The following is a 55,210-nucleotide window of genomic DNA, read 5'->3' on the forward strand; positions in this document are numbered from 1 at the left end:
TGCCCGCCGCGACCCTGCTGCTGTGCACCGGAGTCCTTCCCGAGACCGGACTGGCCCGCGCCGCCGGGCTGAGCGTGCGCACCGGCATCGTCGTCGACGACTGTCTGCGCACCGACGACCCGCTGATCCACGCCATCGGCGACTGCGCCGAGCACCGCGGCAACCGCGGCGGATCCCTGGCCTCCGGCTGGGCCCAGGCCGAGGCACTGGCCCGCCACCTGGCCACCGGCGGCCGCGGCGTGGCCGCCGCCCGCCGAGTCCTGCGGCCCCGCATCGCGGGCCCCGGCCTCGTCGTCCTCGGTATTCCGGGCAGCGCCCCCGCCGACGAGACGATCACCCTCGACGACCCGGCGAACGGCCGCTACGCCCGCCTGGAACTCACCGGCGAGCGCATCGCCTCCGGCGTGCTCCTCGGCTTCGACCGGGCCATCGCCACCACGACCGAGCTGTACGTCCACGACCTGCCGGTCCCGCGGGACCGGCTGAGCCTGCTCCTGGGCCGCGCTCCCCGCGTCGCGCGCAAGGGCTCCTCCGAGCTCTGCCCCGACACGGTCGTGTGTCTCTGCAACAACGTCACCCACCAGGACCTCACCGACGCGTGGCACGCCGGCGCCCGCGAGGTCACCGACCTCGCCGCCGCCACCCGCGCCACCACCGGCTGTGGTGGCTGCACCCGTCAGGTGGAGTCGATCTGCACCGCCCTGGCCTCCACCAAGGCTGCCGCGACCGGCAGTTGAACCGGCGCGGTGGCCCTCACCCAGCAAAGGACACCGCATGACCACCCGCACCCTCGTCGTCATCGGACACGGCATGACCGGCCACCGACTCGTGGAGGAGCTCCGCTCCCGCGACCGGGACGGAACCTGGCGGGTGGTGGTCCTCGGAGAGGAGAGACACCCCGCCTACGACCGGGTCAAGCTCTCCTCGGCCCTGGACGGCACGACCCCGGCCGAGCTCAGCCTCGTACGGCCGGCCCTGTTCGACGACGCCCTGGTGGAGTTCCGACTCTCCACCAGGGCCGTCGGCGTTGACCGCGAGGCCCGCACCGTCACCCTGGCGGACGGCGGCCGGCTCGCCTACGACGCCCTCGTGCTCGCCACCGGATCGATCCCGTTCGTCCCGCCCGTGCCCGGCCGCGACCTGCCCGGTGCCTGCGTCTACCGCACCCTCGACGACCTCGACACCATCCGTGAGGCCGCCGCCCGCACCACCACCGGAGTGGTGATCGGCGGCGGCCTCCTCGGCCTGGAGGCCGCCAACGGCCTGCGGCTGCTCGGACTGACCCCGCACGTCGTGGAGATGGCTCCGCGGCTGATGCCCGTCCAGGTCGACGAGGGCGGCGGCCGCGTGCTCGACCGGCTCGTGAACGGACTCGGCGTCACCACCCACCTCGGCGTCGCGACCAGCCACATCGAGGCGGGCCCCGACGGGAGCGTGGCCCGCCTGGTCTTCGCCGACGGTACGTCGATCGAGACCGGCCTGGTCGTCTTCTCCGCCGGCGTACGCCCCCAGGACTCCCTGGCCGGCCCGGCCGGTCTGCCGCGCGGTGAGCGCGGCGGCTTCCTCGTCGACGACCACTGCCGTACGGAGGACCCGTACATCTGGGCCATCGGCGAGTGCGCGGCCGTGGAAGGACGCTGCTACGGCCTGGTCGCCCCCGGCTACCGGATGGCCGAGGCGGTCGCGGGGCAGCTGCTCGGCGACGGCCCGACCCGCTTCCCGGGCGCCGACATGTCCACCAAGCTCAAGCTGATGGGCGTGGACGTCGCCTCCTTCGGCGACGCCCACGCGCAGACCCCGGGCGCGCTGTCCTTCGTACGGGAATCCGCGGGCGGCGACGTGTACGCCAAGCTCGTCCTCGACTCCGAGGGGGAATGCCTGCTCGGTGGGATCCTCGCCGGCGACGCGGCGGCTTACCCGCGGCTGCGTTCCCTGCTCGGCCGTGAACTCCCGGACTCCGCCGACGCGTTGCTCGCCTCCGTGTAGCGCGCGGCGTGAACGAACGGCGAGAGCCCCCACCCTGTCGGGTGGGGGCTCTCGCCGTACGTGCGCCGGGGCGCCGGATCAGACTCCGACGGTTTCCGGCCGGCGCTCGGCTGCCGGCGCGGTCTGCGCCTGCGGCTCGGGCTTCTTCAGGCCCAGGGCGATCAGTGCGACGATCCCGATGCCGACGGCGGCGATGAAGACCGCCGTGCGCAGACCGTCGGTGGTGGCGGTGCGCAGGGCCTCACCGGCCTGGCCCTCCAGCCCGGAGTTGGCGATGGCGACGAGGACGGCGAGGCCGACGGCGCCACCGATCTGCTGGGTGGTGGAGGCGACACCGGAGGCGATGCCCTGGTCCTCGGGGGCGACGCCGATCGCGGCGGCACCGAACATCAGGGTGTAGCCGGCGCCCTGGCCCAGGCCCATGACGATCATGCCGGGGACGAGGATCCAGTACGAGGCGTCGGTCGCCATGGTGAAACCGAGGATGCCGGTGCCGATGACGCCGATGACCATCGCGCCGATCATGATGGCGCGGATGCCGTGCTTGGTGGCGAGGCCGCCCGCGGTCTGGGCGCCGATGGCGATGGCGACCATCGGGACGAGGAAGGCGAGACCGGTCTCCAGCGGGCTGTAGCCGTGGACGCCCTGGAAGTAGACCGTGAGGAAGTACAGCAGGGTGCCGAAGCTGGCCATGTAGAAGAAGGTCACGCCGACGGCGGTGGTGAGGTTGCGGTTGCCGAAGAGGGCCAGCGGCAGCAGCGGGTCGGCCGAGTTCTTCTCGATGACGAAGAACGCGACGAGCAGGACCACGCCGAGGGCGAGCGCGCCGAGGACGACCGGGGCGGTCCAGCCGGACTCCGGGCCCTGGACCAGGGCGAAGACGATCGCGGTGATGCCGATGGTGGAGGTCAGCGCGCCCAGCAGGTCGAAGCTGCGGCCGCTGCTCTGGACGGCGTCGGGCTGGATCAGCGGGAAGGCGAGCAGCATGGCGATGCCGGCCAGCGGCACGTTGACGTAGAAGACGGACTCCCAGCCGAGGGACTCGGTGAGCACGCCGCCGAGCAGCGAGCCGACGATCATGCCGCTACCGCCGGCGGTGCCCCAGACGGCGAAGGCGCGGTTGCGCTCCTTGCCCTCCGCGAAGCTCGTCGAGACCAGGGTCAGGGTGGCCGGGAAGAGGAAGGCGCCGCCGATGCCCTGGATCGCGCGGGCGGCGATCAGCACCTCGGGGGAGCCGGCGAGGCCGCCGAGCAGCGAGGAGCCGGCGTAGAGGCCGAGTCCGAGGACGAACATGCGGCGCGGGCCGAAGAGGTCGCAGGCGCGGCCGCCGAGGAGGAGGAACCCGCCGAAGGCGACGGCGTAGGCGCTGACGACCCACTGGAGGTTCTGGGCGGAGAAGCCGAGGCCGCTGCCGATGTCGGGCAGGGCCACGTAGACGATGTTGTAGTCGATGGAGATGATCAGCTGGGCGAAGGCCAGCAGGGCGAGGGTGAGGCCGAGGCGCTTGCGCCGGCCTTCCGTGTTGGTGGACATGGCAGTCGAGCTCCGGTGTCGGGTCGGGGGTGTGGGCGTTCGGGTGTGCAGGGGGTTCGTTCAGGGGGTGTGGGGGGAGCGGCGGTCCAGGCTCAGGAGGCCAGCTCGTGCGTCACCTGGTCGGCCAGCCGGCGGGCCAGCTCCAGGCGCTTGATCTTGGCGGTGGCCGTGCGGGGCAGCTCGCCCAGCTTCATCTGGATCGGGTCGGCCATGTCCGACTGGTCGGCGATGGCGCGGCTCCAGCGGGCCAGGTCGAGCGGCGCGTCGTCCTTGGTGCAGACGACCGGCACCGGCTCCTGCGCGGGGCCCGGGACGATGACGAGCTCGGTGAGCTCGGGCAGCCGGTGCAGGACGGTGTCCTCGACCTCGAGGGTGGAGTGGATGGTCGGGATCTGGTCGACCTCGCGGTCGAGCAGGTGCAGGCAGCCCCACTTCGTGCGGTAGCCGACGTCGCCGCCGCGCCACCACTCGCCGTCGACCTGCTTGTCGAAGCGCTCGGCCTCGCCGTAGTAGGTCAGGGCGCGGCCCGCGGTCGCCACGTCGATGTAGCCGGGGTTCTCGCGGGAGGGCTTCTTGCCGTTGCGGGCGACCAGGCGGTACTTGGTGATGCCCGGGGTCGGGTAGCCCTGGCAGCGGCCGTCGGCCTTCATGACGGTCTTGCGGGTGTACGGGCGGGCCACCAGCGGGCCGCACTCGCTCTGGCCGTAGACCTGGAGGAAGACCGGGTTCGTACGCTCCGAGGCGCGCAGGAACTTGTCCATGGTGCCGGGGTGGATGGCGTCGAAGGTGCTGTTGTAGAAGCGGACGGTCTTGAACGGCTTGCGGGGGTCGTCCAGGATCGATTCGCATTCCAGGAACGAGTTGGGGTGCGTTTCGAAGACGCCGGGACGGTACTTGACCATCGCGTCGGCGACCTTGGCGGGCTCGGCGTCGTCGAGGAACACCATCGGCTTGTTGCGCTTCATCATCGCGGCGATGCCGGGGTACATGCGCGAGTGCACGTACGAGACGTGCATCAGGATGGGCTCGCGCTGGCGCAGCATGCTGACGACCTTGTCCTGCCAGCGGTAGCGCGAGCCGATGGAGCGGGCCGAGTGCACCACGAGCTTCGGGATGCCGGTGGTGCCCGAGGTGTGCGTCATGATCGCGTGCGAGTCGGGGTGCAGCGTCACCGGCGTGCGCTCGGGGGCGCCGGCCAGGTCGGCGAGCGTGATGGCGCCCTCGACCGGCTCGGTGACGGAGATGACCCGCGCGGTGAGTTCGGCGAGCGGCGAGCCGGCCAGCGAACCGGTCAGCTTGGCGGCGTCCGTCAGGAGCGTGGGGGAGGGCAGCCGCTGCAGCAGCGCGTTGATGGTCTCCCCGTCGAGGTGCGCGGAGAGCATCACCGGGACGGCACCGATGCGGGACGCGGCGCAGGCGAACAGGGTGATGTCGAAGTTGTTGGTCTTGTGGATGACGACGTGGTCGCTGGGCCGGACACCGGTGGCCCAGAGACGGTTCGCCATCTCGGCTATCAGCTCGGCGAACGTGGCGACCGTCAGGACCTGGCCGACCTCGGGGAGGGCGTCCATGGTGCGGTCGAGCGTGATGGTGTTGGCGCCGAACTGGGCGGCAGCCTCCTCGGCGACGAGGCCGAGATAGAGCGGCGTCTTGTTCTTGGGTATCCGGAGCATGAGTTCAAGTTCGCACCGGAGCACCGCAGGCCCAATAGCAGACGATTGACTGTGTCAGATCGATGAAATCAGGTCACCGATCGTGGCAAAACGCGGGGCACCACCAGGGGAAAAGGCCACAAAGGAAAACATGCGAGGAAATGCGCGCACGAGGAAAAGCCCGTAGTGGGCATTCCCACTACGGGCTTGTTCCGCTGCCTGGGCCGGCAGGAAGGGGCGGGTCCGTGCGTGCTACTTCGCGAGCCCCTGCTTGATCGCCGCGGCGATCTCCATCGTGCGCACGGTCTGGTAGCCGACGGCGGCGAGGTTGTCCTCGGTCACGTTCTGCGCGAGCTGGCCGGGCACGGCCTGCAGGCCGGACGTGGCGCTCACGCCGTACGGGTTCCCATTGCTCGGGGCGAGCAGGATCGGGTCGGTGACGCCCGGCGGCACGATGATCGCGCCCCAGTGGTAGAAGACGTTCGACAGCGACAGGATGGTCGACTCCTGGCCGCCGTGCTGGGTGCCCGTGGAGGTGAACGAGGACATGGCCTTGTTCTTCAGGCCCGCGCGGGCGTGCAGCTCGAAGGTCTGGTCGATGAAGTGCTTGAGCGGTCCGGCCATCGCGCCGTACCGGCCCGGGGTGCCCCAGATGACGGCGTCGGCCCAGTCCAGGTCGTCGATCGTGGCGATCTCGACCTCGCGGCTGCTGCCGCCGGTGTGCTCCTCGTACGCCTCGGTCCACGCGGTGTAGTTGGGCGCGAGCGTGGTCTCCTGGATCTCGGCCACGCGGCGCAGGCGGACCTGCGCGCCCGCCTTCTCCGCGGCTTCCGCGGCGGCCACCGCGAGCTTGTGGATGTTGCCGGTGGCGGAGTAGTAGACAATCGCGACATTGGTCATCGGATATTCCGTCTCTCTTCGTGGGAATCAGGGATTGACGGTCTCGCGGTCAATTCCCGGCGGGTTGTCGATCGCATAGCGCCATGCGCCGTCCGCGCCCCGGCGCACCACATCCGTGGCCGTGCCCTCGTGGTGTACGGGAGTTCCGTCCGGCTTGACACCCTTGATCAGATAGTCACACAACAGCAGTGCCAGATCGCCGTACTCGTAGCAGTGGCGCACCGAGAGTTTCATCGGAATTCCGAGGGCCATGAAACTGCTGGTCGCCGCACGCCGGCCGTCGCCGGTGACGACGTTCCCGGGGGTGAGCACGCGCACCGCGCCGGGCTCGAAGAGGCGGTCGATCGCCTCCAGGTCACGGGCGTTGAAAGCGCGCAGGAAGGCGTTGGGCAGTTCCGCCGGTGCGGTGACAGGCGTGGTCATGATCTCTCCTGGGGGTGGGAAGGAGGGGCCCGGTGGGGGGAAGTGGGAGCAGTGGGGAACGGATGGGAACGGACGGGAACGGATGGGGACGCGGAGGAACGGACGGCGGCGCGGGGCTACTCGACGGCGACGCCGCGCGATCCTTCGGGACGCACCGGCTCGTCCGGCAGCCGGTCCAGCGTCAGCCCGAAGTACTTGTGGTAGGCCGCGAACACGTCCGCGTCATCGGCGAGGAGCTCCTCGCTGACCGTGCCGTGGACGCGCCGGGTCAGCGTGCGGCCCTTCAACGTGATCCGGCCCTCGACCGTCGGCAGCGAGCAGAACACGTCCTGCAGGAACGGCGAGTCGGGGCAGGTGCGGAACCACCACAGCGAAGGCCGGAAGTCACCCAGCTCGCGCGGCCGGCCGTCCACCCGGTACATCGGTTCGCCGTCCAGCACCAGGTCGAACTCGCCCTGCTGCTCCGGTCCGAAGGCGTACGCGCCCTGCGGGTCGAACTGCACTTCCCCGGTCCCCAGCAGCAGCGGGCGCCGCGCGTTGCGCCGGAAGCCCACGTCCACCAGGTACGCCGCCCCGTCCAGGGTCACCCGCAGCACCAGATGCCCCAGTGGGGCACCCAGCCCGCCCGGGCGGTGCACCCGCGCCGAAAGGATCTCCACCTGGTAGCCGAGGGCCGTCAGCAGCATCCCGAAGGCGGGGTTCACCTCGTAGCAGCCACCGCCCCGCCCCTGGTGGACGATCTTGTCGACGACCCGCTCGTCCAGGTGGATCTCCTGGCCCAGGTGGTAGTCGAGGTTCTCGAACGGGACCGACAGCACGTGCCGTTCCGTCAGCTCGGCCAGCGTCGCCAGGTCCCGCCGCGCGGGGCGCGAGGCCCCGATCCGCGCCAGGTACGCCGACACCAGCACGTCGTCGAGCATCAGGCGTCCAGCGTCTTGATCACGGACGCGACCCGGAGCGTACGGCGCGCCTGGAAGGCGGCGGCCTCGAGGTTCTCCTCCGGCACCTGGCCCGGGTTGCCGCCGACGACGGCGGAAGCCCCGTACGGGTTGCCGTTCTTCGGCTTGTACAGCACCGGGTCGGTCGAACCGGTGGAGACGATGACCGAACCCCAGTGGGTGATCGCGTTGTGCAGGGCGAGGATCGCGGAGACCTGTCCGCCGTGGGCCGCCGAGCCGGACGCGAAGGCGGAGACCGCCTTGTTCAGCAGCTTGCCCTCGATCGACAGCTTCGACGTGGAGTTGATGAAGTGCATCAGCTGCGGGGCGGCGAGACCGAAGTGCACCGGGGTGCCCAGCAGGATGCCGTCCGCCCACTCCAGGTCCGCGAGCGTCACCACGGGGATGTCCTTGGTGGCGTCCTGGTGGCCGGCGGCGCCGTCACGGCTCGCGGCCTCACCGTTCGGCGCGATCTCCGCGATGCGCAGCAGGCGTACCTCGGCGCCCTCCTTCTCGGCCGCGGTGGCGGCGGCCTCGGCGAGCTTGTGGGTGGAGCCGGTGGACGAGTAGTAGATGACAGCGATGTTCGTCATGGTGTGCGGAAACTCCCTTTCGATCGCCCCCGCTCGTAACCGGTTCGTGGGTGCCGGGGCCTTGAGACGATCCTGTTCCGCGTGGCACGCCCTGCCGAGGCGGGCGGCCCCAGTACGTCAGGTAAGCGCGGCCATCCGTCGGGTTCCGCGCGGGAGTCCGTCAGGTTCCGCGGTCCCGTACACCGGCCGCGCGCTCTCACATCGGCCGTGAGCGGCCCGTGTGCCGGCCGGGCCGCTCTTCGCGTCGGCTGCGTGCCCGCCCCGTGTGCCGGACGGGTGTTCCCCGCCTGCCGGTCGCGAGCCGTGGCGTCGAACGCGTCGGGTGCACCCGTACGTCGGGTCCGTGCCCCGCACCGCGGGCCGGCCCGCACGTCCCCCCGTCAGCCGCGCAGCGCCCGGCGACCGGTCACCACGAGCAGCAGCACGCAGCCGCCGAGCAGCGCCGACATGAACAGGCCCACGCCCCTCACCTCGCCGAACGCCAGGGGGATCTGCGCGCCCACCCCGCCGCCGATGTTGAGGGTGAACCCGTACAACGCGGTCGCCATGACCCCGTGGGCGGTACCCGCCGCCGTGCCGATCTCCTGCACCACGGCGGGGCCGATCGCGGCCACGCCCAGCATGAACACGAACATCGCCCCGGCGAGCCCGGCGGCCGTACCGCCGAACAGCCCGGCTCCGCAGATCCCCGCCGCCGCCACGGCGAAGGCCCCGGCCCCGCGCGGCCGCGCGGGGATCCGGCCGAGCAGCGGAGCCACGAGGACGCCCAGCACCAGCGCGGGGATCGCCGTGGCGCGCAGCGTCAGCATCGCCTGACCGTCACCCACCAGTTCGGCCGGACCGTAGAGCTGCACGCTCGTGTACACGGCGGTCATGGTGCTGGAGCAGGTGAAGCCGACGATGTACAGCGGCAGCAGGCCCGCCCACAGCTTCCTGCGGTCGGCCCCCGCCCGGGAGGCGGCGTCCGCGCTCCTCGCCGGATCCACCGGATCGAGCACCCGGCGCAGCAACAGCGCCCCCGCCAGCAGCAGCGGCGCGGTCACCCAGAAGGTGCCCCGCCAGCCGACGACCGCGGCCAGCAGCTGCGACTCCACCTGACCTGCGACGATCGTGCCCGCCATGCAGGCGGACACGATCGTGAGCGCGGTCGGCAGCTTCGACGCCGGCACGTGCGTGTTCAGGTACGCGTACACCAGAGGTACGTACACACCGGCGAACAGGCCCTGACCCGCCCGCAACGCCAGCCCGGCCCCGAAGGACTCGGCCAGCGGTACACAGGCCGTCACCACGGCCAGCGCGCAGACCCCGGCCACCAGCACCGCCCGGGTGCCGAACCGCCGGGCCAGCGCCCCGCTGAACAGCGAGATGATCGCGTACGTCACCGCGTACGCGGACGTCGCCCACGTGGCCGACGCCTGGTCCACCCCCCAGGCCCGCCCGATGTCCGGCAGCAGCGGGATCGCCACGTACAGCTGACCCACCACCAGCATCCCCAGCAGGGAGATGGACGCGACCACGGGCGCCACGGACGGCTCCGCCGGCAGGGCGGGACCGGCCGCACCACGGAAAGCGGCCCGGGGCCGGTCGGTGAGCGGGGGAAAGTCCGTGCGGTGACTCATTGTTGCTCCTGGGCTGCGGTGCACCCCAGGAGGGTGGGCCGGGTCGGAGGGGGTGGACCGGCGGTCAGCCGCCGTACGGGGCGAGGGCCTTCTTGGCCTTCAGCGCGGTGCCCCACCACTCGACGGAGTCGAGGAGGGTCTTGGCCGCGGCTTCCGCCTGGGTGGGGTCGATCAGGGTGCCCTGCTCGTCGAACTGGCCCCACGGGCCGTGGAAGCCGACGGTGTCGCGGACGGTGACCGTGTGGCACTCGGCGAAGATCTGGCGGAGCTGCTCGACCGCGCGCATACCGCCCGCGAGACCGCCGTAGCCGACGAAGCCGACCGGCTTGGCGTGCCACTCGGTGGTGTGCCAGTCGATCAGGGTCTTCAGCGAGGCCGGGAAGGAGTGGTTGTACTCCGGGGTGACCACGATGAAGGCGTCGGCGGCGGCCAGTCGCGGGGAGACACCGGCCAGCACGGCCTTGACCTCGTCCGACGGCGTCTGCGACAGCTGGTGGGGCAGGTCGTGCTCGATCAGGTCGATCACGTCGATGTCCAGGTTCTCCCGCTTGCGGGCGAACTCGGTGAACCAGTTCCCGATGATCGGGCCGAAACGCCCCTCACGGACACTGGCGATGATGACGGCTACACGAAGCGTCTCAGACATGCAAATACCTCCGGATGTGTGCGGCGATGTCCCGGCCGTACCGGTGACGGACGGCGGCACGGTCCCGCGCTGGTGTAGATCACCTTGTCCACAGAGTGCGGAGAGATCAACTCCGGTTCGGGGAGTACGTCAGCTTCCCCCGGAACCCACGGCCGGCAGGTGCGCGTTGACCCGTCGTGCCGCTTCCCCGAGCCGCGTGAGTTCCACGACCTCGATCCCCGCCGCACGCAGGTCCGCCACCCCCGAGCAGGCCGCCACGAAGAGCGCCGGCTCGCGCCAGGCGATGACGACCCGTCGCACCCCGGCCGCGATGACCAGGCGCGCGCACGGATCCGGTCGCGACCGCCGCTCCGAACAGGGCTCCAGCGTCGAGTAGAGCGTCGCCGACCGCAGCCGGGCATCGCCCGGCACCAGCTTGGCCAGCGCCGACTCCTCCGCGTGCACGCTCGCGTCGCCCTCGCGGCTGTACCCGTACGCGAGCTCCATCCCGCCGGCGTCCACGATCACCGCCCCGACCGAGTACGCGCCCGGGCTGGGCGGGCACAGCCGCGACAGGGCGATCGCCCGCCGCATCCACTCCTCGTCCGACAGGTACAACGGCGTCACAGCACACGCTCCTTCGGCGCGTAGCGCAGCACGACGGCGTCGCCCGCCACCTTCACGTCCAAAAGTCTCATCCGAGCGGCCGGCCCGCCCGGGAAGTCGCCTCCGCCCACCAGCCGCGGCGCGCCCTCCTGCCCCACCAGCAGCGGGGCCACGGCGACCTGGAGCTCATCGGCCAGGTCCAGAGCGAGCAATTGCGTGTGCACGGACGTACCGCCCTCCACCATCAGCCGCTCCACACCACGGCGGCCGAGCTCCTCCAACACCCGCGTCCAGTCCAGCTCGGGGCCCACACCGATCACTTCCGCCAGCCCGTCGAGCGCCTCGCGCAGCGGCCGCACGCTCCCGTCCACGGTGAACACCACCTTCGCGCCGCCGCAGTGCCAAAAGCGCAGACCGGGATCGAGCCGTGGCGACGCGGTGACGGTGACCTTGAGCGGATGGGCGGGCCTGCCCCGGGCCACCCGCTCCGCCCGCCGTCCCGGATCACCCACCAGCAGCCGCGGATCGTCCTTCCGCACCGTGCTCGCGCCGACCAACAGGGCGTCGCAGGACGCACGTACGGCATCGACCCGGTCGAAGTCCTCGGGTGAGGACAGCATCAGCCGGTCGGGGCTCGCGTCGTCGAGCCGCCCGTCCACGCTCATCGCGGCGGACAGCAGGACGTACGGCCGCCCGCTCACCGGATCCGCAGGTGGTCGAGGTACGACCGCACGTTGCGCCGGGTCTCGGGGACCGAGTCCCCGCCGAACTTCTCCACCACCGCGTCGGCCAGCACCAGCGCCACCATCGCCTCGGCCACGATCCCGGCGGCCGGCACGGCACACACGTCGGACCGCTGGTGGTGCGCGGCGGCCGCCTCACCGGTCGCCACGTCCACGGTGGCGAGCGCGCGCGGCACGGTCGCGATGGGCTTCATCGCGGCCCGTACGCGCAGCAGCTCGCCCGTGCTCAGCCCGCCCTCGGTGCCACCGGAACGCCCGGAGGTCCGCTTGATCCCCTCCGGCGTGCCGGCCATCTCGTCGTGCGCGCGCGACCCGGGGACCCGGGCCAGCTCGAAGCCGTCGCCGACCTCCACACCCTTGATGGCCTGGATCCCCATCAGCGCAGCGGCCAGACGTGCGTCGAGCCGTCGGTCCCAGTGGACGTGCGAGCCGAGCCCCACGGGGACCCCGTACGCCAGCACCTCCACCACGCCACCGAGGGTGTCGCCGTCCTTGTGGGCCCGGTCGATCTCAGCGGCCATCGCCGCGGAAGCACGCGCATCCAGGCAGCGCACCGGGTCGGCATCGAGCTCCTCCACATCACCGGGGCCAGGGCAGAGCCCGTACGGGGCCTTGGCCGCGCCCAGCTCCACCACGTGCGAAACGATCTCGATCCCGGCGACCTCGGCCAGGAAGGAGCGGGCGACGGCGCCGAGCGCGACCCGCGCGGCGGTCTCCCGGGCGCTGGCGCGCTCCAGGACCGGCCGGGCCTCGTCGAAGCCGTACTTCTGCATCCCGGCGAGGTCGGCGTGCCCGGGCCGCGGACGGGTCAGCGGCGCGCCCCGGCCCGTCTGCCGCAGCTCGGCGGGATCCACGGGGTCGGCGGACATGACCGTCTCCCACTTGGGCCACTCGCTGTTGCCCACCATGACCGCGACGGGGGAACCCAGCGACAGCCCGTGCCGGACGCCGCCGATGAAGGTGATCTCGTCCTGCTCGAACTTCATGCGGGCGCCGCGCCCGTAACCGAGCCGGCGCCGGGCCAGGTGGTCGGCCACCAGCTCGGTGGTGACCGGGACGCCGGCGGGAAGGCCCTCCAGCGTCGCGACCAGTGCCGGTCCGTGGGACTCCCCGGCGGTCAGCCAACGCAACGTGCCCATCTCGGACGATCACCCCTGCTCATTGATCCGGAGCGTCACCATAGGCAGCGCCCCGCGGCCGACCTGCCGACCGCGTCCCGACTCCGTCAGCTCGCCAGAGCACCAGGGGCGTCCTGCCCGGGTTGTGACGGACTAGGGCCCGACCCGGACCGTGATCCGGTGTCGATCGACGAAGCTGCGAGCACTCAATGCCCTCGTCCTGCACGCCAGGACGCCCTTGTCCCGCCCGCGGGACGGAACGGAGCGTGGTCCACGTGCTCAGCAGGCGCTCACTCATCCGCGCCGGGGCCGGTGTCGGTGCCGCTGCCGCACTGACCGCCGGCAGCGGTGGGCTCATGCCCGCACAGGCCGCCGGTGCCACCCCCTGGAAGACCCTGCAGAACGGACTGTCCGGCCGCCTCGTCCTGCCCTCCGACCCGACGTACGACACGGCCAAGCAGCTCCAGCTGGCCCAGTTCGACGCCATCCACCCGCAGGCCATCGCCTACTGCACCAGCGAGGCCGACGTGGCCGCGTGCGTACGCTTCGCCCAGGACCACGGCCTCGCTCCCGCGGTGCGCAGCGGCGGGCACAGCCAGGCCGGCTACTCGACCACTCCGGGCCTGGTCATCGACGTCTCCCGCCTCAACAGCGTCCGCCCCGGAGACACCGTCCACCTGGGCCCCGGCAGCCAGGGCGTGGACGTCCTCGACTCGCTCGCCCCGTACGGCATCCAGGTGGCGTCCGGTACGTGTGCCACGGTCGCGGTGGGCGGCTGGCTGCAGGGCGGCGGACTCGGCTACGCCTCCCGCAAGTTCGGCATGGGCGCCGACCGGTTGGTCTCGGCCCGGGTCGTCCTGGCCAACGGTCGCACCGTGCGGGCCTCGCAGGACGAGCACCCCGACCTGTACTGGGCCCTGCGCGGTGGTGGCGGCGGCAACTTCGGTGTCGTCACGGACTTCGAGGTGCGGCCGGTCCAGATCCCGTCGCTCACCACCTACAACCTCACCTTCGGCTGGGCCGACGCCGTCCAGGTGATCCTGGCCTGGCAGGACTGGATCGCGACCGCGCCGCGGGAGCTCTCCTCGGAACTGATGTTCCTGCTCTCCACCGACGCGCCCGCGGGCAGCGAGCCGTACGTCGTCCTCACCGGCGGCTACGCCGGTCCGAAGGCCGCCTGCGACCGCGCCCTCGACCAGCTCGTCGCCGCCGTCGGGCGGCCGTCCGCCACCCGGCAGGTCGCCGAGCTCCCGTACCGGGAGGCGATGATGAACGTCTTCGGTTGCGGCACCAAGACCGTCACCGAGTGCCACCGGATCGGCTACTCGCCCGACGCCCAGCTGCCCCGCGACAACTACTCGACCGGTCGCAACATGTTCTTCTCCCGGGCATGGACCCGCACCGCCGCCGAAGCGGCCCTGGGAGCCTTCACGAACGATGCCCGCCCCGGCCAGTTCCGCTTCCTGGGGCTCTTCGCCTACGGCGGGAAGATCAACGACGTCGCCCCGACCGCCACCGCCTTCGTCCACCGCGACGCGCTCTTCAACGCCGGCTACTCGGTGGGCCTCACCCGCCAGGACCTCGGCCAGGACGAGAAGGACCGCGGCCAGGCCTGGGTGGACAACGGCTTCACCACGATGGACCCGTACTCGACGCACCGGTCGTACCAGAACTACATGGACCCGGCCCTGACGAACTGGCGCCAGGCCTACTACGGCCTGAACTACTCCCGGCTCCGGTCGGTCAAGCGCGCGTACGACCCGCACCGCTTCTTCCGCTTCGCCCAGGGCATCGACTGACGGCCTGCCGAGCCGCTCTCTAGGGCCAGTCGACGAGCGCGTGGAAGGTGATGTAAGCGAGCACCACGGCGGCCGGGGCGAGCAGCGCGAGCCCCACCCGCCGTGCGGCGTTGCGCCGCTGCCAGGGCAGCCCCCAGCAGGCCACGAGCAGGACGAGCGGCACGAGCAGGCCGAAGCCGAAGACGGGGAACGCGATCTCGTACGAGGCGTCGAAGCGGTCGCTCGCGGCGTCCTCGCAGGAGTCGCACGCCATGGGCGAGATTCCGACGAAGAAGAACGCGACGGCGGCCAGCGGCAGCGTCAGCAGGGTGGAGACGAGCGGCGCGATGAACGCCCGCCCGTCCCGCGAAGTGTCCGGGTTCCGGTCCAGGTCCATGGCTCCACTCAACCGGACATGGGCGCCCGGCACATGAGTGCGGGTACTCAGGACGATCTGGGGGTTCCGCGCCGGCCGTCGGCCCGGGCCCTCGGCCGTCGCCCCGGGCCCTCAGAGCCAGACGCCGTCCCCCTGCGGGATGGCGTCGGCGTGCTGGACGTTCTCCGCCGTTTCGCCGTCCGGGTAGTCCTCGCCCCAAGCCTGCGGGGTGGTGGAGGCGCCGGGCCAGTCGGCGCCCCAGCCGTTCGCGGATGCCGAGGTCCGGTTCGGGGTGTAGTCGTCCGGCCAGTCCTGCCCCCAGCCGTTGGCTACGGCCACGGCCAGTGCGAGGGTGCCGAGGGCGGCGAGGAGTGCGCTCTTCGTCTTCATGACGGTGAGCATCGCAGTGGTGTCCCGGCGGACGAAAGGGTTCAACGGTAGCGGGCCGTCATCGCCGTGAGGGAGGCCTTGATGCGGGCCCGCAGCGAGGCCGGGGCCAAGACCTCGGCGTCGGCCGCCAGGGCCAGGAACTGCGCCTCCGCGTGCGACTCCGACTCGATCGGGAGCACCGCCCGGGTCCAGCCGGGCAGTTCGGGATCCGGCTCGCCGGTGGCGGCCAGGGCCCGGGCCTGGACGCCCGCCAGCCCCGCCGCCGCGCGCCCGGAGAGGCGTACGACCGCCTCCTGCGGGTGGAGCCGCTCGTGGAAGTCGGCCTGGGCCCGGCGCCAGTGCTCCGCCAGGTCGAAGCCCTCCGGCAGCTCCACCACCTCCTCGGTCTCCGTGACGTGCAGGATCTGGTCGACGCGGTAGGTACGCGGGCCGGCCGGGCCCGCCACGAGGTACCAGCGGCCCGCCTTGAGGACCAGGCCGTACGGGGCGAGCCGGCGGTCCACCTCCCGCGGCTCCTTCCAGCGCCGGTAGCGCACCTCGATCACCCGGCCCCGCCACACGGCGTCGGCCACCTGCGCCAGGTACGGGGTCTCCTCGTGCTCCGCGTACCAGCCCGGCGCGTCCAGGTGGAAGCGCAGCCGCATCCGGTCCGCCTGGGCGCGCAGTTCGGGCGGCAGGGCCGCGCGGAGCTTGAGCTGAGCCGCCGACAGGGCCCGACCGAGGCCCAGTTCGGCCGCGGGACCAGGCATTCCGGTCAGGAAGAGGGCCTCCGCCTCGCCCGAGCTGAGCCCGGTGAGCCGGGTGCGGTAGCCGGCGAGCAGCTGGTAGCCCCCGCTGTGCCCGGCGTCCCCGTAGAGCGGTACGCCCGCGGCGGCCAGCGCCTCCGCGTCGCGGTAGACGGTACGGACGGACACCTCCAGCTCCCGCGCGAGCTCGGCGGCGGTCATCCGCCCGCGGGTCTGGAGCAGCAGCAGGATCGAGAGCAGGCGGCTGGACTTCACTGACACAGGATGTCAGTGGAACGCTCCTACGGTCCTCGCATGAACGATTTCGACTTCGCGGTGGGCAGCTGGGACGTGACCAACCGCTGGCGTACCGACTTCCTCGACCCGGACAGCGAGTGGGAGGAGTTCCCGGCCGTCTCCCACATCTCGCGGCACTTCGACGGCGGGGCCAGCTTCGACGAGATCGACTTCCCGACGAAGGGCTTCGGCGGTCTCACGCTGCGGCTGTTCGACCGGGAGCGCGAGGAGTGGTCGCTGTACTGGGCGAGCCGTCGGACGGGGGTCCTCTTCCCGCCCGTCGTCGGGCGGTTCGACGGTGACCGCGGTGTCTTCGAGGGCGAGGACACGCACGACGGGAAAGCGGTCCGGGTGCGGTTCGTGTGGTGCGGCACCCGCTCCGAATCGCCGCGCTGGGAGCAGTACTTCTCGGTCGACGGGGGCGAGAACTGGCTGCTCAACTGGACGATGGACTTCGCGCGTCGTCCCTGAGCCGGTAGCCGAAGCCCTCTCCGAACGAGTACGCCCGGCCCGGCCGCCACGGGGGTCGACCGGGCCCGGCGTACTCCGGCCCCGCCCCGCGCCGCGCCACAACACACCTGCTCCCTAAGGAAGTTGGTGTGCACACCACAAGGCGTCTGCACCTCTCAATAAAACATGCAAGCATGCTTGATTGTTTTGGTGAAGGCTGCCAGTCTTCCCCTCACGCCGAGAGGGGAGCGCCACTGTGCCCGATCCGTCCGCCGACGCCGCCGTCGCAGCCGTCTACGCAGACCTGCGCGAGGAGGGCCGTGAACTCGACGCCCTGGTAGGGGAGCTGACCCCCGCCGACTGGGCCCGGCCCACCCCCGCGCCCGGCTGGAGCATCAGCCACCAGATCGCCCACCTGCACTGGACCGACCGGGCCGCACTGCTCTCCCTCACCGACGCCGCTGCCTTCGGCCGCATGGTCGAAGAGGCCCTGAAGGCCCCCGAGTCCTTCGTCGACGAGGGCGCGGAGGAGGGCGCGAAGCTGCCGCCCGGCGACCTCCTGGCCCGCTGGCGGGCCACCCGTACCGCCCTCGACGCGGCACTCGCCGAAGCCTCGCCCGACACCCGTTTCCCCTGGTACGGGCCGCCGATGAAGGCCGCCTCGATGGCGAGCGCCCGGCTGATGGAGACCTGGGCGCACGGCCAGGACGTGGCCGACGCGCTCGGCGTGCGCCGCGCCCCGACCGCGCGGCTGCGGCACGTGGCGCGGATCGGCGTACGGGCCCGCGACTACGCCTTCGCGGTGCACGGACTGCCCGCGCCCGCCGAGGAGTTCCGGGTGGAGCTGACTGCCCCCGACGGCTCCGGGACGTGGACGTACGGGCCGGCGGACGCCCCGCAGCGGATCACGGGCCCGGCGCTCGACTTCTGCCTGCTGGTGACCCAGCGGGCCCACCGCGCCGACCTGGCCCTCGTCGCGACCGGCCCCGACGCGGACCGCTGGTTGGACATCGCCCAGGCCTTCGCGGGCCCGGCGGGCGCCGGGCGCGAGCCGGGGACGGCCCGATGACCCGCCGGGCACCGCTCCGGATCGGCAATGCCTCCGGCTTCTACGGGGACCGCTTCGACGCCTTGCGCGAGATGCTGACCGGCGGCCCGCTCGACGTGCTGACCGGCGACTACCTGGCCGAGCTGACCATGCTGATCCTGGGCCGCGACCGGCTGAAGAACCCGGACCACGGCTACGCCAAGACCTTCCTGCGCCAGCTGGAGGAAGGGCTCGGCCTCGCACACGAGCGGGGCGTACGGATCGTCGCGAACGCGGGCGGACTCAACCCCGCCGGACTCGCCGACGCGGTACGGGCCCTGGCCGCCAAGGTGGGGGTCCCGGTCACCGTCGCCCACGTCGAGGGCGACGACCTGATGCCGTACTCCGAGGGCGCGCTGACCGCCAACGCCTACCTCGGGGGCGCCGGGATCACGGCCTGCCTGCGGGCCGGCGCGGACGTGGTGATCACCGGCCGGGTCACCGACGCGGCGCTGGTCAGCGGCCCGGCGGCCTGGTGGTTCGACTGGGCGCCGGACGACTACGACCGGCTGGCGGGAGCGGTGGTCGCGGGCCACGTCCTGGAGTGCGGAACCCAGGCCACCGGCGGCAACTACGCCTTCTTCACCGCCCACGACGTCCGCCGGCCCGGGTTCCCGCTGGCGGAGATCGCCGAGGACGGCTCCTCGGTGATCACCAAACACCCCGGCCCCGGCGGAGTCGTCTCCGTCGGCACCGTCACCGCGCAACTCCTGTACGAGACCCAGGGCGTGCGGTACCTCGGCCCGGACGTCACGGCCCGCCTGGACACGGTCCGGCTGACCGACGACGGCCCGGACCGGGTACGGATCTCGGGCGTGCTCGGCGAAGCGCCGCCACCCTCCCTCAAGGTGGGCGTCACCCGGATCGGCGGCTGGCGCAACGAGGTGGTCTTCGTCCTGACCGGCCTGGACATCGAGGCGAAGGCGGCCCTGGTCCGCACACAGCTGTCCGACGCGCTGGAGGGGGTGGCCGACGCGACCTGGACCCTGGCCCGCACGGACCACGAGGACGCCCCGACGGAGGAGACGGCGAGCGCGCTGCTCCGCCTGGTGGTCCGAGACCCGTCGCCGGACCGTGTCGGCCGCGCCCTGACGTCGGCGGCGGTCGAACTGGCCCTGGGCAGCTACCCGGGCTTCCACGTCACCGCCCCGCCGGGTGCGGCGCAGCCGTACGGGGTCTTCACCTCGGCCCTCGCCCCGGCCGCCGCGGTCCCCCACACGGCGGTCCTACCGGACGGCACCCGCCTGCCGATCCCGGTCCCCGCCGAGCGGCACGATCCAGCCCACGCCGGCGAAACTCCAGCCTCGCCGGCGTTTGAGGCGCGGGGTCTGGGGCGGAGCCCCAGTTCGGGAAGGGGCGGGGTGGGGGAGGAGCCGCCCGCGGGGCCCACCACCCGCGCACCGCTCGGCACCGTGGCAGGGGCCCGCAGCGGCGACAAGGGCGGTGACGCCAACGTCGGGGTGTGGGTGGAGTCCGACGCCGCATGGGACTGGCTCCACCAGACCCTCACGGTGGAGACCTTCCAAGCCCTGCTCCCCGAGGCCGCCGGCCTCCCCGTCACCCGCCACGCGCTCCCGAACCTCCGCGCCCTGAACTTCGAAATCCCCCGCATCCTCGGCGACGGCGTCGCCTCCGGCCACCGCTTCGACCCGCAGGCCAAGGCCCTCGGCGAATGGCTCCGCGCCCGCCACCTCGACATCCCGAACCACCTCCTGCCCGCCCCGGAGGGGACCCGCACATGACCCGCCTCGGTACCACCGTCGACCCCCACGCCCCCGAGCACGCGCAGGCCCGTACCGCCGCCCTCGAACGGCTGGCCGCGCTCGACGCCGAGCACGCCAAGGCGCTCGCCGGTGGCGGCGAGAAGTACACCGCCCGCCACAAGGACCGCGGCAAGCTCCTGGCCCGCGAGCGCATCGAACTGCTCCTCGACCCGGACACCCCGTTCCTGGAGCTGTCCCCGCTCGCGGCCTGGGGCAGCGACTACCCGGTCGGCGCCTCCATGGTCACCGGCATCGGCACGGTCGAGGGCGTCGAATGCCTGGTCACCGCCAACGACCCCACCGTGCGCGGCGGAGCCAGCAACCCCTGGACCCTGAAGAAGGCGTTGCGGGCCAACGAGATCGCCCTGCAGAACCGGCTCCCCGTGATCAGCCTCGTCGAGTCCGGCGGCGCCGATCTCCCCTCCCAGAAGGAGATCTTCATCCCGGGCGGGGCGATCTTCCGCGATCTGACCCGGCTGTCGGCCGCCGGAATCCCCACCGTCGCCGTGGTCTTCGGCAACTCCACCGCCGGAGGCGCGTACATCCCCGGCATGTCCGACCACACCGTCATGATCAAGGACCGTTCGAAGGTGTTCCTCGGCGGTCCGCCGCTGGTCAAGATGGCCACCGGCGAGGAGAGCGACGACGAGTCCCTCGGCGGAGCCGACATGCACGCCCGGACCTCGGGCCTCGCCGACCACTACGCCCTCGACGAGCACGACGCGATCCGCCGGGCCCGCCGGATCGTGGCCCGCCTGAACCACCGCAAGGCCCACCCGGAGCCGGCCCCGGCCGAGGAACCGAAGTACGACCCGGAAGAGCTCCTCGGCATCGTTCCGCCCGACCTCAAGACACCGTTCGACCCCCGAGAGGTCATCGCCCGCATCGTCGACGCCTCCGACTTCGACGAGTTCAAGCCCCTCTACGGGCCCAGCCTGGTCACCGGCTGGGCCTCCCTCCACGGCTATCCCGTCGGCATCCTCGCCAACGCCCAGGGCGTGCTCTTCAGCGCCGAGTCGCAGAAGGCGGCCCAGTTCATCCAGCTCGCCAACCAGCGCGACATCCCACTGCTCTTCCTCCACAACACCACCGGCTACATGGTCGGCAAGGAGTACGAGCAGGGCGGCATCATCAAGCACGGCTCGATGATGATCAACGCGGTGTCCAACTCCCGCGTCCCGCACCTCTCCGTCCTCATCGGCGCGTCCTACGGCGCCGGCCACTACGGCATGTGCGGCCGCGCCTACGAGCCCCGGTTCCTCTTCGCCTGGCCCAGCGCCAAGTCCGCCGTCATGGGCCCGGCCCAGCTCGCCGGCGTGCTCTCGATCGTGTCCCGGCAGTCCGCCGCCGCGAAGGGGCAGCCGTACGACGAGGAGGCGGACGCCGGGATGCGCGCCTTCGTGGAGGCGCAGATCGAGTCCGAGTCCCTCCCGATGTTCCTGTCCGGGCGGTTGTACGACGACGGGGTCATCGACCCGCGCGACACCCGTACCGTCCTCGGCCTGTGCCTGTCCGCCGTACACAACGCCCCCGTCGAGGGCGCCCGCGGCGGCTTCGGCGTCTTCCGGATGTGAGCCCGCACATGACGACCACCATCACCTCGCTCCTCGTCGCCAACCGTGGCGAGATCGCCGTACGGATCTTCCGCACGGCCCGCGCCCTCGGCCTGGACACCGTCGCCGTCCACTCCGACCCGGACTCCGACGCCCTGCACGTCCGCGCCGCCGACTCGGCCGTACGGCTGCCCGGCGCGGCCCCCGCCGAGACCTACCTGCGCGGCGACCTGATCATCAAGGCCGCCCTCGCCGCGGGCGCCGACGCCGTCCACCCCGGCTACGGCTTCCTCTCCGAGAACGCCGAGTTCGCCCGCGAGGTCCAGGCCGCCGGGCTGGTCTGGATCGGCCCGCCCCCCGAGGCGATCGAGGCCATGGCGTCCAAGACCCGGGCCAAGGAACTGATGAGGGCCGCCGGGGTCCCGCTCCTCGACCCCGTCGATCCGGCCGCCGCGACCCACGCCGACCTGCCGCTCCTGCTCAAGGCCGCGGCGGGCGGCGGCGGGCGCGGGATGCGGGTGGTGCGCGACCTAGACCAGCTCAAAGCAGAGCTCGACGCCGCCTCCGCGGAGGCCCGTTCCGCCTTCGGCGACGGCGAGGTGTTCGCGGAGCCGTACGTCGAGCGCGGCCGTCACGTCGAGGTGCAGATCCTCGCCGACGCCCACGGCACCGTCTGGCCGCTCGGCACCCGCGACTGCTCCCTCCAGCGGCGCCACCAGAAGGTCATCGAGGAAGCCCCCGCGCCCGGCCTGCCCGAAGGACTGCGCGAGAGCCTCCACCAGGCCGCCGTCGCCGCCGCCCGCGCCGTCTCCTACCGGGGCGCCGGCACCGTCGAGTTCCTGGTCACCGCCGACGGACGCCCGTACTTCCTGGAGATGAACACCCGCCTCCAGGTGGAACACCCCGTCACCGAAGCCGTGTTCGACCTCGACCTCGTGGCCCTCCAACTACGCGTCGCCGAGGGCGCGGCCCTGCCGCTGACACCCCCGGCCCCCACCGGCCACGCCGTCGAGGCCCGGCTCTACGCCGAGGACCCCGCCCAGGGCTGGCGCCCGCAGACCGGCGTCCTGGACACCCTCACCGTCCCCGGCGAGGTCCGGGTGGACACCGGATTCGCCGACGGGGACACCGTCGGCATCCACTACGACCCCATGCTCGCCAAGGTCGTCGCCCACGCGCCCACCCGCGCGGAGGCCGTCCGTGTCCTCGCCCACGCCCTGTCCCGCGCCCGGATCCACGGGCTCACCACCAACCGCGAGCTCCTCGTACGATCCCTGCGGCATCCGGATTTCATCGCCGGACGCCTCGACACCGGCTTCTACGAACGCCACCTCGCCACCCTCACCGAAGACGCCCCCGACGCCACCCTGGCGGCCCTCGCCGCCGCCCTCGCCGAGGCGGCCCCCACCCCGGGAGCCTCCCTCGCCAGGCGCCTGGGCGGCTGGCGCAACGTCCGCTCGCAGCCGCAGACCCGCCGCTACACCACGGCCGGCACCGAGTACGAGGTCGGCTATCAGCCGGTGAACCACCCAGGAGTCCGGGTCCTGTCCGTCACCCCCACCCTCGTCACGCTCGAAGTCGACGGAATCCGCCGCCTGTTCCACGTGAAACAAAATTCGAACAAGGTCTACGTCGACTCGACACTCACCGGCGCCCACACCCTCATTCCCGTCCCCCGGTTCGCCGATCCCCAGGACCGCACCGAACCCGGCTCCCTGCTCGCCCCCATGCCCGGCACCGTCGTCCGCGTGGCCGAAGGCCTCGCCCCCGGCAGCACCGTCACCGCCGGGCAGCCCCTGCTCTGGCTGGAGGCCATGAAGATGGAGCACCGCATCCTCGCCCCCGCCTCCGGCACGCTCACCGCGCTCCACGCCGCCACCGGCCAACAGGTCGAGTTCGGCGCCCTGCTCGCCGTCGTCCAGGAGGAACCGCACCCATGAGCCACACCATCGAGTCCGAAGAACACGAAGCCCTGCGCACGGCGGTGGCCGCCCTCGGCCGCCGCTACGGCCGCGAGTACCTCGCCCGCGTCGCCCGCGAAGGCGGCCACCCCGACGAGCTGTGGGCCGACGCCGCCAAGCTCGGCTACCTCGGCGTGAACCTCCCCGAGGAGTACGGCGGCGGAGGCGGCGGCATCGCCGAACTCTCCATCGTCCTCGAAGAACTCGGGGCCGCCGGCTGTCCGCTCCTCATGATGGTCGTCTCGCCCGCCATCTGCGGCACGGTCATCTCCCGCTTCGGCACCGAGGCCCAGAAGCAGGCCTGGCTCCCCGGCCTCGCCGACGGCAGCCGCACCATGGCCTTCGGCATCACCGAACCGGACGCCGGCTCCAACTCCCACCGCATCACCACCACGGCCCGCCGCGACGGCGACGACTGGATCCTCACCGGCCGCAAGGTCTTCATCTCGGGCGTGGACATCGCCGACGCCACCCTCATCGTCGGCCGCACCTCGGACGCCCGCACCGGCCGCCTCAAGCCCTGCCTGTTCATCGTCCCCCGCGACACCCCCGGCTTCACCCGCTCGGTCATCGACATGGAACTCCAAGCAGCGGAAAAGCAGTTCGAACTCGTCCTCGAAGACGTACGCCTGCCCTCCTCCGCCCTCGTCGGCGACGAAGACGCCGGCCTCCTCCAGCTCTTCGCCGGACTCAACCCCGAGCGCATCATGACCGCCGCCTTCGCCATCGGCATGGGCCGCTACGCCCTGGCCAAAGCCGTCGACTACGCCAAGACCCGCCAGGTGTGGAAGGACCCCATCGGCGCGCACCAGGCCGTGGCCCATCCCCTCGCGGCGGCACACATCGAGCTGGAACTGGCCCGCCTGATGATGCAGAAGGCTGCCGCGCTGTACGACGCGGGGGACGACATGGGCGCGGGCGAGGCCGCGAACATGGCGAAGTACGCCGCCGGGGAGGCCTGCGTTCGCGCCGTGGACCAGGCCGTCCACACCCTCGGCGGCAACGGCCTCACCCGGGAGTACGGCCTGGCCTCCCTGATCACTGCGGCCCGCGTGTCCCGGATCGCCCCGGTCAGCCGCGAGATGATCCTGAACTTCGTCTCCCACCAAACCCTGGGCCTCCCCAAGTCGTACTAGCCGCTGCGCGGAGCCTTCGCCGGCGTGGGCGGCCGCGCCTCAAAGATCCGGGGCTCCGCCCCGTACCCCGCGCCTCAAACGCCGGCGAGGCTGGATTTTGCCCGGCCGCGCTGGATTTTGCCCGGCCCGAGACCGGAAAAATGCGGCAGGTGCACGCAGGCACGGCGGACAGCCAGGACGGGGACGGGGTGGGGTGTTGTCCGGGACGTAAAACGTGATTTGTGGCGCGGCACCCACCCGCACATACGGGTCCGGCTGGGGCGCCATAAATCATGAGTCCCGGATGACACCCCACCCCGGCCCCGGCCCCACACGAAGCCCACGCCAGGGGACACCACCACCCCACCCGGCCGAGCCCCCGGCACGGGAACCTCACCGGCCCCGTACGCAGCCCCGCCAGGGGACACCGCCAAGCCCCCGCCAAGCCCCCGGCACGGGAACCCGCATGGACCCGCCCCGCATACCCTCCCCTGGGAGGATTCCGCACACCCGCTCCGGAGGAGACATGCCCCCTGTCGTGCACGCCGCCAAGGCGCCCGGCATCACCACCCTCACCCTCGACTCCCCGGCCAACCGCAACGCGCTCTCCGCCGACCTCGTCGCAACCCTCCGCGCCGCGCTCGCCGACGCCGGGGCGGACCCGCAGGTCCGGGCCGTCGTCCTCACCCACACCGGCACCACCTTCTGCGCCGGCGCCGACCTCAAGTCGCCCTGCGACCCCGCCGACTTCCTCGCCCTGCTCCGCGAGATCGCCGAACTCCCCAAGCCGGTCGTCGCCCGCGTCACCGGCCACGTCCGTGCCGGCGGCCTCGGCCTGCTCGGCGTGTGCGACATCGCCGCCGCCGGGCCGCAGTCCACGTACGCCTTCACGGAAACCCACCTCGGCCTCGCGCCCGCCGTGATCTCCGTTCCACTCCTCCCGCGCCTCGACCCCCGCGCCGCGGCCCGCTACTTCCTCACCGCCGAAGCCTTCGACGCCGCCGAGGCGACCAGGATCGGCCTGCTCACCCTGCACGCGGACGACGTCGACGAGGGCCTCGAACCCGTCCTCGCCGGCCTGCGCAAGGCCTCCCCGCAGGGCCTCGCCGCCACCAAGTCGCTGACCGCCGCCGCCGTGCGCGAGGCCGTCGCCCAAGATGGCGCCCGCATGACCGAGCTGTCCGCAGGACTCTTCGCCTCCGACGAGGCCCGCGAAGGCATCACCGCCCGCTTCGAGCGCCGGAACCCGTCATGGGCCATGTGACCAAGCTGGAGCAGGACCTCGACCAGAAAGCCAACCAGAATGCCAACCAGGACACCCGGCAAGGCGGCCCCAAGCAGGCCCGCAGCCGCGTAACCCGCCGCCACCTCCTGGAGGCGGCCGTCTCCTGCCTGGCGGAGCACGGCTGGGCCGGTTCCACCGTCTCCGTGGTCGCCGAGCGCGCAGGGGTCTCGCGGGGCGCCGCCCAGCACCACTTCCCGACCCGCGAGGACCTGTTCACCGCGGCCGTCGAGTACGTCTCCGAGGAACGCTCCACCGCCCTGCGCGAGCTCTTCCAGGCAGGCCCGGCCGCCCGCCCCGCAGTCGTCGAAGCCATCGTGGACCTGTACACCGGCACCCTCTTCCGGGCCGCCCTCCAGCTGTGGGTCGCCGCCTCCAACGAGGAGCAGCTGCGCCCCCGCGTCACCGAGCTGGAGGCACGCGTCGGCCGCGAGACCCACCGGATCGCCGTCGAGCTCCTCGGCGCCGACGAGTCCGTGCCCGGCGTACGGGAGACCGTCCAGGGTCTCTTGGACATGGCCCGCGGCCTCGGCCTGGCGAACGTCCTCACCGACGACACCGCCCGCAGGGCCCGCGTGGTGGCCCAGTGGTCCCGCATCATCGACGCGACCCTGGCCTGAACGCACGGAGGGCGCCGCACCCCACACGGGGATGCGGCGCCCTCAGCCGGTCAGGACTCAGCGGTCAGAACTCAGGCGGTCTCGGCCATGTCCGCGTACCCCGAGATCTCCCGCGGGTCGCGCCGGCTCGGCCCGGTGTAGCGGGCCGACGGGCGGACCAGGCGGCCCGTGCGCTTCTGCTCCAGGATGTGCGCCGACCAGCCGGCGGTACGGGCGCATGTGAACATCGAGGTGAACATGTGCGCCGGGACCTCCGCGAAGTCCAGCATGATCGCGGCCCAGAACTCCACGTTGGTGGCGAGCACCCGATCGGGGCGGCGCGCGTGCAGCTCCTCCAGCGCGGCCTTCTCCAGCGCGGCGGCGACCTCGTAGCGCGGCGCGTCCAGCTCCTTCGCCGTACGCCGCAGCACGCGGGCGCGGGGGTCCTCGGCGCGGTAGACGCGGTGCCCGAAGCCCATCAGCCGCTCGCCCTTGTCCAGGGCCTTCTTCACGTACGCCACGGCGTCACCGGAGCGCTCGATCTCCTCGATCATGCCGAGCACCCGCGAGGGCGCCCCGCCGTGCAGCGGCCCGGACATCGCGCCGACCGCGCCCGACAGGGCGGCCGCGACATCGGCACCGGTCGAGGCGATCACCCGCGCGGTGAACGTGGAGGCGTTCATGCCGTGCTCGGCGGCCGAGGTCCAGTACGCGTCGACGGCCTTGACGTGCCGCGGGTCGGGCTCGCCCCGCCAGCGGATCATGAACCGCTCGACGACGGACTCGGCCTTGTCGATCTCCTTCTGCGGCACCATCGGCAGGCCCTGCCCGCGGGCGGACTGGGCGACGTACGACAGGGCCATGACGGCGGCGCGCGCGAGGTCGTCGCGGGCGGTGCGCTCGTCGATGTCCAGCAGCGGTTTCAGACCCCACACGGGGGCGAGCATGGCGAGCGCGGACTGCACGTCGACACGGATGTCACCGGAGTGCACCGGGATGGGGAAGGGCTCGGCGGCCGGCAGCCCGGGGTTGAACGCACCGTCGACCAGCAGGCCCCAGACGTTCCCGAACGACACGTGGCCCACCAGGTCCTCGATGTCGACCCCGCGGTAGCGGAGCGCACCGCCTTCCTTGTCGGGTTCGGCGATCTCCGTTTCGAACGCGATGACCCCTTCGAGCCCGGGTACGAAGTCGGACATCAGGCGGCTCCTCAGATAGTGCGAACACGCGCGGCTCCCGGCGTGATTCGCGGTCCGGCGCGGTCATCCCCGTTGATGCCCGGCACGGCCGATGGTCACCCGTGTGGGACCGTCGGACCGGCCCCAAGATTTTGTCCGTTCCGGATGCAGTGCGGAAGCGTGACATACGGCACACCGGTGACGGTCCCACTGCGGCAGGATGGCCCGCGTGACCGACCAGGACCTTGACCCCGCCACCATGCGCAAGCAGTACCGCTCGGAGATCGTCGAGGAGGAGAGCCTCGCCGGGGACCCGATGCGGCAGTTCGCCCGGTGGTTCCAGCAGGCCGCCGACGCCCACGTCTTCGAACCGAACGCCATGATCGTCTCCACGGCGACGGCCGACGGCCGCCCCAGCTCCCGCACGGTGCTGTTGAAGCAGTTCGACGATCGGGGCTTCGTCTTCTTCACCAACTACGCCTCCCGCAAGGGCCGTGAGATCGCCGAGAACCCGCACGTCGCGCTGCTCTTCCCCTGGCATCCCATCGCCCGCCAGGTCGTCGTCACGGGCACGGCGGCCCGTATCGGCCGCGACGAGACGGCGGCGTACTTCCGCTCCCGCCCGCACGGCTCGCAGCTGGGAGCCTGGGCGAGCGAACAGTCCACCGTGATCGGCTCCCGCGCGGAACTGGACCGCCGCTACGCCGAGCTCGCCGCCCGCTACCCGGAGGGCGAGCAGGTTCCGGTCCCGCCGGAGTGGGGCGGCATCCGGGTGGTGCCGGACGAGATGGAGTTCTGGCAGGGCCACGAGAACCGCCTCCACGACCGGCTGCGGTACGTCCTGGACGCGGAGAAGTGGCGCGTGGAGCGGCTCTGTCCGTAGCGGCGCCGCAAAAACAGACGACCCGCGGGCTCGGGTCTCTCCCCTGCAGTGGGAGAAGCCGGCCGGACGTACCGGCGAGCCCGCGGGTCGGGTGACTGCTGTGGATTGGCGCTCGGCGATCCCGCCGGGCACCGCACTGGGTGCGTGCGACGACGGGCGCTTAGCCCGCAGCCACCTCACGCGTCCGGATGTCATACATTTCCGGGATCACCTCCTTTCAGTGTGCGACCACTGTAAGCAGGCTCGTGCCCTGCGCTCAATCGAATTTCTCGGGCGAATCCGTACGTGTATCCATCGGCCCTCTGGAGTAGTCGGAGGTACTGGTGAGAGACATCAAAACGGCTGGTCAGCGTGGTGATCCGATGTTGCCCACTTGCACGGACCGCGACGCGCCCCACCCACTTGCCGACCCATTTCCCCCTCGGAACGATGGCCTCGACCAGATCGCCTGTCGCGTATCCGTGGTGGATCTTGCTGCGAGGCCGCCGAAGGCGGGGGAACCCGAAGCGGTCCGGAGTGGTTCTGGCGTAGGAGCCCCGTCCCGTCGAAGTCACTACCAGGACCTGTGCGGGAATCCGGACGATGGCGTCCCCGCGGTCAAGGTCGAGAACCCCGGTCGCCAGCGCGTCGAGGGTGTGGCTCTTCGGCAGCCCCATCGCTGCACGGTTCCAGCGGGTCCGGCCTCCCGACCACGCGTGGACGGGTACACCGAGCGTGGCGAGAGTCTCCACGAGTTGGTGCCTGGTGGCATTCATGGCGGCGACATCCCGGAGCGGTCTTCTGAGCTGGGCGATCACGCTTTCCAATCGGGCAGGCCGGGTGGCGAGGAACTCTTCGACCCGCAGCGCCCCCTTCGCCTGATTACAGGAAATGCAGGCCAGGACGAGATTCGATACACGGTCTGATCCCCCACGGCATCGGGGGCGGACGTGGTCGATGTTGAGCCGGCATCCCGGTGGCGTCGCAGTAGGCACAAGATCTGTTCCATTTGGCCAGGAGGAACTCTCGGATCTCGCATCCGGCGTGCGCCGACCCCGTGCTCTCCCGCGCGCCGCATTCCCCGGCTCCCGCGACCGCGGCCGTATCGAAGGCAACGTGCTCCACGTGGATCTCCAGAACCGGTGCGTAGCGGCACAATCGGCTGACCAGCGCCAAGGTGGAGTCGATGCGATGGCGCAGGGACGGGGGAAGCCAGCCGCTTGGCCGGGAGCGGTTGTCGTGGCGGGGCGCCCGGTACCGGAGATTCGCCGAGCGACGTCGTCGACGGTAGCCCGCGCGTCGCCTCATGCCGCCGTGAATCTGCCGGCCCCGATGTCGGAGTTCGATCGCGGTCAGTCCCCGACGCGCGAGGGAGGGTCGACCCGTGGGATCGACATGCCGGCGTTCATCGGTCACGGCGATCCCTGTCGCCTTGGAACCCGGGTCAAGGCGGAGCTGTACGCCCGCGACGGCTGAGTCCGCGCGGGTTCGCTGCTTGAGTCGGATGGTGAAAGGAGCTCGGCGGGCCACAACGGCACGTCCATCGTCGAGCAACTCGCGTGCGCGGGCTGGATGACAGGGCATGAGCGGCTCGCCTCCCCTCGCCAGGACGAACACTCGGTTTGAGGTCCAGCGGGGAGCGTCACCGCTCCCGGTCTCTGCCTCGTCCGCTGCAAGCGCGGCGGATCCGGCGTTTCGCCGACGGGTCCAGGTGCGGATTCCGCCGGTCTCCCCTCGCCCGTGTTTCCTGACGGCACCCAGCCTTGTGGCCGGGAGTCCGTGAGCCGTTTCGTCCCTGCTCCCAGGGGTGTCTGCGCTCGCGGATTCCAGAGCAGGCTGCTGAGGAAGCACAGCCTGGTGGGTCTGCTCACCTGCAGGAAACGTAGTCATCGAGGCACCTCGTCTGATCCGTGGATCGTGATGACTGGGGCTGGCCGCTCCGGGAGGGAGCGAGCGGCCTCCCTTCTCGTGTTCCGGCGAAGCTATCGGCCTTCGTGCCGCCGGACGCATCAATGCTCCGCACGTCACTCGAATGTGTTGTCGATCCCCTGTGGGGGCGTGCAACCGAGCTGTCCTGTAGGCGTCGCCTTCCTGTTCATTTCCGAGGGCCGCACGGGCGAGGATGCCCCTGATACGGATCCAAGATCCAAGGGGGAGACATGTACGAATCATCGTTGCCGCGCGAGTACCGGCACGGGCGGAGCGGTTCGGTCGCGGTCTGGATCGGCCTGTGCGGGGGCGCTGCGCTGCTGCTCTTCCAGTTGTGGACCTCCTCCTGGCCGGGCTGGGTGAAGGTGCTGGTCACCGGCCTGCTGTTGGTCGGCGGCGGCTGGATCCTGGTGGGCAGACAGCGTCAGTTCACGCGCGTCGACCTCGAGGGCATATCCCGGGCCAACGGGATGCGTACGCAGCGGCTTGCCTGGAACGACCTCCATGACATCCGCACGATGGCCGTCCCCCAAGGCCAGGGTCCAGGGCCCACGACCGTCACGTACGCCTACCGCACCGATGGCAGTCGGCTGCTGCTGCCGTGTGTGGACGACGTCGAACTGCCGGCCGTCGAGCAAGAGGTACTCGTCCTGCGGTCGCTCCTTGTCGAGCTGCGCGGGGCCGACTGGGCGCCGGATCCGCAAGCGAGGTCGCGGATCGCCCGGCAGGAGGCGGGGTGGGACACGATGAGTCGGTGGTCGTCCGGCTGGCGGCCCGTCGTGGTCGGGATCGTGTTCGCCGTGCTGATCGTCGTCGGCACCGTGCTCTTCGGAATCCTGAACAAATCTTGACCGGATGCCGACCGGGTTTCCCGCACCCAATCCGCGGAAAGCAGTGTGGGCTGCGTCACGTTCCAGTTGAATGATCTGACGTGCCGCACACGCGAACACCTGCAGGGGGTGCCAGGTGAGTGCTTCCGGACGTAACGAGACCGCCGACGATCTGCTCGCAGCGCTGCTGGACGGGATGGACGCCGCCTTGTGCGCGTTCGACTCCGACGGCGTGATCACCCACTGGAACCGCGAGGCCGAGCGGATCCTGGGCTGGTCGGCGGCCGAGGCCGTGGGGCGCAAGGGGTTCGAGGGGTGGGCGGTACGGCCCGCCGACGCCCAGGACGTGCACGACAGACTCATGTCCGCGCAGGACGCGCCCGGGCGTCAGGTGCACGAGTTCGCCCTGCTGACCAAGGACGGCGGGCGCGTGCTCGTACGGACCCAGTCCGCCGGGGTGCCGGGCGCGGACGGGAAGCCCGCCGGGGTGTACTGCGCGTTCAGCGAGGTGCACGCGCAGATCGATCTGGAGCGGTCCATCGCGCTCAGCGAGGCCCTGATGGAGGACGCCTCCTGGGGCGTCGTCCTCGTCGACGTCGACCTGCGGCCCGCCGTGGTCAACGCGCACGCGGCCCGTGCCTTCGGGACCGGCCGCACCGTGCTGCTCGGACGGCCCCTCGGGGAGCTGTTGACGCAGGGCGTGGAGGAACTGGAGGGCGCCCTCCAGCACGTGCTCGCCGAGGGGGCGCCGCCCGCGCCCGTGGAGCTGTGGGTGTCGGTGCGCACGCCCGAGGGGGTGCGGCGGCGGTGCTGGCGGTGCGGGTTCCTGCGGCTCGCCTCGCCGCTCGCGGAGGAGCCGGTGCCGCTGGGGGTCGGCTGGCTGTTCCAGGACGTCACCGAGGCCCGGCAGGCGCAGCTGGACACCGCGCAGCTGCGGTTCCGCTCCCACCAGCTGCACCGCGCGGGGCGGGCCGCCGCCGAGTGCGAGGACCCCGCGGAGGCGGCCGCCGTACGGCTGGACTTCGCCCTCGCGGGCTTCGCGGAGCACGCGCTGCTGGACGTACTGGACTCCTCGGCCGGCCTGGAGCGGCGAAGGCTCGTACGGTCGGCCGCGTCGCCGCCCGAGCTGCCGGGGCCCGGATCGATCCCCGTGCGGTACGAGGCCGGTCACCCGGCGCTGCAGGCGCTCGACCGGATCGGCTCGGTGCGCGCGAGCGCCCCGCGCGGGGAGGCGGACGCGGAGTGGGCACGGGCCCGCCAGTGGCCGCAGGGCGCGGCGCACGGGCTGTGCACGGTGCTGCGCAGCCGGGGGCGGACCCTGGGGGCGCTGACCTTCCTGCGGGGACCCTCGCGGCCGGCGTTCGAGCGCGCGGACGCTTCGTACGCGGAGGAGGTGGCGGCCCGGGTGGCGGCGGACCTGGACCTGGCGGGGCTGGACGGCGGGGCCTAGTGCTGCGGATCGGGCTGGTGGGCCCGGCCGGGTGCGATGGGCCGGCCCGGACGGGGCCGGGCGCGCGCCGGGGCGTCTCCTCGGGCGTCGAACGTTTCCAGGGGTCGGAGGGCCGAGGGTGGCCCAGTTCGGCGCCCTGCGGGGACGCCCCACCGCACACCCGACCCCGTCCGGGCCGGCGGGGACCGGCTGGTCCTGCCCTAGTGACGGAAGAAGATCCGGTCGCCGTACTCCTGCATGACGCGGCCGTTCCACTCGTGGCCGCCGTCCACGTTGCCCGAGCGCAGCAGCGGCGGCTCCACGCCGCGGGACACGAGCTCGCCGGCCGCCGCGGCCATCATCGCCTGCATGATCGCGCTGGTCACGACGGTGGAGGCGGGGGCGAAGGGGGCGTCGATGCCGTCGAGGCTCAGTTCCGCGTCGCCGACCGCGATCTTGCTGTCGAGGACCACGTCGCAGTGGTCCTTCAGGAAGGTGCCGGAGACGTGCCGAGACTTGGTCTCGGCCGCGTACGCCACGGAGGTCACCCCGATGACCTTGAGGCCGATGGCCCGCGCGTTCATGGCCATCTCGACGGGCAGGGCGTTGCGCCCGGAGAGCGAGATGATCACGAGGACGTCTCCGTCGGAGGCGGGGCTGCTGTCCAGGACGGCGCCGGCCAGACCGTCGACCCGCTCCAGGGCGCTGCCGAGCGTGGCGGGCATGACGTCGACGCCCGCCGTGCCCGGGACGGCGAGGAAGTTCATCAGGGCCAGGCCGCCGGCCCGGTAGACCACGTCCTGGGCGGGCAGCGAGGAATGCCCGGCGCCGAAGGCGAAGAGCCGGTTCCCGGCGGCGACGGCGTCGGCGACGAGTGAGCCGGCCTCGGCGATGTGCGAGCCCTCCTCGTCCCGCACCCGCTCCAGCAGGCCGATGGCGGCGTCGAAGAACTGACCGGCCAGCTTGCTCTCGCTCATACGCCGATGGCCCTTCCAAGAGGTGGGGGTGGGTCGTCCGTCTTCGCCGCTCACCGTGCGGTCTGGACCAAGGGCGTGTCAATACGAACGTCAATCCCGGGGCACCGCGTGTCCGGGACATGTCCGGGACGGGCCTTGACGCTCGATACGGGACGGTTGTCGGCCCGATGCGTCAGAATTGGGGGCAGGGCCAGCGCACGCAATCCGAGGGGCACGAATGTCCGGACTGATCGACACCACGGAGATGTATCTCCGCACCATCCTTGAGCTGGAAGAGGAAGGTGTGGTCCCCATGCGCGCCCGGATCGCCGAGCGGCTCGACCAGAGCGGACCGACGGTGAGCCAGACGGTGGCGCGGATGGAGCGTGACGGCCTTGTGGCCGTCGCCAGCGACCGGCACCTGGAGCTGACCGACGAGGGTCGGCGGCTGGCGACGCGGGTGATGCGCAAGCACCGGCTCGCCGAGTGCCTGCTCGTCGACGTCATCGGCCTGGAGTGGGAGCAGGTGCACGCGGAGGCCTGCCGCTGGGAGCACGTGATGAGCGAGGCGGTGGAGCGGCGGGTGCTGGAGCTGCTGCGCCACCCGACCGAGTCGCCGTACGGGAACCCGATCCCGGGGCTGGAGGAGTTGGGCGAGAAGGCGGAGGCGGACCCGTTCCTGGCCGACGGCATGATCAGCCTGGCCGAGCTGGACCCGGGCACGGAGGGCAAGACCGTGGTCGTGCGCCGGATCGGGGAGCCGATCCAGACGGACGCCCAGCTGATGTACACGCTGCGGCGGGCGGGCGTGCAGCCCGGCTCGGTGGTCAGCGTGACGGAGTCCCCGGGCGGGGTGCTGGTCGGCAGCGGAGGCGAGGCCGCCGAGCTGGAGGCGGAGATCGCCTCGCACGTGTTCGTGGCGAAGCGCTGACACGGAAGCGCTGATACCGAAGGACTGACGCCGAAGGGCTGACGCCGAAGGGCCGATTGCGACGTGCGTCGGATCCGAAGCGTGTCGATGCACTGATGTCGATGCGCTGACGCCGGCGCCTTTGGCATGGTGTGGTGTGTAGATGGTGTGTGGACGGTCCCGGCGCCTCGCGGCGCCGGGACCGATCCTCCCCTGGTGACCTGGAGCCCCGAGCTCTCAAGGTCTTCCCCTTCGGACCGTCTTCCCCGAGCGGCCCGCCTCCCTGTTGAAAGGATCTCCATCGGCAGCGGCGGCCAATCCTTGAGCAAGGTCACTCGAAAGAGCGGTGTTGTCGGCGAGACGCCCGTTTTCGAATACGGGTTCGATAGTCTGGCCGGGAACGAAGGGGGTGCATCTGCGGTGGTACAGCGCATTGATGTGACAGGGCCCGACGGCGTGCGCCTGGCCGCCTGGGAGTTCCGCGAACCGGGCGCCGAACCGGCCGCCGAGGCGGCCCCCCGCCCGGGGGTGCTGTTACTGCACGGTCTGATGGGCCGTGCCTTCCACTGGGCCTCCACTGCCCGCTGGCTCGGCGAACACCGCCGCGTGGTGGCCCTGGACCAGCGCGGCCACGGCCAGAGCGACCGCCCTCCGTCCGGCCCGTACACCCGCGAGGCCTTCGTGGCCGACGCCGAGGCGGCCGTCGAGCAGCTCGGCCTCGCACCCGTGACCCTGATCGGCCACTCCATGGGCGCCCTCACCGCCTGGCAGCTCGCCGCCCGCCGCCCGGACCTGGTCGAAGCCCTGGTCATCTGCGACATGCGCGCCTCGGCCCTCGGCGAGGCCTCCCAGCGGGAGTGGGAGGAGTGGTTCACCCGCTGGCCCCTGCCCTTCCCCACGCAGGACGCGGCCCGCCGCTGGTTCGGCGAGGACGACCCCCGCGTGGAACGCCCCGATCCGGGCCGCGGCGCCTTCTTCGCCGAGGTGATGCACGAGGCCCAGGACGGCTGGCGCCCGCTCTTCTCCCGCCGCCAGATGCTGACGGCCCGCGAGACCTGGGTCCACGACGCCCACTGGGAGGAGCTGGCACAGGTCCGCTGCCCGACCCTGGTGGTCCGCGGCCTCGACGGCGAGCTGGGCCGCGCGGAGGCCCAGGAAATGGTCCGCGTCCTGCCGGCCGGCCGGTACGCCGAGATCCCCGACGCAGGCCACTACCTCCACTACGACCAACCGGCCGCCTGGCGCGCGGCCTTGGAGCCCTTCCTGGAGGGAATCAGAGCCGACGCGCCTTGACCCCGTCCAGCAGGGCGGCCCAGGCAGCGACGCTGACCCGGAGCACGCGGGTGCCGGGGTCAGCGCTCTCGGCGACGAGGACGTGGTTGCGGGTGCCGCCGGGGGCGACGCAGACGCACGAATTGCCCTCCGCGCAATAGGAGGATCGCTGCCAGTCGTCGGTCATGTGAAGGTGCCTTTCACCGGTTTCGGGCGATGGCGCTGATGAGGTCACGGGTCTGCGCCGGATTGAGGGCTACTGCTTCCAGCCGCTCGAACAGTGTCCGGTACTTGGCTAGTTGGGACTCGGCATCCAGGAACACCACGCCATGCGACTGGTCGAGTTGGACGCTGTCCAGCTGGGGCACCGGCCCGTGCGCGTAGTAGACGGACTGCCCGGAGCCCGGGAAGGCGCCTACCGAGAACGGAATGGCCCGGATGGTGATGTGGTCTCGCTCTCCCATGTCCAGAAGGTGCTTCAACTGGGCCTCGGCGACGACCGGTCCGCCGACGGCGATGCGTAGCGCGGCCTCGTGGATGATCACCTCGTAGGGGGTCGGGGCGTCCTGGTAGAGGATCCGTTGCCGCTTCATGCGGAAGGAGACGCGGTCCTCGATGTCCGGAGGCGGCAGCGAGGGGACAGCCTGACGGAAGATCTCCCGGGCGTGCGCGGCGGTCTGGAGCAGCCCGGGGACGTGCACGGTGATCGCGTCGCGCAGCATCCGCGCGTGATGCTCCAGCTCGGCGAGGTCCAGCCATCCCGCCGGAAGCAGCTCGTGGTACTCCTCCCACCAGCCGCCGCCTTTGCGCTCGCCGGTCATCGCGACCAGCGCCTTGACCAAATCGGTGTCGGCGCAGTCGTAGTGGCAGGCCAGCGTGCGCACACGCTCAGGGCTGACCCCGAACCTCGCGGCCTCCATGTTACTGATCTGGTTCGGCTTGACCCCGAGCAGGCCAGCGGCCTCGGCGGACGTCAGTCCGGCACGCTCCCGCATCCTGCGCAGCTCGGCTGCGAAGCGCAGTTGACGCGCAGTGGGGCTGCTGCGAATGGGCATGGTGGGTTCCTCCGCGGGCAAGTGTCACCCACACGAGTGGGCGTTGCATGCATCTAGCGCGAATCGCCTAACTGTTTAGGCGGCGACCCTATGTTGGTGGCAGGCCGACGCCTGGAAGTACCCCGCTCGACGGAGCGACCTGGTCACCGGGTACCGCACACACAGGGACCAACTCCACTCCCTGATCGGAGACTTCCATGGGTGCCACCGTAACTCCGTCCTGGGCCTACACCCTCCATCTCCCGCACGATCCCCGCGCAGCGGGAATCGCCCGCTCCACACTGCGAGCAGTGCTCCGGAGCCACGGCATGCGCGGGCCGGTCGACACCGCAGAGCCACTGGCCAGCGAGCTGGTCTCCAACGCCTACCGGCACTCCCACGGGCCCTGCGCCCTGCGGCTGCGAGCGATGGCCGCCGACCGGGTCCGGGTCGGCGTCTGGGACGCCAACCGGAGATCCCCGCCCCCTTTGACGGCGAACCCACACCACCCGCGCCCGACGCCGAGGACGGGCGTGGGCTGATCCTCGTACGCCTGTGCGCGGACCGGTACGGCTCGTACCGCTTCGACGGGGGGTATGCGGGCAAGCTGCTCTGGGTGGAGTGCGGATCGGGCCTGTGACGGCGGCAGAGGGTGGCTACGCGTACTCGGGCCGGAAGCCGTTCAGCTGATCGGCCACGGAGCCGAGCCAGCTGCCCGTCGAGTGAGGTGCCGGCGGGTCGAGCTCCATCCCCAATTCCGCTACGGCGAGTGCGTAGTCAGCCTCGTCCAGCTCGAGTGCGAGCAGCTCGCGGATCTCACCGACGACGCGGGCCACGAGAGTGCGGTCCGTCGAGTCGGCGTAGTCGCGGACGGCCGCCTCGTGGTCGGTGAACTCGTCCGGTATGTCCTGCGAGAACCAGCCGCCGAGGAACTGGCCGAGCTCGGGGAAACGGGCGTGCCATTCCCAGTGGGTCTCGGGCAGCTGCGACGGTCGCGGGACCTCGCCGCTCTCGACGCTCTGCTTGATGTGGTCGGCGAGCAGGAGGAGCCACCCCTGGATCTCGGCCTCGGCCAGCCCGACGTCCGGAACCGGGTAGAACTCACCGAGCCGCTGGCGCAGCCGGCCGGGCGGGTTGTGCGCGTAGGCGCGCAGCTGTTGCTCCGCGACGGACAGGGCCCAGGGCCGGCTGTGCCAGGTGTGCCGCAGGTAGGCCCGGAGGGCGAGGCTCGGCCGGTCGGGCTCGTCGTCGGCGGGCTGGCCGAGGTAGGCGCCCATCACCTGGTCCAGCTCGCCGTAGCGACGGTCGAAGTCGAGGGGCTTCATGGGCATCGGGGGCGGCCTCTACAGGTAGATCGGGACGGTGGTGTGCACGATGAAGCCGTGCGGCGCGGCGGGCTCGCGCCGGAGCACCACCCGCGCGGCCCGTACGTCCACGGGCCCGCGTCCGGCGAACGCCATGGCTTGCAGCAGGACGCGGCCGACCGGCTCGGGACGGTTGGGCCAGGCCGCTTCGAGGGCGATACGGGGGCGAGTGCCTTGGGCGAGCCATCGGTGGATGGCTTGTTCGTTGCGGTTGATGACCTCTTGGGTGGCCCACTGGGCGGTTTCCCGGTCGGGGTAGGTGGCGGTTCGAGTGAGCAAGGACTTCCCCGTCAGGTCGGAAGGTCAGAAGGATTCGAAAGTCCAGATCAGAGCGACTTCGGCGTCGTTGACCGCGATCAGGCCCGCGTCCCAGCAGCTTCGGCTGAACGGACCGATTCCGTCTACCGGCTGTTCGTAGAAGTTCGGACGCTCTCCTTTCCAACCGACGTTGGAGTAGAAGCGGGTGCCATCGGGGAAGCGCGACAGCAGTACCCGGGCACGGCGCTCCATTTCCGGTCGGCGCTCTTCGAAGTCCCTGGATTTCGACGCGTTCATGCCGACGACCGCGAGGAGGACCATGAGTGACTGGACCGAGGAGCGAGGGAGTTCTTTGACGTAGGTATTGAAGCGCTCCACGTCCGCTCCACTGGTGGGGGGCTCGATCCAGGCGAACGCTTCGACCATGCGGTCAAACTCGTCCTCGTACGGATCGAGTGAGGCCCACCCCCTCGGGTCAACAGTGTCACCACGCATGATCGCCGCAACGTCGAACCACCAGTCCGGGTGCCTGCGGGGGGCCACGGCTGCGAATGCCCATCGATCCTCGTACAGCGCAAGTCCGTCCGCCCAGGCACCTGCAGTGAGATCGTCCATCATTCGCTCCATTATTCAGGCATCGAGGTGACGACGACGAACGGCGGGTTCAGGTTGGGGTCGTACTTGATACGGGTGCTCACCCCATGAGCGTCGCGGACGGGACCGGCTGTGGTTGCGTCCAGCCTCTCCGAGGTCCGGCCTGTTACCGCGTTCCCCTGCAGGGGGCCTTCCATCGGTACCGAAGGCACCTGAAACGTTTTCGAAGGAGGGCTGGGCGGAGGATTCTTCAGCCAGTCCTGGATCTCGGTGGTGTTCTTGCGGATGTTGTACTGAGTGTATTTCTGGGCGGACTCGAAGTCGGCAAAGCTCGACGTCGACATGAGTTCGAGCTTGCCGGATGGCTTGCTCTCGTCGCGGTGCCGCTGCAACAGCTGTTCATCGGTCTTGCCCACGTGCTTGTCCAAGGTATGCCCGCCTCCGAGGTCCTCGTTCGTCGCCAGGTCGAACGAGTACATGAACGGGGTGGGGCTCTCGCCGCCGCGCTGCCACCTGTGTTCCTGCTTGAACTCGTTGAGTGACCGCGCACCGAACCCCTGGGCCCGCGCGATCTCGGACTGGTACGTCGGGGCGCTGAGAATCGCCTCTTCCAATTCCGGCACGAGCCCCATCAGCTTGTCGGCCGCTTCCTGGAACTCGCGGTGGTAATTCTCGACGGCTGCGTTCACGGTCGCTTCGTCCATGTGGGAGCGGAAGGACAGCACGACTTCGCCGACGATGGCGCCGACCGCGAGCTTGGTGATGTCCTTCAGGTCCAGGCCGGTCGTGAGGTCCTTGACCATGGCCCTGGCGGCCTCGCTGCCGCAACGCTCGGTCGTCGCCCTGGTGGTGTCCATGACCTGGGCCAGATGGTCGAGGGTCTCCTGGACCGTGTCCGCGGTCTTCTTCAGCACATCGACGATGGGGCGGTTGGCCGAGGGCGACACATCGCGGTTGGTCCGCCAGTTGCGGCCGGTCACGTCCCTGTTGAGATTCCCGTCGCGGGCCCTGCCCCACTCGGTCGTGCCCCAGACGCTCTGTCCGAACGCTCGCATCGCGCGCTGCCATTCACCGTTGCCGCGCGTATCGGTGATGGTGGAGATGGCGTCTGTGAACTCGTCAGAGGCCTTCAGGGTTTCGCCCGCGATGAGGCGCCAGGACTTGGCCATGTCCCGGCCTTCATCCTGCTTGAAGCCAGGAGATATCTCGTGCGTCTTCCCCTGGCGCAGAGCGTATTGGAAGGAGGGCCCGGCAATGGCTGCGAGGGCATCGGGGAACTCGCCGATGGCCCCGGTAAACCACCAGGAGTCGGCGTCCTCTCCGGTGCCAGACCACTTGATGCTGTTGACGGGACCGTACCGAGGCGGCTTGTTGATGACGGCCGGCTCCGGTGCGTTCTTAGGCTGCGCACCCTTGCGGCCGCTCGCCTCCCAGTCGGCCAGCACGTAGTGGTTGGCGGTGACGGTCAGGCCCACGGCGGCGCCGCCGACGCTGACCACGCTCCTGCCCCAAACCTCCAGGAACTTCTCCACCACCATCATGTAGGCGAACGCGAAGTTGTGGGCGCCCGAGCCTCTGCCGGCGGACTGGTTGTACTTGTTCAGCGTGTCCACCAGCGCGGATGCCCGTTTGTCGTGGGCCAACTGCGCATCCTGCAGCAGCTGTGAGGCGTGGTAGACGTGCACTGGCTGGACGTCGAAGCCGCCGTTCTGGTTCGGCGGGGGCGGAGCAGTCCCTGCCATCAGGCTGCTCCCCATCCGCGCAGCACGGCCTTGTGGGCGTTCGCGTAGCTGATGTGTCCGTTGACGACGATGTCGTGGAGCCAGGCCTGGGTCGCCACCAGGTCCTGCGCCGACCGGTCCCATCGATCGAGTTGGTCGATGAACGCCTGCCGGGCTTCGCCGTCCCATGTCAGCACGACCTTCTCGGCCCGTTCGTAGAGCACGTCCAGCTGCTCGTTGAGCGTCTTGAGGATGGCCTCAAGGTCCCCCGCGAGTTTCTGCTGCGTCGCGAAATCGACGGATATCCCGTCGCCACCAGACGGCACGATTCCCCCTCGTGTCAGAAATGGCCGGTCAAGGCTCGTGCTACCTGCTCAGAGGTCGGCCACTCGGCTGCGCGGCGCGGCGACCGGTACAACGTTCGGAGTGGAAACGGCGTCCACCTCAGCCGAGAGGTCGGACGCGGCCTGCACCCGTCTGAACTGCTGCAAGACCTCGAGCTCCTGCGCCGTGAACCCGCCCTCGCTCAGACGCATCGCCTCGGCAAGGAGCTTCATGGTGCCCCTGATCCTCACGGCGTCCTCTGCGGCGGCGCGGTGTCGGGCGCGGTACGCCTCCGCGGCCGGCCCCCGCCAGCGGGCCTCGATGGAGTCGACGATCTCGTCCATCCGCAGCAGTTGCTTCGTCAGTACTTCCTGCATCACGTCGAGGTCTCCGGCCAGATTCTTGAGTCGTTCGGCCTCCACCGAAAGATCCGCGTTGTCCATGGAGCTTCCCCTTCGTGAGGTCTGACGCGACAGGTGATCAAGATATTCGACGTTAACAAAGACGTTCGAGCGCGGCCGATTCGAAGGTGAGGACCGAACGGCAAGCAGCCACTGGGTAGGGCGCGACCAGGCGCGGTGTCAGCGGTTTGTCAGCGAGCGGTTCGGGGGCTGTCAGGGGGTGCCCACAGGGTGTGGACATCGCCGGACAGCACCGAGAAACGAGGAACCCGCCATGGACGCCGTCGCCGCCCTCCAGATCCTGATCGCGCTCGCCTTCCTGAGCATCCCGCTGGTGCGGAGCCGCTACGGGGCCCGGGCCCAGGCCTCCGTCGAGGCCGAGTTGGGGCGGCAGGGGGTGCGTACGACGGTCATGGCCGAGAACGGGATGCGCGTCGACGCCGGCGGGCACGAGACCTGGGCGCCGGTCGGGATCGCCGTGGCCCTGGCCGTGCCCGCGGTACTCGGTTTCGTGGAGAGCGGATCGGCCGAGACCGTCTCGTGGATCGTGCAGCCCCTCGTCCTGCTCGTGAACTGCGTGATCCTCTACAGCAACCTCACCGCCGTGCCGTCCGTGACGGCCGCCTTCGCGAAGTCCGGCGACCCCGAACTGGCCCGCATCGACGTCAAGTCCATGCTCGGCGCCGCGGAGCAGGGCTTCCCCCGCTGGGTCATGCCCTACCTGCAGAACCTCCGGCACGTCGTCGTCTTCGCCGGCTCCCTCGCCGTCCTCGCCCTGCTCGCGGCCAACTGACCACCTTGAAGGTCAGTCGACGACAGACAGGACGATCTTGCCCGTCGTGCGGCGGCTGTCGGAGAGCTCGTGGGCCTTGCCGGCGAGTTCCAGCGGCAGGACGGTGTCGATCTCCGGCCGCAGCAGCCCAGCCTCCGCCAGGGCCGCGATCTCCCGCAGCCCGGCCTGGTCGGCCTCCACCGCCATGAAGGCGGCGCGCAGCCCCAGCGGGCGCGCCTCCTCGGCCAGGTACGCCTCGGCCGGGGAGGCCAGCGAGACCAGCATCCCGCCGGGGCGCAGGGCGCGCAGGGAGCGCGGCCCGTACTCCCCGCCGATGGCGTCGATCACGACGTCCACCGGGTCGATCGCCGTCTCGAACGCGGCCTCGGTGTAGTCCACCAGCTCGTCCGCGCCGAGGTCGCGCAGCAGCGCGTGCTTGGCGGTGCGCGCCGTGCCGACGACGTGGGCGCCCCGCGCCTTGGCGATCTGCACCGCCAGGTGTCCGACGCCGCCCGCCGCCGCGTGGACCAGCACCCGCTGCCCGGGCCGTACGTCGGCGGTGTCCACCAGCGCCTGCCAGGCGGTCATCGCGGCCAGCGGCAGGGCGGCCGCCCGTACGTGGCTCAGCGAGGCCGGCTTGCGGACCAGGTGCCGGGCGGGGGAGGTGACGTACTCCGCGTACGCGCCCGCCGGGAGCGGGTGACGCGGCATGCCGAACACCTCGTCGCCGGGGGCCAGGGTGGTGACCCCGATGCCGACGGCCTCGACCACCCCGGAGAGGTCCCAGCCCAGCCGGATCACCTTCCCGCCCAGCCCGCCGGAGGCCCGGTGCCAGGAGTCGGTCGGGTTCACCGCGGCCGCGTGGACCCGTACGAGGACCTCGGCCACCCCGGGCTCCGGCCGCTCGGCCTCGACGACCTTCAGCACCTCGGGCCCGCCGAAGCCGTCCTGGCCGATCGCCCGCATGGTCTGCTGCGCCATCATCGTTCCCCCTGCTCAGTGGGCCTCCTGCGGCCCGGACGAGAGCAAGATTTCCGCACGGGACGACCGCGAACGAGTGGCAAGAATGCCAGCATGTGAAAGGATCTTGCCATGCATCGTGTCGTCGCCCTGGCCCTCGAAGGCGTGTACCCCTTCGAGCTGAGCATCCCCGCGAAGATCTTCGGAACGGCCGCCGGACCGGACGGCGCACCGCTCTACGAGGTCATCACCTGCAGCCTCGACGGCCGCCCCGTGACCACCGGCAGCGACTTCACCATCGGCGTCTCCCACGACAGCGAGGCCCTGCGCACCGCGGACACCCTCGTCATCCCGCCGTTCACCTGCGACTCCGACGACGCGCGCGACTGGCTGCCCGGCGAGCTGGCCGACGCCCTCGCCCTCCTGCCGGCGACCGCCCGCATCGTCTCGATCTGCTCGGCATCGTACGTACTGGCCGCCGCCGGCCTCCTCGACGGGCGTCGCGCCACCACGCACTGGAACCAGGCCGCGCACTTCCAGCGGATGTTCCCGCAGGTCGAGGTGGACGCGGACGTGCTCTTCGTGGAGGACGGCCGGATGTTCACGGCGGCCGGGGTCGCGGCCGGGGTGGACCTGTGCCTGCACCTGCTGCGCCGCGACCACGGCAGCGAGATCGCCAACCGGGTGGCACGGCTGTGCGTGGTCCCGCCCTGGCGGGAGGGCGGGCAGGCCCAGTACATCGAACGGCCCATGCCGGAGCCCGAGGCGGCGACCACCGCGGCGACCCGCGCCTGGGCCCTGGAGCAGCTCCACCGGCCGCTGTCCCTGGCGGAGTTGGCGCAGCACGCGCGGATGAGCGTACGGACCTTCTGCCGGCGGTTCCGTGAGGAGGTGGGGATGCCGCCGGGGCAGTGGCTGGCGCAGCGCCGCGTGGACCACGCGCGGCGCCTGCTGGAGACCACCGACCTGCCGGTCGACCAGGTCGCGGCCCACGCGGGCTTCGGCACGGCCGTCTCTCTGCGCCAGCACCTGTCGGCGGTCATCGGGGTCTCCCCGACGGCCTACCGGCGGGCCTTCACCGCGGCCGGGCGGTGAAGGCGATGACGGAGGTGAAGGGCGGTGAAGGCGGTCACAGCACCAGCGACCCGAGCCCCGTCCCCGAGCCCCGCCCCCGGGCCTACGCCGAGTGCGGCAGCCAGCCGCGCTGTACCGCGCGGACGCCGAACTCGAACCGGCTGGCGGCGCCCAGGCGTTCCATCAGGCCGTTGGCCAGGCGGCGGGCCGTGCGCGGGGAGACCGCGAGGCGTTTGGCGATCGCCTCGTCCGTCAGGCCCTGGGCCAGCAGCCGGATCACCGTGTTCTCCTGCGCGGTGAGCGCGCTGTCGTCGCGCTCCGGCTCGGCCCCGAGGGGCTGCGCGGACGCCCAGACGTTCTCGAAGAGCGCGCAGAGCGCCGTGAGGGTGCCGTTGCCCGTGAGGATCACCGCGCCGGCGGCGCTGTCGTCGCTGCTGACCGGGATGACCGCCGTGGTCCGGTCGAAGACCATCATGCGGGTCGGCAGGTCGGGAGCGGTCCGTACCTCACCGCCCAGCTCGGACAGCCACGTCGCGTAGGCCACCGTGCCCTGGCTGTTGCGCACGCTGTCCTGGAAGAGGGACCGCATCCGCACACCCCGGCTCAGCAGCGCCAGGTCGTTCGGTTTCGAGGCCTCCAGCGTCTGCGACTGGTGGCCTCCGCCCGGGGCGAAGGTCATCAGCTCGGTCTGGAGCCCGTGGGCCAGGCCGGTGATCCTGGTCCGGATCTCGTCGAGGCCCACCAGCTGCTCGACCCCCGGGCTGGCCGTGGCCGGGGTCAGGTCCGCGAACTCGGCGATGAGCTGCGCGGCGGCCGCCCGGGAGGCCTCGATGCGCAGCTGCTGGGCCGCCAGTTCGGCCTGCTGGCGGGCCATGAGGATTTCCATGCCGACCTCGGGCGAGACCGGGCGCAGCTCCCCGGCCTGCTCGTAGGACGGGCGGATCAGGGCCAGTTCGCTGAGCGTGTCGAGGCTGCGTCTGACGTCGGCTTCGGGCGTGCCCAGGCGCTCGGCGAGGGCCTTCACCCCGTCGCGCGGGTTGGCGAGCATGGCGCGGTAGACCGCTTCTGCGGTCGTGTCCAGGCCAAGAGTGGCTAGCACAGCGGTTCCCCCCGGTGTGAGCCTTGTTGATCAAGGTCCCGGGCATCATCCCATGTGGGAGCGGGTGTGACCAGCATGTGGACGCTTCCGGCCAAGGCCCGAAGTGTCCTGAATGGTTGCCCCACTCCGAGGCTTCCAGGCGCCAGAGTTGAGCCCATGTATCTCATTCACGTCGGCCTCAGGGCTCCCTTTGTCGGCGATCAACTTCCGCCGAATGCGGCGCGGTTGCTGCTCGCTCTCGCCGAATCGGATGCGCACAACCCGGTGGACCACGTGTCGGCGCACCCGCACGCGCTCCCGGACCCGGTCGTGGGTGCGTACGTCCTCGCGGAGAGCCTGGAGGCGGCCGAGCGGGCCGCGGAGGCCCTGTGCGGGCGTGCGGTCGAGGAACTGCCGGCCCTGCGCGGCTGGACGGTCACCCGGGTCGGCGCCCCCCTCGTCGCGCCGTACTACGAGCAACTCCTGCTGTCCTCTTCCGGCCTCGCTGGACGGATTGGGACAGGGCCGATTCCGTCCACCTGAAAGCCCTTCCAACCCACTTGAGCTGCGACGAAGCTAGTGATCGCCAGCAGGGAGCAACACAGGAACCCGGCAGGCAACACCGGACGAAGCGTCACCGCGGGACGCGAGACCGGACACAGACCCAGTCGTCACAGCTCACGTAAAGGACCACTCCCATGCTGCGCAACCGTCTCGCCAAGGCCGCCGCGGTCACCTCCCTCGCCCTCGCCGCCCTCACCCCCGCCCTCGTGGGTCAGGTCACCGCCGACGAGACCCGCGTCACCGCCACCACCGCATGGGAGACCGCCCCCACCGGCAAGAACACCACCGCCTGGGAGTAGCCGGCCCGGGCCACGCCGAGCCGAGGCCGACGCCGACACGCACCACCCCGAACTTCAGAGCACCACCCCGAACTTCAGAGCACCACCCCGAACTTCAGAGCACCACCCCGAACTTCCCGCACCACCCCGGGCCCCCCGTCCGCCGGCCTGACAGCTGCTCCTGCAGGGCAGCCGTCCCCCGCCGCCACGGCGCGCTCGACCTCTTCCGGCCTGCGTCAGGCCCACCTGCGGTAGTCCGCAGCACCCACCAGACTTCCCGTCACGCCCACAGGAGCTTCGTCATGTCCCGCTTCAAGACCATCGCCATCCGCATCGCCTCCTCCTCGGCCCTGGCCGCGACCGCCTTCACGATGGTCACCGCCGCCCCGGCCTCCGCCGCGACCCTCGGCGAGAGCATCGCGGCGACGGCCCGCGCCGAGAACGGCAACGGGGCGTGTGCCCACGGCGGTTACGTCGGCGGCGTCAACCAGAGCAGCAGCTGCAGCAACGGCCAGCGGACGCACGCCTGGTGCGCCGACTTCGCCGGCTGGGTCTGGGCCCGCAACGGGGTCAAGAACCTGGGGACGCTGAACGACATGGCGCTCTCCTTCTACACCTACGGCGAGAAGAACGGCACCCTCTCCAGCACCCCGCACGTCGGAGACGCGGTGGTCTACAACTACGGCGGCAGCTACAGCGACGACCACGTGGCCATCGTGACCGGCGTATCCGGTGACAACGTGACCATCACCGGTGGAAACCAGGGCGGCTACCCCGGCCACGTCAGCACCGCCACCACCACCAACTGGCGTGTGGGCCAGTCCCCCTGGGGCCAGCGGATCAGCGGCTACATCTCGCCCGCCGGCTCCAACGCCCCCTCCTACCCGAACCCGTCCTCCCTGCCCGCCGGCACGCTCGTGAAGTCGCCGAACGGCCCTGAGGTCAAGGTGATGATCAGCGGTGCGGGCATCCCGGTCGCGGCCTCCGACGTCGCTCCGGACGGCTACGACCTGAGCAAGATCGTCCTCGTGGACGACTCGGCCTTCCGCTCCCTGGCCAGCGCGCCGCCCGCCGGCACCGTGGTCCACGACCAGGCCGGCGGCAACGCCCGCTACGTGATCGTCGACGGCGCCGCCCTGCAGATCGGCGCGGCGGACTGGACGGCCGCCGGCTACAACGTCCGCCCGGACATGGGCGTTCCGACCGCCTGGCTGCAGAACGCCAAGCAGCGCAACCTGACCACCGGCATCGTGGTCATGGACCAGACCGGCAAGGACGCGGGCCGCTACGCCATCGTCGAGGGCGCGGCCCTCCACATCTCGGCCGAGGAGTGGACCGCCAACGGCTACAACGAGCAGACCCTCATGGGCGTCCCCGGTGAGTGGCTGAAGAGCGCCATCACCAAGGCCCCGGCCAACGGCACCGTGATCATGAACCAGTCGGGTGCCGACAACAACCGCTACGTGATGGTGAACGGCGCCGCGCTGCACATCTCGGCCGCCGAGTGGACGGCGAACGGTTACGACCAGCGCGCCCTGATGGGTGTCCCCGGGACCTGGCTCGCCTCCGCCGTGTCGAAGCAGATCACGGACGGTTCCATCGTCAAGGACGCCTCGGGCCAGGACGCCTCGGTGTTCGTGATGGCCGGCGGCAAGGCAGTGCCCCTGACGTACGCCGACTTCACCGGCCTCGGCTACGACCAGCGCCCCCTGAACGGGGTCCCGGGTGAGTGGCTGACCGGCGCCAGGGCCAAGACCGCCCCGGCCGACCACACGATGCTCCTCTCCCCGGCCAACAACACCGTCTGGGAGGTCCTGGCCGGCAAGAAGCGGGCGATGACGGCCGACGAGTTCGGCGAGGGCAAGCGCAGCTTCTACGACGTGGTCTCCGTCCCGACCGCCTTCACGGACTCGCTGCCGACGGTCTGATCCCCCTCCGGAAGCACCCCTCCGGAAGCACCCCTCCGGAGGGCACCACCGCCGGAAGCACCACCGCTCGAAGCACCACGGCTCCACCACCCCGAAGCGCCACCCCTTGAGCCGCCCGGCCACCACCGGCCGGGCGGCTCGGGCCCGCCTCACCCCGTGCCCCGCGCACCCGCCGCCTTCCAGACCACGCCCCGAGGACACCGACATGAGCTCCGCAGCCCGCAAGAAGTCCGCCCTCGCGATCACCGCCACCGCCCTGATCGCCCTCGCCGCCCCGCTCGCCACCGGCACCACCGCCTCGGCCGCGTCCGTCTCGACCTGGGACAAGGTCGCCCAGTGCGAGGCCAGCGGCAACTGGCAGATCAACACGGGCAACGGCTACTACGGCGGCCTGCAGATATCGATGTCCACCTGGCGCGCCTTCGGCGGCACCCAGTACGCCACCTACCCCCACCAGGCCACCAAGCAGCAGCAGATCCTGACGGGCGAGAAGATCCTGGCCGGTCAGGGCCAGGGCGCCTGGCCCTCCTGCGGCGCCGCCGCCGGTCTCGGCGCCGACCACGCGGACCCGTACCCGACCGCCCCCTCCTACCCGAACCCCTCCTCGCTGCCCGCCGGCACGCTCGTGAAGTCGCCGAACGGCCCCGAGGTCAAGGTGATGATCAGCGGTGCGGGCATCCCGGTCGCCGCCTCCGACGTCGCCCCGGACCACTACGACCTGAGCAAGATCGTCCTGATCGACAACGCGGCCTTCAACGGCCTGCCGAGCGCGCCGCCCGCCGGCACCGTGGTCCACGACCAGGCCGGCGGCAACGCCCGCTACGTGGTCGTCGACGGCGCGGCCCTGCAGATCGGTGCGGCGGACTGGACGGCCGCCGGCTACAACATCCGCCCGGACATGGGCGTTCCGACCGCCTGGCTGCAGGGCGCCGCCCAGCGCACCGTGTCGAACGGCCGCGTGGTGATGAACCAGACGGGCGCCGACAACAACCGCTACGTGATGGTCAACGGCACCGCGCTGCACATCTCGGCCGCCGAGTGGACGGCGAACGGCTACGACCAGCGCTCGCTGATGGGTGTCCCCGGCAGCTGGCTGGCCTCCGCGGTCTCGCAGCAGATCGAGAACGGCACGATCGTCAAGGACGCCTCGGGCCAGGACCCCACGGTGTTCGTGATGGCCGGCGGCACGGCCGTCTCCCTGACGTACGCGGACTTCACGGGCCTCGGCTACGACAAGCGTCCGCTGGAGAGCGTCCCGGGTGAGTGGCTGACCGCTGCCAAGGCCAAGACGGCTCCGGCCGACCACACGATGCTCCTCTCCCCGGGCAGCAACACCGTCTGGGAGGTCGTGGCCGGCAAGAAGCGGGCGATGACGGCCGACGAGTTCGGCGCCGGCAAGCGCAGCTTCGATGACGTGGTCTCCGTGCCGGCCGCCTTCACCAACGCGCTGCCGACGGTCTGACCCCTCCGTCCGGAACACCGAGACGAACGGTGAAGGGCCGGTCTCCGCTCCCCCGGGGGAGCGAAGACCGGCCCTTCACTTCGTCCCGCGCGAGCGGGAGCCGGCTCAGCCCTTGCTGACCGCCAGCAGGATCTCCGGCAGCTTCCGCGCCACCGTCGGCGCCGCCAGCCGCAGACCCGCCCAGGTGGCCAGGGCGCCCCAGGCCACTCCCGCCGGGAGCAGGAGCCAGCCGAGGGTCTGCTGGTCCGTCACCTTGAACCAGATCGTCCCGGCGATCACCGGGGAGCAGACCAGCGCCGAGGCGATCAGTCCGCCGAAGATGCCGCTCCAGGCGAGTCCCGCCTGCCCCGGGGCGACGTTCTTGAAGGCGCCGTCCGTCGGGATCGAGTACGGGTAGCGAGCCGAGGCCAGTGCGCCGGTGCACAGCATCGAGCCCAGCAGGGCCAGCGCCAGCCCCAAGGCGGCCGGGAACGCGTTCCAGTCGCCGACCAGGGCGGCCGTGATCGCCGTGACGGCGATCGTGTACGGGACGGTGACCAGGGCCAGTGTGCCGGCCCGGGCGCGCAGCTCCACGTACGCGTCGCGCGGGGTCGAGATGGTCTGCGCGACCATCCAGAAGGCGGAGGTGTCCTGCCCGAACTGGTTGTACATCTGGACGCCCAGCATGCCCGCGCCGAAGCAGGCGAGGTAGACGGAGCCGGTGCCCTGGAGGGCGTTGAAGACGGGCACGATCGCGCCGATCGCCAGCGCGGTCACGAAAGCGGACTTCGTCTTCGGGTCGCGTACGGCGTAGCGCAGGGTGCGCTGCATGGCCGCGCCGGTGCGCCCGCCCGGGAGGAGGGACCAGAACCCCTCGCCCGTGCCGCGGTCCTTCTCCGGCTTGGCGGCCGCGATGGTCGAGCCGTCCGGGGTGACCATCAGCTTGGTCAGGCTGCGCTCCCAGAACCAGAGCAGCCCGGCCAGAGCCGCCAGCGTCAGGGCCAGTTGGGCCGCCGCGATGCCGTACGAGCCCTGGCTCGCGGAGTCCACCATGCCGACGGCCGTCGCGGGAGGCAGCCACCGTACGACCGCTTCCACGGGCTCCAACTGGCTGAGGCCGCCCGCCTGGAACAGGCGCTGACTGGCGAAGTTGGCCGTCTGCGCGCCCACCGCGATCAGCAGGCCGCTCAGCAGCGCCAGGTCGCGGCCCTTGCGGCTGGTCAGCAGCCGTACGTTCGCCGTGGCCACCGCGCGGGCCAGCGTCACGCAGCCGAGGATCAGGAGGGGGACCGCCACCACCGCGGCCGCGATGCCCGCGCCGCCGTGTGCGACCGCCACCACCGAGCCGACGGCCAGGCACAGCGTGAACAGCGGCCCGATGCCGACCAGCGAGGACGCGAGCAGGGCCCGTACGAGCGGACGCGGGCGCAGCGGCAGCATGACCAGCCGGCTCGGGTCGAGGGTCTCGTCGCCGGTCGGGAAGAACAGCGGCATGAAGGTCCACGCGAGCGCCAGGATCGCCGCCAGCAGGACGACGACCGTCCCGGCGTGGGCGTGGCCGCGCAGCAGGGCCAGGCCGAGGGTGACGAAGAAGCCGACGACGAGCGTGAAGGCCAGGGAGCCGAACCAGGCGGCCTTGCGCTTGGAGTTGCCCTTCAGCCCGTTGCGCAGCAGCGACAGCTTGAGCCGGACGAAGATCGGGGTCAGCGGGACCGAAACGGAAGGAGTGGCAGGACCGGCGGGAGGCGCGGAAGGCGCGGGAGTGGCGGAGGGAGCGGAGGCGTCGGAAGCGGCAGCGGTGGCGCGTGCGGAGCCGGCGGTCATCGCGCGGCCGTCCCCGAGCCGCCGCCGAGCCACTCCAGCGCGTCCCCGGCCGCGTCGCGCCCGTGCGCGCCGACCAGTTCGAGGAAGGCGGCCTGGAGGGAGGGCGCGGAGCCCCGTACGTCGGCCAGCGGGCCCGCGGCGCGGATCCGGCCGGCGGCCATCACGGCCACCCAGTCGCACAGCGACTCGACGAGCTCCATCACGTGGGAGGAGAAGACGACCGTGGCGCCGGAGGAGGTGTAACGTTCCAGCACCCCGCGGATGGTCTGCGCGGACACCGGGTCGACACCCTCGAACGGCTCGTCCAGGAACAGCACCTCGGGGTTGTGCAGCAGCGCGGCCGCCAGCCCGATCTTCTTCCGCATGCCCGTCGAGTAGTCCACGACCAGCTTGTGCTGCGAGCCCGCGAGGTCGAGCACCTCCAGCAACTGCGTCGCCCGCTTGTCGGTCTCCTCACCCGGCAGCCCGCGCAAGCGGCCCATGTAGCCGAGCAGTTCGCGCCCCGACAGCCGCTCGAAGAGCCGCAGCCCCTCCGGCAGCACGCCGATCCGCGACTTCACCTCGGCCGGGTCCGCCCACACGTCGCGGCCGGCGACGAAGACCCGCCCCATGTCCGGGCGCAGCAGCCCCGTCACCATCGACAGCGTCGTCGTCTTGCCCGCGCCGTTGGGGCCGACGAGCCCGATGAACTTGCCCGCCGGCAGCTCCAAGTCGACGCCGGCGACGGCCACCTGGTCCCCGAACCGCTTCCACAGACCTTCCACCCGCACGGCGGACGGCGCGGATCGCGCGCCATCCGTCCCGTACGTCACACCCGTCGCATCTGCCTGGTCCGGCATGTGCGCCTGCCTCTCTCCACGTCCCCGTTTGGTCGTACTGGTCGTACTGGTCGTTCTTTCCTCACGATAGGAGGAGGGGGAGAGGCTTGAGCAGTTACTTATGTCATGAGTTCCCGGGGGAAACGCGCAACGACGGGCGGCCGCCCGTCGACCGTCATCCCTGGCGGCGCTTGCGTTCCGCCGCCGCCTCGCTGCCACACGCGTACGCCAACGCGTCGATCAACTCCTCCGTGTCCGGCAGCCACCGGTTCGCCGGCGTGGGCCGCCGCGCCCACTGGACCGAGCCCCGGCCGCCGAAGCGGGTGGGCGGCGCGGCCACGTACTCGCCCTCGCCCCGCGCGACCAGGTCCAACCCGGACGGCGACCAACCCGACTTGCGCACCAGGTCGGCGACCTTCGCCCCGGCTCCCGGCAGTACGAAGAACAGCATCCGGTGGTCGGGCGTCAGGGTGACCGGCCCGATGGTGCGCTGCATCCGCTCCAGCCGCGCCAGCGCCAGGAAGCCGGCCGAGTCGGGCACGTCCAGCGCGTCGAAGGTACGGCCCGTCGGCATCAGGATCGAGGCCTCCGGGTGCCTCGCCCAGATCCGCCGGACCTGCACCGCGCTGCCGGTGGCCTGCGCCGCCCAGTCCTTCACCGCGGGGTGCGCGCCGGGCGCCCCGCAGTCCGCGGCGCCGCAGGAGCACAGCTCCCGACCGTCCCCGGGCTCCAGCCAGGTGCCGGCGAAGACATCCCAGTGCCGTTCTTCCGCGTACCGCACGGCATGGTCCAACAGCTGCTCGCCGCGCTGCTTGGGGATGGGTGCGGTCTCCGTGACTCCGATGGTCTCTTCCACGCCCATCACAACTACCCGGGTCACCCGGGGTTACGGGCGTAAACCGGCCGGTGGGCGGAGCATCGATCCTGCATACGGGGCGCATCGATGCACGCGTGGGGGCGCGTAGGAGCCCGGGGCGCCGGAGTTGGGTAGCGACACGACGCAGAGCGGAAGATTCTCCGCACATCAGGCGGGAAGTGATCATTCCAACGATCACCCGCGGCCTCAGGGGGTTTTCATGGCAGCCAGGCCTCTCGTCGCCCGCCAGCCGAACGAACGGCTGCAGGCGCTCATCCAGGAAGCCGGGTGCTCCAACGCCGGGCTCGCCCGGCGCGTCAACATGTGCGGGGCCGAACACGGCCTCGACCTCCGCTACGACAAGACCTCCGTGGCCCGCTGGCTGCGCGGCCAGCAGCCGCGGGGCCGGGCTCCGGGGATCATCGCCGAGGCGATCGGGCGCAAACTCGGCCGGACCGTCACCATCGACGAGATCGGCATGGCCAACGGCAAGAACCTGGCCTCGGGCGTCGGCCTGCAGTTCTCCCCGACCGTCATCGGCGCCATCGAGCAGGTCTGCGAACTGTGGCGCAGCGACGTAGGCCGCCGCGACTTCCTGGCCGGCGCCGGCGTGGCCGCCTCCGCGCTGGTCGAGCCCAGCCGCGACTGGCTGATCACCGGGGCCGATACGCAAGTGGCCCGCAGCGGCGGCTCGCGCGTCGGGATGTCCGACGTCGAGGCCGTACGCGCCACCACCGAAGCCCTCAAGGACCTCGACCACCGCTTCGGCAGCGGGCACGTGCGGCCCGTGGTGGTGCACTACCTGAACTCCGTGGTGTCCGGGCTGATCGGAGGTTCCTACCGGGAGCCGGTGGGACGGGCACTGTTCGCGGCGGTGGCCCGGCTGACCGAGCTCGCGGGCTACATGGCGGTCGACACCGGCCAGCCGGGGCTCGCGCAGCGCTACTACATCCAGGCGCTCCGGCTCGCCCAGGCGGCCGGCGACCGCGCGTACGGGGGCTACGTGCTCGCGGCGTCCATGAGCCACCTCGCCGCCGAGCTCGGCAACCCGAGGGAGATCGCGCAGCTCGCGCGGGCCGCCCAGGAGGGCACCCGAGGGCAGGTCACCCCGCGGGTGGAGGCCATGTTCTACGCCGCCGAGGCGCGCGGGCACGCGCTGCTGGGGGACTCCCGGGCGACGGCGGTGCTGTCCTCGCGGGCGGTGACCGCGCTGGAGCGGGCCGAGCCGGAGTCGGGCGACGACCCGGTGTGGATCGGCCACTTCGACCAGGCCTACCTCGCCGACGAGCTGGCGCACTGCCACCGGGACCTGGGCCAGGGGGACGCGGCGGCCAAACGGGCCGAGGAGGCGCTGCGCGGCCTGCCCGCGACCAAGGCGCGGCGCCGGGCCATCGGGTTGCTGCTGCTGGCTTCGGCGCGGGTACAGCAGCGGGAGGTGGAGCAGGCCTGCCAGACGGCCGCGCAGGCGGCGGAGCTGCTGTCGGGGCTCCGCTCGAACCGGGGCGCGGAATACCTGGAGGACTTCCGGACGCGGCTGGATCCCTACCGGGAGGAGGCGGCGGTCCGGGAATTCACGGCGCGGCTGGAGTCGGCGGCGCGGGTCGCCTAGTGCCTGTCGCCCACCGGATGTACGGACCACGCGTATCCGAGCGGCCGTGATCCTGTGGGCGGCCGCCCTTGGAAAGTATGATCAAGCAATGTCCGACATGACCGAAACCGCGTCCGGCTGGTTGTCCTCAGACGAGCTGGAAACAGCCAGGGCCCGGATGCCGATCCTGTACGTCGAGGCCGTACCCGTCCGCGTGGACGACAGCGGCGAAGTCACTGACATCGGGCTGCTGCTGCGCATCGGTCCGGACGGAACGGTCAGCCGGACCCTGGTGTCCGGGCGCGTCCTGCACTACGAGCGGGTGCGGGACGCGCTGCTGCGCAACCTGGAGAAGGACCTCGGCCCGGTGGCCCTGCCTCGCGTTCCCGCCTCCCTCCAGCCCTTCACGGTTGCCGAGTACTTCCCCACGGCGGGAATCACCCAGTACCACGACCCGCGCCAGCACGCGGTGTCCCTCGCTTACATCGTGCCGGTGGCCGGTGACTGCCGGCCCCGGCAGGATGCGCTGGACCTGGTCTGGTTCAGCCCGCAGGAGGCCGGCTCCCAGGCCTTGCAGAGCGAGATGCCGGGAGGGCACGGGGTGCTGCTCAAGCAGGCCCTCGCTCATGTGGGGCACGTGTACTGACAGGGGCGGCTACCGCGAGCTCCCGCTCATGGGCCCGCGGCACCGCCGGCGTAGACGCAGGTGCCGGTCTGGCCCGGCGGACAGGGGGCGGTCGCCGCCCCCAGGAAGTCCCGGGCCGCGGGAAGCGGAGCCAGGGTCGTCCACACCGTTCCGTTGGTGGCCGTCGCCGGCCCCGCCTGCGCAGGCCGCGCACCGCACGGGGAACGGAC

56 protein-coding genes (1 of these 56 only partly in view) are annotated in these 55,210 nt (G+C 71.5%); 25 read left to right on the forward strand and 31 right to left on the reverse strand.

What is annotated here, in order from left to right; translation table 11 throughout:
* Both ACFV9H_RS10440 and ACFV9H_RS10445 read left to right on the forward strand, forming a co-directional pair.
* Positions 1-737, forward strand: the 3' portion of a protein-coding gene (locus ACFV9H_RS10440) for an FAD-dependent oxidoreductase (protein WP_385396055.1). It extends 697 nt beyond the left edge of the window; only the last 737 of its 1,434 coding nucleotides appear in the window; the start codon falls outside the window, past its left edge; it ends in the stop codon at positions 735-737.
* 37 nt (positions 738-774) lie between these two features.
* Positions 775-1,986 (forward strand): NAD(P)/FAD-dependent oxidoreductase, encoded by a 1,212-nt coding sequence (locus ACFV9H_RS10445; RefSeq protein ID WP_385396057.1) that lies wholly within the window; start codon positions 775-777, stop codon positions 1,984-1,986.
* A gap of 78 nt (positions 1,987-2,064) precedes the next feature.
* Here ACFV9H_RS10445 and ACFV9H_RS10450 read toward each other — a convergent pair whose 3' ends face one another.
* The 11 genes from ACFV9H_RS10450 to aroC all read right to left on the reverse strand — a co-directional run bounded on the left by ACFV9H_RS10450 (position 2,065) and on the right by aroC (position 12,757).
* The gene (locus tag ACFV9H_RS10450; RefSeq protein ID WP_385396059.1) at positions 2,065-3,519 is read right to left on the reverse strand and encodes an MFS transporter; all 1,455 of its coding nucleotides are present in this window, start codon (positions 3,517-3,519) and stop codon (positions 2,065-2,067) included.
* A gap of 92 nt (positions 3,520-3,611) precedes the next feature.
* On the reverse strand, positions 3,612-5,192 hold the full coding sequence (locus ACFV9H_RS10455; RefSeq protein ID WP_385396061.1) for a class I adenylate-forming enzyme family protein: 1,581 nt from the start codon (positions 5,190-5,192) through the stop codon (positions 3,612-3,614).
* Positions 5,193-5,423: 231 nt separating this feature from the next.
* Entirely contained in the window at positions 5,424-6,071 is a 648-nt protein-coding gene (locus ACFV9H_RS10460; protein WP_385396063.1) for an NAD(P)H-dependent oxidoreductase, read from the reverse strand.
* A gap of 27 nt (positions 6,072-6,098) precedes the next feature.
* Positions 6,099-6,494, reverse strand: a complete 396-nt coding sequence (locus tag ACFV9H_RS10465) for a YybH family protein (RefSeq protein WP_385396065.1) — start codon at positions 6,492-6,494, stop codon at positions 6,099-6,101.
* A gap of 116 nt (positions 6,495-6,610) precedes the next feature.
* Positions 6,611-7,414: an arylamine N-acetyltransferase gene (locus ACFV9H_RS10470; protein WP_385396067.1), complete on the reverse strand. Its 804-nt coding sequence runs from the start codon at positions 7,412-7,414 to the stop codon at positions 6,611-6,613.
* Positions 7,414-8,025, reverse strand: coding sequence for an NAD(P)H-dependent oxidoreductase (locus tag ACFV9H_RS10475; protein ID WP_385396069.1), 612 nt, complete (start codon positions 8,023-8,025; stop codon positions 7,414-7,416). Before ACFV9H_RS10475 ends, ACFV9H_RS10470 begins: the two co-directional genes overlap by 1 nt.
* A 380-nt stretch (positions 8,026-8,405) precedes the next feature.
* Complete coding sequence (locus ACFV9H_RS10480; RefSeq protein ID WP_385396071.1) at positions 8,406-9,644, reverse strand: MFS transporter; 1,239 nt, start codon at positions 9,642-9,644, stop codon at positions 8,406-8,408.
* A 64-nt stretch (positions 9,645-9,708) separates the two neighbouring features.
* Positions 9,709-10,290, reverse strand: a complete 582-nt coding sequence (locus ACFV9H_RS10485; RefSeq protein ID WP_385396073.1) for an NADPH-dependent FMN reductase — start codon at positions 10,288-10,290, stop codon at positions 9,709-9,711.
* A gap of 129 nt (positions 10,291-10,419) precedes the next feature.
* Entirely contained in the window at positions 10,420-10,896 is a 477-nt protein-coding gene (locus ACFV9H_RS10490; RefSeq protein WP_385396075.1) for a deaminase, read from the reverse strand.
* The gene (locus tag ACFV9H_RS10495; RefSeq protein WP_385396077.1) at positions 10,893-11,576 is read right to left on the reverse strand and encodes a RibD family protein; all 684 of its coding nucleotides are present in this window, start codon (positions 11,574-11,576) and stop codon (positions 10,893-10,895) included. The genes ACFV9H_RS10490 and ACFV9H_RS10495 overlap by 4 nt, the downstream gene beginning before the upstream one ends.
* On the reverse strand, positions 11,573-12,757 hold the full coding sequence (gene aroC, locus ACFV9H_RS10500; RefSeq protein WP_385396079.1) for a chorismate synthase: 1,185 nt from the start codon (positions 12,755-12,757) through the stop codon (positions 11,573-11,575). The genes ACFV9H_RS10495 and aroC overlap by 4 nt, the downstream gene beginning before the upstream one ends.
* 254 nt (positions 12,758-13,011) lie before the next feature.
* Here aroC and ACFV9H_RS10505 point away from each other — a divergent pair, with 254 nt between their 5' ends.
* Positions 13,012-14,535, forward strand: coding sequence for an FAD-binding oxidoreductase (locus tag ACFV9H_RS10505; RefSeq protein WP_385396081.1), 1,524 nt, complete (start codon positions 13,012-13,014; stop codon positions 14,533-14,535).
* A 19-nt stretch (positions 14,536-14,554) separates the two neighbouring features.
* Here ACFV9H_RS10505 and ACFV9H_RS10510 read toward each other — a convergent pair whose 3' ends face one another.
* From ACFV9H_RS10510 to ACFV9H_RS10520, 3 genes are all read right to left on the reverse strand, one after another.
* Positions 14,555-14,911: a hypothetical protein gene (locus tag ACFV9H_RS10510; protein WP_385396083.1), complete on the reverse strand. Its 357-nt coding sequence runs from the start codon at positions 14,909-14,911 to the stop codon at positions 14,555-14,557.
* 111 nt (positions 14,912-15,022) lie between these two features.
* The gene (locus ACFV9H_RS10515; RefSeq protein ID WP_385396085.1) at positions 15,023-15,280 is read right to left on the reverse strand and encodes a hypothetical protein; all 258 of its coding nucleotides are present in this window, start codon (positions 15,278-15,280) and stop codon (positions 15,023-15,025) included.
* 41 nt (positions 15,281-15,321) lie between these two features.
* Entirely contained in the window at positions 15,322-16,281 is a 960-nt protein-coding gene (locus ACFV9H_RS10520; protein ID WP_385396087.1) for a helix-turn-helix transcriptional regulator, read from the reverse strand.
* Positions 16,282-16,320: 39 nt separating this feature from the next.
* Between ACFV9H_RS10520 and ACFV9H_RS10525 the strand changes: the two genes are divergently transcribed.
* The 8 genes from ACFV9H_RS10525 to ACFV9H_RS10560 all read left to right on the forward strand — a co-directional run bounded on the left by ACFV9H_RS10525 (position 16,321) and on the right by ACFV9H_RS10560 (position 26,133).
* Positions 16,321-16,773, forward strand: a complete 453-nt coding sequence (locus ACFV9H_RS10525; protein ID WP_385396089.1) for a hypothetical protein — start codon at positions 16,321-16,323, stop codon at positions 16,771-16,773.
* 235 nt (positions 16,774-17,008) lie between these two features.
* Positions 17,009-17,821, forward strand: a complete 813-nt coding sequence (locus ACFV9H_RS10530; RefSeq protein ID WP_385396091.1) for a TIGR03084 family metal-binding protein — start codon at positions 17,009-17,011, stop codon at positions 17,819-17,821.
* Complete coding sequence (locus ACFV9H_RS10535; RefSeq protein ID WP_385396093.1) at positions 17,818-19,581, forward strand: acyclic terpene utilization AtuA family protein; 1,764 nt, start codon at positions 17,818-17,820, stop codon at positions 19,579-19,581. Before ACFV9H_RS10530 ends, ACFV9H_RS10535 begins: the two co-directional genes overlap by 4 nt.
* On the forward strand, positions 19,578-21,176 hold the full coding sequence (locus ACFV9H_RS10540) for an acyl-CoA carboxylase subunit beta (protein ID WP_385396095.1): 1,599 nt from the start codon (positions 19,578-19,580) through the stop codon (positions 21,174-21,176). The genes ACFV9H_RS10535 and ACFV9H_RS10540 overlap by 4 nt, the downstream gene beginning before the upstream one ends.
* An 8-nt stretch (positions 21,177-21,184) precedes the next feature.
* Positions 21,185-23,095: an acetyl/propionyl/methylcrotonyl-CoA carboxylase subunit alpha gene (locus ACFV9H_RS10545; RefSeq protein ID WP_385396097.1), complete on the forward strand. Its 1,911-nt coding sequence runs from the start codon at positions 21,185-21,187 to the stop codon at positions 23,093-23,095.
* Positions 23,092-24,252: an acyl-CoA dehydrogenase family protein gene (locus ACFV9H_RS10550; RefSeq protein ID WP_385396099.1), complete on the forward strand. Its 1,161-nt coding sequence runs from the start codon at positions 23,092-23,094 to the stop codon at positions 24,250-24,252. The genes ACFV9H_RS10545 and ACFV9H_RS10550 overlap by 4 nt, the downstream gene beginning before the upstream one ends.
* Positions 24,253-24,757: 505 nt before the next feature.
* Positions 24,758-25,495, forward strand: a complete 738-nt coding sequence (locus ACFV9H_RS10555) for an enoyl-CoA hydratase family protein (protein WP_385396101.1) — start codon at positions 24,758-24,760, stop codon at positions 25,493-25,495.
* Positions 25,483-26,133, forward strand: a complete 651-nt coding sequence (locus ACFV9H_RS10560; RefSeq protein ID WP_385396103.1) for a TetR/AcrR family transcriptional regulator — start codon at positions 25,483-25,485, stop codon at positions 26,131-26,133. The genes ACFV9H_RS10555 and ACFV9H_RS10560 overlap by 13 nt, the downstream gene beginning before the upstream one ends.
* A gap of 71 nt (positions 26,134-26,204) precedes the next feature.
* Here the strand turns inward: ACFV9H_RS10560 and ACFV9H_RS10565 are convergent, their stop codons facing one another.
* The gene (locus ACFV9H_RS10565; protein WP_385396105.1) at positions 26,205-27,311 is read right to left on the reverse strand and encodes a citrate synthase 2; all 1,107 of its coding nucleotides are present in this window, start codon (positions 27,309-27,311) and stop codon (positions 26,205-26,207) included.
* A 199-nt stretch (positions 27,312-27,510) separates the two neighbouring features.
* Between ACFV9H_RS10565 and pdxH the strand changes: the two genes are divergently transcribed.
* The gene (gene pdxH / locus ACFV9H_RS10570; protein WP_385396107.1) at positions 27,511-28,173 is read left to right on the forward strand and encodes a pyridoxamine 5'-phosphate oxidase; all 663 of its coding nucleotides are present in this window, start codon (positions 27,511-27,513) and stop codon (positions 28,171-28,173) included.
* A 191-nt stretch (positions 28,174-28,364) separates the two neighbouring features.
* Here pdxH and ACFV9H_RS10575 read toward each other — a convergent pair whose 3' ends face one another.
* A complete protein-coding gene (locus tag ACFV9H_RS10575; RefSeq protein ID WP_385396109.1) occupies positions 28,365-29,147 on the reverse strand; it encodes an HNH endonuclease in 783 nt (260 codons plus the stop codon).
* On the reverse strand, positions 29,035-30,324 hold the full coding sequence (gene iscB / locus ACFV9H_RS10580; RefSeq protein WP_385396111.1) for an RNA-guided endonuclease IscB: 1,290 nt from the start codon (positions 30,322-30,324) through the stop codon (positions 29,035-29,037). Before iscB ends, ACFV9H_RS10575 begins: the two co-directional genes overlap by 113 nt.
* Here iscB and ACFV9H_RS10585 point away from each other — a divergent pair.
* Together ACFV9H_RS10585 and ACFV9H_RS10590 are read left to right on the forward strand one after the other, a co-directional pair.
* Positions 30,312-30,932, forward strand: a complete 621-nt coding sequence (locus tag ACFV9H_RS10585; protein ID WP_385396113.1) for a hypothetical protein — start codon at positions 30,312-30,314, stop codon at positions 30,930-30,932. The genes iscB and ACFV9H_RS10585 overlap by 13 nt on opposite strands.
* A 115-nt stretch (positions 30,933-31,047) precedes the next feature.
* A complete protein-coding gene (locus tag ACFV9H_RS10590) occupies positions 31,048-32,361 on the forward strand; it encodes a PAS domain-containing protein (RefSeq protein WP_385396115.1) in 1,314 nt (437 codons plus the stop codon).
* A gap of 200 nt (positions 32,362-32,561) precedes the next feature.
* Here ACFV9H_RS10590 and ACFV9H_RS10595 read toward each other — a convergent pair whose 3' ends face one another.
* The gene (locus ACFV9H_RS10595; protein WP_385396117.1) at positions 32,562-33,317 is read right to left on the reverse strand and encodes an SIS domain-containing protein; all 756 of its coding nucleotides are present in this window, start codon (positions 33,315-33,317) and stop codon (positions 32,562-32,564) included.
* Between the two features lie 217 nt (positions 33,318-33,534).
* Here ACFV9H_RS10595 and ACFV9H_RS10600 point away from each other — a divergent pair, with 217 nt between their 5' ends.
* Positions 33,535-34,227: a metal-dependent transcriptional regulator gene (locus ACFV9H_RS10600; protein ID WP_385396119.1), complete on the forward strand. Its 693-nt coding sequence runs from the start codon at positions 33,535-33,537 to the stop codon at positions 34,225-34,227.
* A 399-nt stretch (positions 34,228-34,626) separates the two neighbouring features.
* The gene (locus ACFV9H_RS10605; protein ID WP_385396121.1) at positions 34,627-35,499 is read left to right on the forward strand and encodes an alpha/beta fold hydrolase; all 873 of its coding nucleotides are present in this window, start codon (positions 34,627-34,629) and stop codon (positions 35,497-35,499) included.
* On the opposite strand, the gene ACFV9H_RS10610 is transcribed toward ACFV9H_RS10605, so the two are convergent.
* Entirely contained in the window at positions 35,480-35,665 is a 186-nt protein-coding gene (locus ACFV9H_RS10610; RefSeq protein ID WP_385396123.1) for a DUF397 domain-containing protein, read from the reverse strand. The genes ACFV9H_RS10605 and ACFV9H_RS10610 overlap by 20 nt on opposite strands.
* A 13-nt stretch (positions 35,666-35,678) precedes the next feature.
* A complete protein-coding gene (locus tag ACFV9H_RS10615) occupies positions 35,679-36,533 on the reverse strand; it encodes a helix-turn-helix domain-containing protein (RefSeq protein WP_385396125.1) in 855 nt (284 codons plus the stop codon).
* Positions 36,534-36,730: 197 nt separating this feature from the next.
* On the opposite strand from ACFV9H_RS10615, the gene ACFV9H_RS10620 reads away from it, so the two are divergent.
* Positions 36,731-37,054: an ATP-binding protein gene (locus ACFV9H_RS10620; RefSeq protein WP_385396127.1), complete on the forward strand. Its 324-nt coding sequence runs from the start codon at positions 36,731-36,733 to the stop codon at positions 37,052-37,054.
* Positions 37,055-37,168: 114 nt separating this feature from the next.
* Here ACFV9H_RS10620 and ACFV9H_RS10625 read toward each other — a convergent pair whose 3' ends face one another.
* The 6 genes from ACFV9H_RS10625 to ACFV9H_RS10650 are packed head-to-tail and all read right to left on the reverse strand — an operon-like array spanning position 37,169 to position 41,216.
* Positions 37,169-37,843, reverse strand: coding sequence for a contact-dependent growth inhibition system immunity protein (locus ACFV9H_RS10625; protein WP_385396129.1), 675 nt, complete (start codon positions 37,841-37,843; stop codon positions 37,169-37,171).
* 12 nt (positions 37,844-37,855) lie between these two features.
* Positions 37,856-38,155: an RNase A-like domain-containing protein gene (locus ACFV9H_RS10630; RefSeq protein ID WP_385396131.1), complete on the reverse strand. Its 300-nt coding sequence runs from the start codon at positions 38,153-38,155 to the stop codon at positions 37,856-37,858.
* A 24-nt stretch (positions 38,156-38,179) separates the two neighbouring features.
* Positions 38,180-38,752: a hypothetical protein gene (locus tag ACFV9H_RS10635; protein ID WP_385396133.1), complete on the reverse strand. Its 573-nt coding sequence runs from the start codon at positions 38,750-38,752 to the stop codon at positions 38,180-38,182.
* Between the two features lie 8 nt (positions 38,753-38,760).
* Positions 38,761-40,470 carry an RNase A-like domain-containing protein gene (locus tag ACFV9H_RS10640; protein ID WP_385396135.1) on the reverse strand — a complete coding sequence of 570 codons (1,710 nt, stop codon included), beginning with the start codon at positions 40,468-40,470 and terminating at the stop codon, positions 38,761-38,763.
* Positions 40,470-40,775 carry a WXG100 family type VII secretion target gene (locus tag ACFV9H_RS10645; RefSeq protein WP_385396137.1) on the reverse strand — a complete coding sequence of 102 codons (306 nt, stop codon included), beginning with the start codon at positions 40,773-40,775 and terminating at the stop codon, positions 40,470-40,472. The genes ACFV9H_RS10640 and ACFV9H_RS10645 overlap by 1 nt, the downstream gene beginning before the upstream one ends.
* Positions 40,776-40,823: 48 nt before the next feature.
* A complete protein-coding gene (locus tag ACFV9H_RS10650) occupies positions 40,824-41,216 on the reverse strand; it encodes a WXG100 family type VII secretion target (protein ID WP_385396139.1) in 393 nt (130 codons plus the stop codon).
* A 232-nt stretch (positions 41,217-41,448) separates the two neighbouring features.
* On the opposite strand from ACFV9H_RS10650, the gene ACFV9H_RS10655 reads away from it, so the two are divergent.
* Complete coding sequence (locus ACFV9H_RS10655) at positions 41,449-41,967, forward strand: hypothetical protein (RefSeq protein WP_385396141.1); 519 nt, start codon at positions 41,449-41,451, stop codon at positions 41,965-41,967.
* 12 nt (positions 41,968-41,979) lie between these two features.
* Here the strand turns inward: ACFV9H_RS10655 and ACFV9H_RS10660 are convergent, their stop codons facing one another.
* The gene (locus tag ACFV9H_RS10660) at positions 41,980-42,912 is read right to left on the reverse strand and encodes an NADP-dependent oxidoreductase (protein ID WP_385396193.1); all 933 of its coding nucleotides are present in this window, start codon (positions 42,910-42,912) and stop codon (positions 41,980-41,982) included.
* Positions 42,913-43,038: 126 nt separating this feature from the next.
* Here ACFV9H_RS10660 and ACFV9H_RS10665 point away from each other — a divergent pair, with 126 nt between their 5' ends.
* Entirely contained in the window at positions 43,039-44,001 is a 963-nt protein-coding gene (locus tag ACFV9H_RS10665) for a GlxA family transcriptional regulator (RefSeq protein ID WP_385396143.1), read from the forward strand.
* 82 nt (positions 44,002-44,083) lie between these two features.
* Here the strand turns inward: ACFV9H_RS10665 and ACFV9H_RS10670 are convergent, their stop codons facing one another.
* Positions 44,084-45,079, reverse strand: coding sequence for a LuxR C-terminal-related transcriptional regulator (locus ACFV9H_RS10670; RefSeq protein ID WP_385396145.1), 996 nt, complete (start codon positions 45,077-45,079; stop codon positions 44,084-44,086).
* Positions 45,080-45,235: 156 nt separating this feature from the next.
* On the opposite strand from ACFV9H_RS10670, the gene ACFV9H_RS10675 reads away from it, so the two are divergent.
* The 4 genes from ACFV9H_RS10675 to ACFV9H_RS10690 all read left to right on the forward strand — a co-directional run bounded on the left by ACFV9H_RS10675 (position 45,236) and on the right by ACFV9H_RS10690 (position 49,290).
* On the forward strand, positions 45,236-45,601 hold the full coding sequence (locus ACFV9H_RS10675; RefSeq protein ID WP_385396147.1) for a hypothetical protein: 366 nt from the start codon (positions 45,236-45,238) through the stop codon (positions 45,599-45,601).
* A gap of 155 nt (positions 45,602-45,756) precedes the next feature.
* Positions 45,757-45,921, forward strand: a complete 165-nt coding sequence (locus tag ACFV9H_RS10680) for a hypothetical protein (RefSeq protein ID WP_385396149.1) — start codon at positions 45,757-45,759, stop codon at positions 45,919-45,921.
* A gap of 281 nt (positions 45,922-46,202) precedes the next feature.
* Positions 46,203-47,828 (forward strand): CHAP domain-containing protein, encoded by a 1,626-nt coding sequence (locus ACFV9H_RS10685; protein WP_385396151.1) that lies wholly within the window; start codon positions 46,203-46,205, stop codon positions 47,826-47,828.
* Between the two features lie 205 nt (positions 47,829-48,033).
* Complete coding sequence (locus ACFV9H_RS10690; protein WP_385396153.1) at positions 48,034-49,290, forward strand: transglycosylase family protein; 1,257 nt, start codon at positions 48,034-48,036, stop codon at positions 49,288-49,290.
* A gap of 105 nt (positions 49,291-49,395) precedes the next feature.
* On the opposite strand, the gene ACFV9H_RS10695 is transcribed toward ACFV9H_RS10690, so the two are convergent.
* From ACFV9H_RS10695 to ACFV9H_RS10705, 3 genes are all read right to left on the reverse strand, one after another.
* Entirely contained in the window at positions 49,396-51,093 is a 1,698-nt protein-coding gene (locus ACFV9H_RS10695; protein WP_385396155.1) for a transporter, read from the reverse strand.
* Positions 51,090-51,932 (reverse strand): ABC transporter ATP-binding protein, encoded by an 843-nt coding sequence (locus tag ACFV9H_RS10700; protein WP_385396157.1) that lies wholly within the window; start codon positions 51,930-51,932, stop codon positions 51,090-51,092. Before ACFV9H_RS10700 ends, ACFV9H_RS10695 begins: the two co-directional genes overlap by 4 nt.
* Positions 51,933-52,086: 154 nt before the next feature.
* Complete coding sequence (locus ACFV9H_RS10705; protein WP_385396159.1) at positions 52,087-52,773, reverse strand: bifunctional DNA primase/polymerase; 687 nt, start codon at positions 52,771-52,773, stop codon at positions 52,087-52,089.
* Positions 52,774-52,987: 214 nt separating this feature from the next.
* On the opposite strand from ACFV9H_RS10705, the gene ACFV9H_RS10710 reads away from it, so the two are divergent.
* The gene (locus ACFV9H_RS10710; RefSeq protein ID WP_385396161.1) at positions 52,988-54,376 is read left to right on the forward strand and encodes a transcriptional regulator; all 1,389 of its coding nucleotides are present in this window, start codon (positions 52,988-52,990) and stop codon (positions 54,374-54,376) included.
* Positions 54,377-54,473: 97 nt separating this feature from the next.
* Positions 54,474-55,001: an NUDIX hydrolase family protein gene (locus tag ACFV9H_RS10715; RefSeq protein ID WP_385396195.1), complete on the forward strand. Its 528-nt coding sequence runs from the start codon at positions 54,474-54,476 to the stop codon at positions 54,999-55,001.
* Positions 55,002-55,210 lie beyond the last annotated feature (209 nt).

The sequence above is a fragment of the Streptomyces sp. NPDC059874 genome, from assembly GCF_042731135.1.
Classification (GTDB): Bacteria; Actinomycetota; Actinomycetes; order Streptomycetales; family Streptomycetaceae; genus Streptomyces.

Coding starts and splice junctions, on each gene's coding strand:
- ACFV9H_RS10675 (WP_385396147.1), top strand. CDS start 45,236: ATGTATCTCATTCACGTCGGCCTCAGGGCTCCCTTTGTCGGCGATCAA.
- ACFV9H_RS10450 (WP_385396059.1), bottom strand. CDS start 3,519: ATGTCCACCAACACGGAAGGCCGGCGCAAGCGCCTCGGCCTCACCCTC.
- ACFV9H_RS10615 (WP_385396125.1), bottom strand. CDS start 36,533: ATGCCCATTCGCAGCAGCCCCACTGCGCGTCAACTGCGCTTCGCAGCC.
- ACFV9H_RS10475 (WP_385396069.1), bottom strand. CDS start 8,025: ATGACGAACATCGCTGTCATCTACTACTCGTCCACCGGCTCCACCCAC.
- ACFV9H_RS10655 (WP_385396141.1), top strand. CDS start 41,449: ATGGACGCCGTCGCCGCCCTCCAGATCCTGATCGCGCTCGCCTTCCTG.
- ACFV9H_RS10685 (WP_385396151.1), top strand. CDS start 46,203: ATGTCCCGCTTCAAGACCATCGCCATCCGCATCGCCTCCTCCTCGGCC.
- ACFV9H_RS10555 (WP_385396101.1), top strand. CDS start 24,758: ATGCCCCCTGTCGTGCACGCCGCCAAGGCGCCCGGCATCACCACCCTC.
- ACFV9H_RS10550 (WP_385396099.1), top strand. CDS start 23,092: ATGAGCCACACCATCGAGTCCGAAGAACACGAAGCCCTGCGCACGGCG.
- ACFV9H_RS10680 (WP_385396149.1), top strand. CDS start 45,757: ATGCTGCGCAACCGTCTCGCCAAGGCCGCCGCGGTCACCTCCCTCGCC.
- ACFV9H_RS10540 (WP_385396095.1), top strand. CDS start 19,578: ATGACCCGCCTCGGTACCACCGTCGACCCCCACGCCCCCGAGCACGCG.
- pdxH (WP_385396107.1), top strand. CDS start 27,511: ATGGCCCGCGTGACCGACCAGGACCTTGACCCCGCCACCATGCGCAAG.
- ACFV9H_RS10700 (WP_385396157.1), bottom strand. CDS start 51,932: ATGCCGGACCAGGCAGATGCGACGGGTGTGACGTACGGGACGGATGGC.
- ACFV9H_RS10455 (WP_385396061.1), bottom strand. CDS start 5,192: ATGCTCCGGATACCCAAGAACAAGACGCCGCTCTATCTCGGCCTCGTC.
- ACFV9H_RS10445 (WP_385396057.1), top strand. CDS start 775: ATGACCACCCGCACCCTCGTCGTCATCGGACACGGCATGACCGGCCAC.
- ACFV9H_RS10640 (WP_385396135.1), bottom strand. CDS start 40,470: ATGGCAGGGACTGCTCCGCCCCCGCCGAACCAGAACGGCGGCTTCGAC.
- ACFV9H_RS10610 (WP_385396123.1), bottom strand. CDS start 35,665: ATGACCGACGACTGGCAGCGATCCTCCTATTGCGCGGAGGGCAATTCG.
- ACFV9H_RS10705 (WP_385396159.1), bottom strand. CDS start 52,773: ATGGGCGTGGAAGAGACCATCGGAGTCACGGAGACCGCACCCATCCCC.
- ACFV9H_RS10695 (WP_385396155.1), bottom strand. CDS start 51,093: ATGACCGCCGGCTCCGCACGCGCCACCGCTGCCGCTTCCGACGCCTCC.
- ACFV9H_RS10460 (WP_385396063.1), bottom strand. CDS start 6,071: ATGACCAATGTCGCGATTGTCTACTACTCCGCCACCGGCAACATCCAC.
- ACFV9H_RS10625 (WP_385396129.1), bottom strand. CDS start 37,843: ATGCCCATGAAGCCCCTCGACTTCGACCGTCGCTACGGCGAGCTGGAC.
- ACFV9H_RS10710 (WP_385396161.1), top strand. CDS start 52,988: ATGGCAGCCAGGCCTCTCGTCGCCCGCCAGCCGAACGAACGGCTGCAG.
- ACFV9H_RS10585 (WP_385396113.1), top strand. CDS start 30,312: ATGTACGAATCATCGTTGCCGCGCGAGTACCGGCACGGGCGGAGCGGT.
- ACFV9H_RS10480 (WP_385396071.1), bottom strand. CDS start 9,644: ATGAGTCACCGCACGGACTTTCCCCCGCTCACCGACCGGCCCCGGGCC.
- ACFV9H_RS10660 (WP_385396193.1), bottom strand. CDS start 42,912: ATGCGGGCGATCGGCCAGGACGGCTTCGGCGGGCCCGAGGTGCTGAAG.
- iscB (WP_385396111.1), bottom strand. CDS start 30,324: ATGATTCGTACATGTCTCCCCCTTGGATCTTGGATCCGTATCAGGGGC.
- ACFV9H_RS10595 (WP_385396117.1), bottom strand. CDS start 33,317: ATGAGCGAGAGCAAGCTGGCCGGTCAGTTCTTCGACGCCGCCATCGGC.
- ACFV9H_RS10635 (WP_385396133.1), bottom strand. CDS start 38,752: ATGATGGACGATCTCACTGCAGGTGCCTGGGCGGACGGACTTGCGCTG.
- ACFV9H_RS10545 (WP_385396097.1), top strand. CDS start 21,185: ATGACGACCACCATCACCTCGCTCCTCGTCGCCAACCGTGGCGAGATC.
- ACFV9H_RS10560 (WP_385396103.1), top strand. CDS start 25,483: ATGGGCCATGTGACCAAGCTGGAGCAGGACCTCGACCAGAAAGCCAAC.
- ACFV9H_RS10510 (WP_385396083.1), bottom strand. CDS start 14,911: ATGGACCTGGACCGGAACCCGGACACTTCGCGGGACGGGCGGGCGTTC.
- ACFV9H_RS10515 (WP_385396085.1), bottom strand. CDS start 15,280: ATGAAGACGAAGAGCGCACTCCTCGCCGCCCTCGGCACCCTCGCACTG.
- ACFV9H_RS10565 (WP_385396105.1), bottom strand. CDS start 27,311: ATGTCCGACTTCGTACCCGGGCTCGAAGGGGTCATCGCGTTCGAAACG.
- ACFV9H_RS10650 (WP_385396139.1), bottom strand. CDS start 41,216: ATGGACAACGCGGATCTTTCGGTGGAGGCCGAACGACTCAAGAATCTG.
- ACFV9H_RS10525 (WP_385396089.1), top strand. CDS start 16,321: ATGAACGATTTCGACTTCGCGGTGGGCAGCTGGGACGTGACCAACCGC.
- ACFV9H_RS10465 (WP_385396065.1), bottom strand. CDS start 6,494: ATGACCACGCCTGTCACCGCACCGGCGGAACTGCCCAACGCCTTCCTG.
- ACFV9H_RS10470 (WP_385396067.1), bottom strand. CDS start 7,414: ATGCTCGACGACGTGCTGGTGTCGGCGTACCTGGCGCGGATCGGGGCC.
- ACFV9H_RS10485 (WP_385396073.1), bottom strand. CDS start 10,290: ATGTCTGAGACGCTTCGTGTAGCCGTCATCATCGCCAGTGTCCGTGAG.
- ACFV9H_RS10620 (WP_385396127.1), top strand. CDS start 36,731: ATGGGTGCCACCGTAACTCCGTCCTGGGCCTACACCCTCCATCTCCCG.
- ACFV9H_RS10665 (WP_385396143.1), top strand. CDS start 43,039: ATGCATCGTGTCGTCGCCCTGGCCCTCGAAGGCGTGTACCCCTTCGAG.
- ACFV9H_RS10690 (WP_385396153.1), top strand. CDS start 48,034: ATGAGCTCCGCAGCCCGCAAGAAGTCCGCCCTCGCGATCACCGCCACC.
- aroC (WP_385396079.1), bottom strand. CDS start 12,757: ATGGGCACGTTGCGTTGGCTGACCGCCGGGGAGTCCCACGGACCGGCA.
- ACFV9H_RS10600 (WP_385396119.1), top strand. CDS start 33,535: ATGTCCGGACTGATCGACACCACGGAGATGTATCTCCGCACCATCCTT.
- ACFV9H_RS10715 (WP_385396195.1), top strand. CDS start 54,474: ATGACCGAAACCGCGTCCGGCTGGTTGTCCTCAGACGAGCTGGAAACA.
- ACFV9H_RS10535 (WP_385396093.1), top strand. CDS start 17,818: ATGACCCGCCGGGCACCGCTCCGGATCGGCAATGCCTCCGGCTTCTAC.